Origin of the sequence: Halopiger djelfimassiliensis (genome assembly GCF_000455365.1) — an archaeon.
GTDB classification, from domain to species: Archaea; Halobacteriota; Halobacteria; order Halobacteriales; family Natrialbaceae; genus Halopiger_B; species Halopiger_B djelfimassiliensis.
Genome location: NZ_HG315685.1, coordinates 230171 through 286681, shown reverse-complemented (window position 1 = coordinate 286681; position 56511 = coordinate 230171). Strand labels below are relative to the sequence as shown.

The following is a 56511-nucleotide window of genomic DNA, read 5'->3' as shown; positions in this document are numbered from 1 at the left end:
TGTCCGGGTGGAGCTTGATCGTCTGGGCCGCCACCATCACCGGCACGCCACGCTCGCGGGCGTTGACCGCCAGCCCGCTGGTACCGATCTTGTTGATGACGCTGCCGTCCGCGGCGATGCTGTCCGCGCCGACCAGCACGTGATCCGCCCGGTCGAGGTACCGACGCGCCGCGTTGTCGACGATCAGCGTCACCGGCACGCCCCACTCGCGTAACTGCCGTGCCGTGATGTGGCCCTGTTTTCTGGGTCTGGTTTCCTTGACGATCGCCGAGACGTGTTTGCCCGCATCGAGCGCGGCCTCGATACACGAGAGGGCATCCGTCGAGTGACAGTGGGTCATCACCACGTCGCCGTCCCGGAGTCTGTTCGCTCCGACCTCGCCGAGCCGACGCTGGGCCTGCTCGAGGTCGGTCCGAAACGCCTCGGCGCGGGCGACCGTCGACGACTCGAGTTCCGCGACGGTGTCGCCGTCCATCCCCCGGAGGACGTACCGAAGGGCGTTCGGGAGACTCACCGCGGTCGGTCGCGTCTCGTAGAGTTCCGCCGCGGCGGCCCTGAGCTGTCGCCTGAACGCCTCGGGACTGGCGGCCTCGGACCGTTCGGCCTGTGTGGCAAGCGCCGCCGCAGCCGCGTCGGCGATGGTCGCCGCCCCGCGGATCCGCATCGCCGCGATGTCCTCGGCGGTGGCCGTGACTGCCGGGTCGACCGCGGGAGCGGGTTCATCCGAATCCATGGGACACAATTACGAACCACGCCCCAAAAGGGATCGGGCGGATTTTTGGCCGTCCGCCGAGTCGGTCCGCCATGAACCGCAGCGAACTCGCATCCCGGATCGACCACACCGTCCTCGGCCCCGAGACGACGACCGCCGACGTTCGTGACGTCCTCGATGCCGCTCGAGCGAACGGCATGAACGCCTGCATTCCACCCTACGCGGTCGCGGAAGCCGCCGACTACGCGCCGGACGTGACGCTCGCGACGGTGATCGGTTTTCCGCACGGACAGAACGCCTCCGGCGTCAAACGTCGCGAGGGCGTCCGCGCCTGGAAGGCCGGCGCGGACGAACTCGACGTCGTGATCAACGTTGGCCGGCTGAAAGCCGGCGAGGACGACGTCGTCAGGGCCGAACTCGCGGAACTCGTCGCCGCGGTCCCGATTCCGGTGAAGGTGATCATCGAGACCGCACTGTTGACCGACGCGGAGAAACGCCGCGCCTGCGAGGCCGCCGTCGCGGCCGACGCGGCGATGGTCAAGACCTCGACCGGCTTCGCGGACGGCGGCGCGACCGTCGCCGACGTCGAACTGATGAGCGAGTACCTCCCCGTGAAAGCCAGCGGCGGCATCGGCAGCTACGACGACGCGATGGCCATGATCGATGCCGGAGCCGAGCGAATCGGAGCCTCGAGCGGCGTCGCGATCCTCGAGGGTGCCCCGGAGTAGCGGATCGATCTCGGAGCCGCTAGCGCTCCATCAAACCGGCCGGCTTCGACGGGAATCCGAACAGCTTTCGTCGGGTCGAGAGCAACGGAACCTATGCTCGAGCAGGTCCGACGGTGGTTCCGTGTGGGAGCACACCGACTGCGACGGCTGGAGCGGCGCGAACTCGACGCGTTCCTGCGGTGGGTCGAGCAGACTGGCAACCTCTTGCACCTCTCGGTGCTCGTGTTCGTGCCGCTTTTGATCGCCGCGGTGACGTGGTTGTCGAACGCGACCGCCGCCGTCTCCTTTCTCGTGTTTCCGCCGCTGGCTTCCGGAACGTACACGCTCTTTGCCGATCCCGAGGGCCGATACTCCACGCCGGGGAAGTTCGTCGGCGGAATGACCGTCGGCGCGCTCTGTGGCTGGCTCGCCCTCGAACTGGCCGCTGTTGCGGGCTTGAACGGCGGCGCTACGGCGGCAGGGCTGAACGGCGGCACGATCAGCGCAGGCGGTGCCGCCCTGGGTGTTTTCTTTACCGGTGTCGTCACCTGGGCGCTCGATCTCGAGGAGCCGACGGCGTTTTCGACCGCGTTGCTCGTGTTGGTCACCGGCAACGCGCAACTCGCCTACGTGCTCGGCATCGTCGTCTCGAGTTCGTTCGTCGCGGCTGCGTTCGTCGTCTGGCGCGACCGCTTCTACGAGGAGCGAGCGCAGTACCTCTACCAGACGACCAAGGGAGACGATCACGTGCTCGTTCCGATGTGGGACGGCGAGCACGCTGGGACGGAGACCGTCGCCCGCTTTGCCGCCGAACTCGCCGGCGCACACGAGGCCGGAAAGGTCGTCCTCTTCGGCGTCGTAACGGAGATGTCCGGACGAAACGGCACCGAATCCGCCGACGGAACGGCGGTACGGGGAGCCGCCGAAGCGGTCGACGACGATAGCGCTGACAGTGATGCCCCCGCGATCGGTGTCGGTACACGGACCGCCGACGGGGCCGCAACCGATCTCGTCGGGACCCTCGAGTCCCTCGCTGACGACCTCGAGACTGCGTACGACGTCCCCTGCGAAGTCGTCGTCGCAAGCAGCGATCGCCGCTCGTCGGACCTGGTCCTCCAGACCGCACGGCGAAACAACTGCGATCTCATCGTCGCCCCCTACGCCGAGGGCGACCGCGGCGGGCTCTCCGCGTTCATCAAGGGGCTGTTCGAAAGCGAGATCGACGTCATCGCGTTCCGTTCGAACGACGGTCGTCACCGGTGGTCCCGCGGTCTCGTGGCCGTTCGTGGTGCCGGCGATACCGCCCGTGCGATGGTCGACTTCGCACTGCGAGTCACCGGCGATCGGCGACCCACGAGCGTCTGTACGTGCATCGATCGCGAATCGCAGCGTCGATCGGCCGAGAGTACGCTCGCGGCGCTGGTCGACGCTTTCTCCGGCCGGTTCGAGACTCACGTCGTCACCGCATCGGTCGACCACTACCTGTCGCGGGTCGCGCTCCAGTACGACGTGGTCTTCGTCGGCTCGAGTACCGACCGATCGGCCGCCTCGCGGTTCGTCTCCCCGCCGACGTTCCGAAAGCTCCGCGACCTCGAGACCGACGTCGCGATCGTCCATCGCGGTCGCAGCCGGTAGCCCCGTCGCGTCCGATATGGGGTTTTCCTCACTCGTCGCTCATGATCCGATCGATCAGATCCGTATCCTCGCTGCCGAGGGCCGAACGCACCAGCAAGTGGCCGCCGAGCACCGACGGGCTGATGACGGTATCCGCGCCCGCCCGCTCGAGTTTCCGGGCGTTCTCGCGGTCGGTCGCGGCGGCGACGATGCGGGTCTCGGGCGCGAGTTGGCGTGCGGTCAGGATCGCGAGCGCGTCCTGGGCGTCGCGGTTCGTGGCGACGACGATCGCACGCGTGCGGTCGATCTTCGCCCGCTGAAGGGGCCCCTCGTCGCTCGGATCGCCCGTAACGACGGCGATGTCGCGTTCCGAGAGCGTCGCCGCCACGTCGCGGTCGTCGGTGACGACGACGAACGCCTCGTCGGACCGCGCGAGTTCGTCGACGATCGGTTCCGTCAGTTCGCCGTAGCCGAGGACGAGGATGTGGTCCTCGAGCGTCTGGAGTTCCGAATCGGTCATTCTTCCGAGTGTTTTCGTGATTCTGGCCTGGATCGCCGGGCCGACCAGCGCACCGATGGCGATACCGAAACTGGCCACCCCGAGGACGAGCACGGACATCGTAAACAGCATTCCTTCGGTCGAGGCCGGGTCCGGCGTGATGTCGCCGTACCCGACCGTGCTCGAGGTGATCAGCGTGAAATAGAAGGCGTCGAGGATGCTACTGATCCCCTCGAAGTGCTCGCGCAGCGCGTAGCCGCCGATCGTCCCGTACAGCTGAACGCCGATGAGCGCGGATCCGGCGGCGATCTGTGTCGTACTCAGCGAGACCGAACCGGTGAACCGATCGCGGCTGAACAGCAACACCGGGATCGTCACCAGCGAGAGGACGATCAACGGCACCGAGTACCGGCTCGCCTGAAGGAGGCCCTGCGCCGCGGTCAGCGGCAGTAACAGCAGGGTCGCCCACCAGCCGACGCGGAGCCCGCGCCGAAGAGCGAGTGCGCTCCCGACCATCAGGAACCCGGTGAGCGCCCCCGTGAACCCGGCGGCGTTCTGGACGATTTCGGGAACGTACGCTGCGAGCGGCCCGTCGACGGTGTCGATTCCGATGTTGACGATCGCCGTCGCGACCGACAGCAACGCGACGGTCAGCGCGAGCACCACGGCCGCTCGCATCGAACGCACCCGTCGCCGGATGTTCGGACGCCGCGCTCGAGCCGACCGGTCGTCGACCATACACTCCGCTCTGCCTCGCCGTTATAAACGTCTTCGCTCTCGTATCGCCGAGTCGTTCGAGGCCGGCCTTCCGGTACACGTTTATCGATCCCGCACAACCGGCCCACAATGGCGCTTCCGGTCGAAATACTGCTCGGGCTCTATCTCGGTCTCCTGACCGGTATCGTTCCCGCGTTCGTCGCCGGTTCGCTCGGCTTTCTCGTCCGATACTTTACCGGCGTGACGCTGCCCGGGTTCGGTGTCGTCGTGCTCGCGCTATCGATCGCCAGCATTCAGGGGGGACTTCTCGGACTCGTCGAACCGACGATCGCTCAGTCGCCGCGATTGCTGGTCGCGGTTCTGGTCGTACTCATGCTCGCGCTCTATGCCCACAATCAGGGTGACAAACTCGGCGCTGAACTGCCCCACCGGCTCTCGCTGACCGCGATCCGCCAGCGAACGCTGTCGGCCGACGTCGTCGAACTCGTCGGATCGATGGGACAGGTGACGGTTCGGCCAACCGGCGAGGTCCGTGACATGGAAGGCTATCCGCCGCTGTCGTCCGAACTCCGGAACACCCTCAAGGACGGCTCCTGGCGGCTTCCGGCCGACCTCCCGCTGTCGGAACTCGAGGCTCGACTCGAGGAACGGCTGCGAACCGACCACGACCTCACGGACGTCGACGTGACCATCGACGAGCGGGCCAGTGCGACCATCGCGGCAGCCCCGCCCACGGGAATCCTCTCACAGCGGGTCCCGGAACGAACGCATGCGGTCTCGCTGACGACGCTCGTCCCGACCGGGCTGGCTCGCGGCGATGCGGTTGCGATTCGAACCGCCGGTCGATCGATCACCGGGACGGTTCTGAGCGCCCGAAGCGAAAGCGACGGGGACGGCAATGAAACGGTCGCGCCGGCGGTCGCTCCCGAACCGACCGCAGCCGACGGCGGCGAGACGGACCCGGTCGTCCCGGCTGCGAAGCCGAGTCGGACGACCGCCGGCGGCCCGGGCCGGGTGACCGTCGCCGTCCCTCGCTGGGACGTCAAATCCCTCCTCGAGGCGGATCGGCCGCGCCTGATCGTCCGCTCGCGCGGCACGAGCCGGGAGTTCGAGGCCTTCGCGCTGGTCAAGCAGGCCGGCTACGTGATCCGCCGTCTCACCGTCGGTTCGGCCGAGCCGGTCGACGAAACCGTCGCGGCCGACGTAACGATCCTCGCGACACGTCACCAGACCAGTGAGACCGGCAGTCGCCGACACGGGTGGGTGTTCGCCCCCGACATCGAGCGCCGTCTCGAGCCCGGCGACGAGGTCTTCGTCGCGGGCCCGGAGGAGTCGGTCGAGACGTTCGCGGGGGAGATCGCACAATGATCGTCACACAGGCGATACCGCTCCCGGCCGAGACCCCGTCCGATGTGATCGTGTGGCTCCTCCTGTTTACCCTGCTTGCCGGCGGCACCGCGACCGGTGCGGCGGTCGCGTTCCGGTGGTACAGCGCCGATTCGATCCCGGAGGGCGTGGCGATTCTGGTCGGCATCGCGCCGGTGGCGCTCTGGCTGAACACCCAGAGCGCGTTACAGGACGCGATCATCGGCAGGACGTCGCTGCTCGACCCCGAAACTGCAGTTTTTACCATCGTCGCGTTTCTCGCCAGCGCGATCGCCGCCGACGGGGGCCGCCGAGTGGGCGATTACCTCGCGCGGAACGTCTTCTGGATGGCCGGCTCGCGGACCATCGACGACGTCGGCCAACTGGTCCGTGCAGCGGGACGCGTCGTCGCCGTCGAACTCCCCGCGGAGATCGACGAGGTCGACGGCTACGACCCCGTCGACCCAACCACGACGGCCGAGCTGGCGGGCCAGACGTTTCTCTTTCCCCGTCGACTCTCGACCGAGCAGTTACGCGACCGACTGATCGACCGCCTCGAGCGCGATTACGGGATCGGACACGTCGACGTCGAAATCGCCGCCGACGGAACGGTCGAATCGCTCGCGGTCGGCGGCCGGCCGGCTGGGATCGGACCGACGCTCGCCCCGGGGACCGTCGCCGTCGCGCTTCGGGGTGATCCCGCGCCCGACGCGAGCCCCGGCGATGCCGTCCGCATCTGGCTCACCGACGGCGAGTCGACGCGCCGGCTCGCGGAGGGAGAACTCCGGGGCATCGCGGGCGAGACCGCGACCGTCGCCATCGACGCCGACGACGCCGCCGACCTCGAGACCGACGCCGCGTATCGGCTCGTAACCCTCCCCGGCACGCCCGGCGGCGAGCGCGAACTCGTCTCGCTGCTCCGGGCGGCCAACGAGACGGTCACGACGCGGACCATCGACGCCGCCGATCCCCTCGTGGGGACGGCAGTCGACTCCCTGCCGGTGGTGGTCCTTGCACTCGAGCGAGACCGCGAGGGCACCGGCAAGGACGACCCCGGTGAGGGGACCATCGTCGCGTTGCCCGACGGAGAAACGCGTCTGCAGGCGGGGGATACGGCCCACGTACTGGGTCGACCAGAATCGCTGCGACGTCTCGCGGAGTGGGACGGGTCGAACACGGAAGAGCGGTAGCTACTTGCCGTCGGCACCGGTACCGACGGATATGTCCACGGAGTGGAAACTGTTCGCCGACCTCGCCGAACGGGCGGGCGACAAACGCGTCACGGTCGAGGCCTCGGCCGGCGATACCGTCGGGGACGCGCTCGAGGAACTCGTCGACGAGCACCCCGACATCGAGGGGCGGGTACTCGATAGCGACGGCAACCTCCGATCGCAGATCAACGTGCTTCGGAACGGAACGAACGTTCTCGTCGAGGAAGACGGTCTCGAGACGGAACTCGAGGCGGACGACGAACTGGCGCTGTTTCCCCCGGTCAGCGGCGGCTGACCGGGACAGCTCGCGGGGTTACGGTACCGATCGCGTGAGATCCGCCGCGAGCACGAAGTCCGGTTCGTCCGCGATTTCGGCTCCAACGGCCGCGGCATCGGTCACGTACCGCGCACGCTCGGGGACCAGAACGCGGGTGCGATCGACCTCGAGGGACGCCGCATCGCGAGCGATCGCGGCGAACAGCGCCCGGGCCGCGGTGTCGTCGTCCCAGGCCGCGAGCCCGTACTCGGCGTAGGCCTCCGTCGCCTCGTCGTCGTTCGTCTCGTCCTCGATGATCGACCGTTCGCCGGTTCGAGTCCGGTAGGCAGCCCCCGCGAGTCCATCGTCCCCTTCGACCGCGAAGACCGCCGTTTCGTCGGCAAACGCGTGGAAATCCTCGCGGGTGAGCTCCCGGATCGCCCAGGACTCCTCCGGCGCGAGACCAAGCCCGCACAGCTGCTCGCGTGCGTCACAGTGGGTCCAGTATCGCCACGCCGCAGCCGGATCGTTCGAGACCGTCCACGAGGCCGGGATTTCGGCGCGGTGATCGGGGTCGGGGTGGACGAACCGAAACTCCGACACCGGTTCGAACCCGCCGGCTCGCGCGGAGCCGAGCGACGCCGTGTTCCACGAGAAGATCATCACTCGACCGGTCGTCGCACCGCGGTCGCGGGCCCACTCGAAGCAGGCCTCGATGAGTCGCTGACTGACTCCTCGCCGACGGTAGTCGGGGGCGACACGAATCCCCTGAAACCACGCCTCGTCGGGCGTGAGCATCACCGCTTGGACGATTCCGGCGGCGTTCCCGTCGATCTCGGCGAGAAACGTCTTCTTGCCGTACTCGGTGTCGTCTTCGATCCATTCGTCGTAGATCTCCGGAATGTAATCACCCCCGCGGTCCGTCCAGATCTCGCTGGTAAATTCGATGACAGCTTCGCGATCGTCGTGGGTCGCTCTGCGAATGTTCATAGCGGATCGAGATCGTCGTACTCGTGTTACGTCCAGGGAACCGATCGGTCCTGAATCTCGCCGACAAGCGATGTCTCCATCGCCGCCGGGACGTCTTCGGCGTTTGCAAGCGCCCACATCAGCTTGACTTTCGCCGTCCCGGGCAGGGTATCGCCGGCCTCGAGGACGCCGGCCTCGAGCAGGTCGCGACCGGTGTCGTAGACCCGGTCACAGACCCGGCCCTCGAGACACTGGCTGGTCATGACGACCGTCGTTCCGTCCGCGATCAACTCCTCGAGGCGCGGCACGAGGTCGGTGTGAACGTGTCCGAGTCCGGTGCCCTCGATGACGAGTCCTTCGGCACCCTCGACGACGTCGAGGAACGCGGGGTCCATGCCGGGCGTGAACTTCAGCAGTTCGACGTCGGTCTCGAGGGCGGGCTCGACGGCGAGATCGACCGCACCGCGGGACTGATACTCGCGGCGGAACTCGACCGCGGTCGTCCCGTAGTCGACGGTTCCGAGGGGTTTCGCGCCGATGGTTTCGAAGGCATCACGACGCGAAGTGTGGTTCTTCCGGACGCGCGTGCCGCGGTGGAGCGCACAGCCGTCGTCGCTCTCGGAGGCGTGCATACAGACGAGCACCTCGGCACAGTCGCTCTTTGCGGCCTCGACGGCACAGACGGCGTTCATCACGTTGTCCGAGGACGGGCGGTCGGCCGACCGCTGTGAACCCGTAAAGACGATCGGAACCGGCGTCTCGAGCATAAACGAGAGCGCCGACGCGGAGTACTGCATCGTGTCGGTCCCGTGCATGACGACGACGCCGTCGGCCCCGGCCTCGATCTCCTCGGCGACCGCTTCGGCGAGGGACTGCCAGATCGGCGGCTCCATGTTCTCCGAGAGGATGTTCGCGACGACCCGCCCGCGGTAGTTCGCCCGGCCCGCGAGGTCGGGGACCGCCCGAAGGACGTCCTCGGCGTCGAACTGGGCCGTGACGGCACCGGTACGGTAGTCGACGGTCGAAGCGATCGTGCCGCCGGTCGAGATCAGCGAGATCGTCGGGAGATCGTCGTCGAACTCGACCTCGGAACTCGTCCCCTCGTCGCCGCCGGTGCCGTCGATCTCGTAAACGTCCTCCGCGAGAACCGAGACGTCGGCCTCGGCGCGGTCGACGCCGACGTTGTACCCGCCCTCGAGTTTCACTACGAGGTGGTCGTCCGTGCTGGAGGGAAGCAACACGCCTTCGTACGTGCGATCCGCGCGGTCGACGCGAACGCGATCGCCTGGATTCATACGACAGCGTTGCGCGCCATCGGACTTGAAGGCACGCTTTCCCCCGCGGTCGGGGCTACGTGAGGACGCCGACGGCGACGAGTCCCAGCCCGGTCAAAACGAGCACGCCGACGAGCAACGCCGTCAACAGGCGGATCGACGCGAGCGAGTCCTCCGAAAGCCCGAGCCGGGGGTAGAAGTGGCGCGCGGCAGCGAGAAACCCGATGCCGATCGCGACGGCGAGGATGCCGACGGCGACGAGATCGACGTTCACTCGCGTTCCTCCCATCCCGACCGTGAAAAAACGTGGTCACGTTTCGGGCGACGGACGCCGCCGAACTCGAACTGACAGTCGAAGACCGGACCGGCGGCAAGCGAACCGAGCGGTCAGCCCTGCGATCTGTAACGTTCGAGGAGGGTTCGTGTAGTTGAATCGAAAGGTCCATGGCGACAGCCGGCGTAGTCGAACGCATGGGCGACCCCTCGGACGAGGTGACCGAGAGCCGGGATGCCGAACCCGCCTCGACCGACGAACTCCTCGAGGAGACGGATCGGCTCCTTTCGGACTCCGGAAGCGGGGTCGGCGAGAGCGGCGGGGAGCCACTGACCGGGCCGCGTCCCCACGAGCGGGACGGAACCAGCCCGGCTGCCGACTCCGTCGACGGGGCTGCGGGCGAGTCCGGGTCGTTGCGACACTCCGGACTCGCCGACCGGCTCTCGCTGGAGCGATACTTCTCGCCGAAGGCGTTTCTCGCGCTCGTCCTCGTCGTCGGCCTCGGACTGATCGCCGGCGATACCGTCGTCCCGATCGGCGGTCGAGCGGTGGGAACGTTCCTCGTTGCCTTCCTCGCGGGGCTGATCGCATCCAGACGGCGGTACCTCGAGATGACTGCCGCCGGAGCGTCCGTCGGCGCGGCGGCTGCAGTATTCGATCATGCGGTCATCGCGGTGGCCGGCTCCGGGTCGGCCGTCCTCGCCGTCGGGGCGGCCGTCGGTCTGGTTTCGTCGGTCGGCGGCTACTACTTCGGACGGGACCTGCGCGACGGGCTGTCCCGCGACGTCGAGTGACGCCGGCGGTTACGCGTTCGTCGTCAGTTCCCAGCCCCGTTCGGTTCGCTGGACGATCCCCTCGTCGGCCATCGCCTCCAGCAGTTCGGCGACGATCTCCCGGGGGACGTCGATATCCGCGCTGAGCTTGCCGACCGACTTGGGGTCGGAGCGAATACTCGCCAGCAGATCGGCGTAGATGCGACTCTCGGGGCCGGCACCGACGGTTTCGGAGATCTGATCGAGCACGTCACAGAGCCGCCCCTGAACCCATCGCTGGGCCAGCGAGAGCTCGTTTTCGAGCTGTTCGAGGTCCTCGAGCGCTCGCAGCAGGTCGTCGAGTTCGTCCGTGCCCTCCCAAGAGACGTCGAGCGAAAGGTGCCGACAGGTCGTCACGTCGAAACTGCTGTTTTCGGGATAGGCGCTCTTGCTCGCGAACCCGTACGGCGAGACGTTCACTTCGAGCCGAACGTTTCGGGCGATGTGGAAGTACTTCCGTCGCTGGTCGTCGACCCGACTCTCGATCAGCCCCGCCTCTTCGAGCTTTCGAAGGTGCTCGATGACCGCCTTGGGACTCACGCCGAGATACTCCGAGATTTCGGTAACGTAACAGGGTTTGCGGGCGAGTAGTTGGAGGATCCGTCTCCGGTTTTCATTGCCCAGCAGATCCAACAACGCGGCGGAGTCCATCGTAGGCAGGTATGGTGTCGGCGCTGAAAAGCGTGTCTTCTCGCCAGAGAGCATGCCACGGCCCGACTGCGAACGGTTCCGTCCCGCTCGAGCGCGTGTGCCGACGGATTACCTGGCTCCGACGGCCGACGAGCCGGCGTTGCCGTTGCCCGACGAGCCGGCGTTGCCGTTCGAGCCGCCCCCGCCATTGTCAGACGAGCCGGCGTTGCCGTTCGAGCCGCCCCCGCCGTTGCCCGACGAGTCGGCGTTGCCGTTCGAGTCGCTGGAGCCTGCGTTCTTGCCGGGTGACGACTGGTCCGTCTCAGCCCTCGAGTTCGATTCACCGGCCGCTTCGGATTCCGACTTGCCGGGTGCATCGCCGGCCTTGCCCGCGTTCTCGCCGGCTCCAGTCGAGGGGCCGGAGTCCCGATCGTTGCCCGGCGGTCGCTCCTCGGACGCCCCGTTTGTCGACTGCTGGCCCGGCGGCGTTCCGTCCGGTCCGCGGTCGTCCGGCGGTCCGCCGCCGGGATGCCGATCGTCGTCCGCGTGACCCGGGGCGAACGCGGTGACGTCGGGACCGGCGAGTTCCGATGCGCGTTCTTGCAACGTGTCGAGCCGGCGTTCGTCGACGCCGGTCTCGTTGGCACGCGGTTTGGTCCGCTCGGCCGACCGTTCCAGCGCCGGAATCTCGACTGCCAGCCGGGTCATCCGCGCCTGATATTGTGCCTCCGGGAGCGTCCCCTTCCGCTCCCGAAGCTCGTCGCGTTCGGCCTCGAGCGACTCGAGTGTGGTCTCGAGGTCGTCGGTTCGATCGGCGACGATAGCCGCGCGAGTCGCGTCGTCAGCTTGCTCGTACTCCGCTTCGAACAGCCCGGTTTCGACGCTCGTTTCCGCGTCAGCGGCGCTTGCCTGCATGAACGTCGAAACGGTCGTCTCGGTCGTGTTCGAAGCCGTCGTGTTGGTCTCCACCTCGGCGTCCGAACCGTCGTCGGCGATGACGTTCCCGAACGCGGCGCTCGCGACGGGAGCGACGGTGAGCCCGACGACGGCGACCAGCACAAGGAGGGCGATCGACCGGATGGTCCTCATCGTATTCGAGTACAGAACGGAACCTCCTAAAAAGTCGAACCTTCGTTCGGATCGTTCAATCGTCCCTCTCGAACCACGAGAACCGCTTGGAGCGTTTAAGCGGCCCATACTGCCCCTCGTTGGACGAAGTTCGCGACACGTCCGTTCGATCGACGACCGACACGTGGCAACCCGGGCTGTGACTACGCTGATAGCGATCCGGTATAAGTCTGTTCGCAAATAGTTATGTCTCTCCGGACCATGTGTATAGTTACCATGTTCGAGGTGTTCTCGCGGAGCTACTATCTCGGACGCCTCTACGTGACCCCGACCGACGCGGATCGGGCACTCATGCACAGCGGGCAACACGAACGCATCAACGAGGAAGTGTACGCCACCGGCGACGGCGTCGAACGGCTCGACGCGCCGCTGGTGATGAAACTCGAGTCGCGACACTTCCCGGTCCACGGCGACGAGAGCGTCCCGGCGAACACGCTTGCGCTGCCGGCGTGGCTGCTCGACGATACGGAGGTACGGAACCCGCCGTCGCTGCGGGAGGTGTGGCTCGCCCGGCGCGGACGGGCCCGGCAGTTACTCGAGTTCATCGGCGGGTCCCCAGCGGGCGGCGACACGGATTCCGGCTCCGGGTTCGACCCGAGCGACGAGTATCCGAACGCCGGAACCTAGAAGTACTCTCGCTTCGCGTTTTCGGCCGGATGTTCGACGTCGACGAGTTGCTCGGGCGTGCGTCGCTCAAAGACCGTATCGACGAACTCGAGGACGAAAACGAGCGCCTGCGGGCGCGATACGAGGCCGAATCCGATCGTCGGGCCGAGGCGACGACCGCCAGACAGGAGGCCGAAGAGCGGATCAACCGGCTCGAGGACCGCATCGCGCAGCTCGAGGGCGAACTCGAGCGCGTCGACGACGGGGACGCCGACGTCGAGTGTCGACGGCACGAGACGATCCGCGGTGCTCGCCTCGAGGAGGTCGTCGATCGGCTCACGTCGTTCCGGACGGCCGAGGAGGGTGCGCTGACGGCCGTCGTCGACGACGGCGTCGACGACCTCAAGGGGGACCTCGAGACCGATCTCGACGACGTACTCGGCGACCGAACCGCGCTCGTCGACGACGCCGCCCCCTGCCTGTGCTGTGTCGACGACGCCGGCCTCGTCTCCGTCGCGCTCGAGCCGCCGATCCGGCCCGACCACGAGTCCGGCTGGGACGATCGGTTCGTCCTCGACCGCGAGTGGTTCCTGCCGACCGGCCGATACGTGCTCGCACTGGTTCGTGCCGACCTGTTTGCCGTCGGGAGCTACGCTGACGGCGACCGGCTCGACTACCGCGGGTTCGAGAGCGACGTGAAAGGCAACCACTCGAAAGGCGGCTTCTCGCAGTCGCGGTTCGAGCGGATCCGCGACGACCAGATCGACGACCACCTCGAGCGCGCCCGGGAGACGCTCGTCGAGACCGTCGCGGAAACCGACGCCGATCGGCTCTTTCTGGTCGGCCAGCGGGGCGTCCTCGACGCGCTCGCGGCGGAGACGACCCTCGAACCCGACGCGACCGCCGCCGTCGACGCGACCGGCGATCCGAAATCGGCCATCGAAGACGCCCATCGCTCGTTCTGGACGACCGACCTGACAGTGCTGTGAGGTTCCGTTCGCCGACATCTATCGTTAAGTACGGCCTCGTTCATGTCGTCGTATGCGCGTCGCAATTCTGGCACACGAGAAGTTCCCGGACCGGGCCAAGACGGCACTGGGCGTGCTCCGGTACGCCGACTACGAGGCCACCGCCGTCCTCGACCGCGAGACGGCCGGCAACCGCGTCACCGACTTCGTTCCCGACGTACAGGACGCCCCGATCGTCGAGGGGATGGCCGACCTCGAGCCGGGGTCGGTCGACGCCCTGCTGATCGGCGTCGCGCCCATCGGCGGCGGCTTCGAGGAGAGCTGGCGCGAGGACGTCCGGACGGCCCTCGAGTACGGCTGTGACGTCATCGCCGGCCTCCATTACTTCCTCGAGGACGACGACGAGTTCGCCCGACTCGCCGCGGAAAACGACTGTGAACTGTGGGACGTCCGGAAACCGCCCGCGGATCTGACGGTCAGCGAGGGGGTCGCCGCCGAGGTCGACGCCGACGTGATCCTGACCGTCGGCACCGACTGCTCGGTCGGCAAGATGACCGTCTCGATGGAACTCGCCCGCGACGCCCGTGAAGCGGGCTACGACGCGGCCGTAATCCCGACCGGCCAGACCGGGATCATGATCGAGGGCTGGGGGAACCCGATCGACCGGGTCGTCTCGGATTTCACCGCCGGCGCGGTCGAGGAGATGATCCTCGAGAAGGGCGACGAACACGACTACCTCTTCGTCGAGGGACAGGGCAGTATCGTCCACCCCGCGTACTCGGCGGTCACGTGCGGAATCCTCCACGGCGCGATGCCCGACAAGCTCGTGCTCTGTCACGTCGCCGGCCGGGACGCGATCCACGGCTACGAGTCCTTCTCGCTGCCGTCGATCCCCGCCTACGTCGATCTCTACGAACGGCTGGCCGAACCGGTCGCCGAAGCCGACGTCGTCGCCGGCGCGCTCAACACCGCCGGTCTCGAGGCCGACGCGGCCGAACGGGCGGTCGACGAGTACGGCGACGCGCTCGGAGCCCCTGCGACGGACGTCATCCGCTACGACACCGACCCGCTGCTGGAGGCCCTGCTATGACGATCGAGACGACGTTTCAGCGGCGATCGCTTCCGCTCGAGTATCCGTTCACGATCTCCCGCGGAACGACGACCGAGACCGAGGTCGTGACCGTCCGCGTCGAGGACGGCGAGGGGAACGTCGGGATCGGTGCCGCCGGGCCGTCGTCTCACTACGGCGAAACCGCGGCGACGGTCGAGGCGGTCATGCCGGATCTGCTCGCCGTCGTCGAGGACGTTGGCGATCCCCACCAGCTCGCCCGGATCGAGCGACGGCTTCGCGAGACCGTCGAACGGAACCCGGCCGCACGGACCGCGGTGAGCATCGCGTTGCACGACCTCGTCGCCAAACGGCTCGAGGTACCCCTCTATCGGTACTGGGGACTCGACCCCGCGGAGACGACGGAGACCTCCTACACGATCGGTCTCGACGAGACGGCGGTGATGCGCGAGAAGACGGAAACGGCCCTCGAACGCGGCTACGGGACGCTGAAAGTCAAACTCGGCACCGGTCGCGACGTCGAAATCGTCGAGACGATCCGCTCGGTCGCGCCCGACGTTCGGCTGTTCGTCGACGCCAACGAGGCCTGGACGCCCCGGGAAGCCGTTTCGAAGATCGAGCGTCTCGCCGAGTACGACCTCGCGTTCGTCGAACAGCCGGTCCCAGCGGACGATCCCGACGGATTGCGGTTCGTCTACGAGCGATCACCGCTACCGATCGCGGCCGACGAATCGTGTATCACGCTCGCGGACGTTCCGCGGATCGCGGACCGGTGTGACATCGCCAACATCAAGCTCATGAAATGCGGCGGGCTGCGGGAGGCGGTCCGGATGATCCACGCCGCCCGCGCCCACGGACTCGAGGTGATGTGTGGCTGTATGAACGAGTCCAACGCCTCGATCGCTGCGGCCTGTCACCTCGCGCCGCTGCTCGACTACGCCGACCTCGACGGCTCGCTGTTGCTCGCCGACGACCCCTACGACGGCGTCCCGATGCCCGACGGCCGGATCGCGCTCGCGGCCCTCGAGCGGCCGGGAACCGGTGCGACGCTTAAGTGACCGACGGCCGGACTCGCTTTTCCGTCGACCACACAGTCACGCCGACCGCCAAAACGATTTACAACGGTCGGTGGTGTGTGCCCTGTTGATATGACAGACAGTGACAGGATCGGAAACGACGGGGTCTCGCGTCGAACGCTCCTGCGCACGTCGGGGAGTGCACTCGCCGTACCGGCCGTAGGGAACGTGGGGGCGACCGGAAGGGCGGACCGAGCCGACGTTGGGTCTCCGCCGGGCTGTCCGGAGGCGACGCTACGGCCGAGCATGGGCCACTGTGCGGGAACGAGCTCGGAAGGCTGCGCCGACGACCACCCGGCCACGGTCGAACTCCGGGCCGCGGTACAGGAGGTGCTCGAGACCGACTATCCGAACGTCGGCACGCTGATCGACGCGGGGTTCAAACCGTACTTCGATTCGTTCGACGTGACCGAGGAGGACGGCTGGTCCCACTGGCTGCACCCGGACCACATCGGCGACGACGCGGTGCTGGACCCCGAACGCCCGGAAGCGGTACTGGTCGACGACGACTCCTGGCGGTCGATCGGCGTCATGTTCGTCGCGACCCGGCAAGGGGAGCCGGTCGAGCCGCCCGCCGTCTACGACGAGCGAACCCGATCCGATCGCCAACGGGAGCCCCGCCCCGACGATCACCCGGATCGGTGTGCGCCGTGGCACTACCACGCCGGACTCCCCAGTCGGTTCGCGTGGTGGTACTACCGACAGGTCTACGAGCGCGAGTTCGAGGAGGGCGACCTCGAGTATCCGTGTCGGACACCCTGTATGATGCACGTCTGGACGGTCGAACATCCGGACAGCGTCTACGCCCACGACGCACCGCCGGCGGCGTCCCGTGACCAGCGGCCGCCGGACGAACCCGGCTTCGAAACCGACGCCCGGCCCGGAGAGGACGCGCTCGGATGGGACGTCCTTCCCGAGACGCTGACCCCGGAGCGGCGGCCGGACGAGTTTCCGGTGCGCGAGCGCCTGCAACGCTAGCTCAGCCGGCAAGTCGACCGGTCACTCGCAGGTGAGCGACTCGGCGACGTCGATGCTGCCGTCCTTCGTGAGATCGCCGGAAACGCTGTAGGTAGCGTTCGCACACTCGAGGCTGAGGAGTGACGTGCTGGTCCCGCCGTACTCGAACTCCGCGTAGTACCCGGTGTGGTCACCGACTTCGACCGCTTCGAACCTGTCGTTGTCGTCGTAGTCCGTCTCGACGCCGAAGCGTTTCGCGACGGTGAACGTCTCGTCGTCGGCCGCGTACTCGAGGATGATCGAGTAATGATCGTCGCCGTCGACGAGGTGTCCCACCGTGAAGTTGTATCCGTCGGGCACGTCGGGCGAGGGAACCGAGCGGTTCGTCGCGTTTCGCAGGGCCGACAGCGAGTCGTACGTCGTGCGGTTGGATTCGGCCGCGGACGGGGCGCGGTCGTGGTTCGACGATGGAGCGGGTTCCACGACCGTCTCGACGGCGTCATCAGTTGTCGGGGCCGCTGGACTGTCGGCGACGCCGGCAGCGACGCCCGAGAGGACGATTAGCGATCCGATCGTAACTGCGATCAGAAGCGTACGGACGTTGTGCGTGAGCATCACAGTATGTTGCATTATCATAGGACATAAAATTATCGCGGGTCGAGGGTTCCGATTCGATCCCGAGGCGGTGTCCCCGACTGTTCCGACCGGCCAGCGGACGGCGGAACGCTATCGGACCGAGCCGACCTGCCACGACCGCTGTGTTCGTCACGGCCGCGAGTCAGATCCACGCCGTGACGGCGTCGACGATCCGGTCGGCCGCCGTCGCCGCGGAACAGTCGTCGGTGTCGATTCGAAGCGCCGCCTCGGGCTCGTCGAACTCCCGGTGGATCACGTGGACCCCCTGCTCGTCGATCGGATCCGAACGCGTTCGGTTGCGTTCGAGACAGGTCTCCAGGCTCGCGGTAACGTGGACGAACCGGACGTCGTCGAGGGTCCGAAACCGGGCCTGCCACTCGCGACGATAGAACGTCCCGTCAACGATGGTGACGGCGGCCACCGGATCGGCCACGACCCGCTCGTACAGCTGCTCGTAGGTCCGACTCGAGAAGGCGTCGGAGCGGTGGATCCGAACCGCCGTGTCACGCTCCTCGAGCCGCCGACACACGCGATTCGTGATGGTCGTCTTGCCCGCCCCCGGCGGACCGCAGATGACGAGGATCACGCGACGGTCACGGACGGCGGTACGTGCCGAACCCCTAACAGTCGTCGGATTTGTACCGAGGCCGGAGCGATCCTCCGAACGTGGACCTCGAGTTCCGGTTTCACTATTGCTTTGTCCGTCGCACCCGTACGCTCGAGTATGGGCTACGACACCGCAGCCAAGACCGATCCGGACTCGGTCGTTCCCGAAAAGTGGGGCGGCATGTGGTTTCTGAAAGAGGAACTCGGAAGCGAACACCTCGGGTTCTCGATCCTCGAACTCGAGCCCGACGGGAAGGGAAAGGAACACGACGAGACCGGAACCGGGCAGGAAGAGATTTACTACGTCGTCTCGGGAACGGTCGAGGTCGAACTGCCCGACGCCGGCGAAACCGTCACGCTCGAGACCGACGACGCGGTACGGATCGATCCCGAGGAGCGCCGGCAGATCCACAACCGTGGCGACGAGCGGGCGAAACTCGTCCTCGCAGGCGCACCGCTGTAGACCGCCGATCGCCGGTTTGCGATCACGTTCGGGACGACGGTTTTTGCGGTCCGGTGGTAACGGCTCGATCGGACGGGATGGGATGTCTCACTGGTGATCCGCCGGCGCGATCGACGCGTTTCGGCGGACCTGACCCGACCACGAATCCATGAACGCTACGATCGATCCGGAACGGCAGCTCGGACAGCTCGTCGAAGACAACCCCGACTTCGCCCGCGTCTTCGAGTCCCTCGATATCGATTACTGCTGTGGGGGGACGGTCTCGTTGGCGACCGCGTGTGCCGACGCGGGACTCGAGGTCGCCGACGTGTGCGATCGGCTGGAAGCCGCCCGATCGGAGGGCGACGGGCGGGAACGCGGGTGGGAGTCGCTGACGCAGTTGGCGAATCTCATCGTCTGGGAGCACCATCGCTATCTTCGAACCGAGTTGCCGGAACTGGAGGCGCTCGTCGAGAAGGTCGCCCGCGTCCACGGGGACGCACATCCCTCGTTGCGGAAGGTCGAGACGGAGTTTCGCGACCTCGCCGCGGAGCTGTCGACCCACATCGACGACGAGGAACAGACCGCGTTCCCGATCATCAAGAAACTCGACACCGGAGTCGAACTTACGGTCGCGGAGCGGGAGACGCTGTGGGAGGAGATCGACCAGCTCGAGGCCGACCACGACGAAACCGCGGCCCGCCTCGAACGACTCGAGGAACTCACCGACGGCTACGCAGTCCCGGACGACGCCTGTACCAGCTACCGCTCCATGCTCGACCGACTGGCGGAGCTCGAGCGAAACACCCACATGCACGTCCACCGGGAGAACAACGTCCTCTTCCCGAAGGCCGAATCGAAACTGGACTGACCGCTCAGCCGAGGTCTTGATCCCGCTGGGACTCCCGTAAGATGAACGGCCCCATCGCGAGGGTTCGTTTCGCGACCGTCGCGATCCGGAGGATATACACCGTAAAGACGACGAACGGGGCGATGCCGACGACGAACCCGGCGCTAGTCAGCCAGACGAGGTTGTCAACTCCGGCCGTCGTCCCGGGAAGGGCGGTCCCGTCGACGTACATGATCATCATCGCCATGACCGTCAGGGCGGGAATCGCGATGTACAGCAGCGCCCGCGAGAGGTTGATCAGTTCCCACTGGAAGTACAGCGTCTTGAAGTGCTCGCGGGCGGGACCGAAAAACTGGAGCGTCTCGATCACGTGGTCGATCTTCTCGTTTGCCTCGTCCGAGAGCGATTCCGTGTGATCGGCCCGGATCTTGCGCGCGTCGTAGATCTTCCGCGAGTAGTTGAAGTTGAGCGCGTTCCAGATCACGTCGAAGCTGCCGAACTGGGATTCCTCGAGATCGTCCTTGACGGTCCGTGCGTTGCCGACGGCGTCGTCGACGTAATCGCTGATCTTCGCCTGTAGTTCCTCGTCCCGTTCGTCTTCCATCGTCGCCTCGAGTTCGGTCGCACGCTTCTCGACGCCGTCGACGAGTTCGTAGAGAAACGCCGCGGGTTCGGGGGGACTCGTGTCCTCGTCGATCGTGTCCTCGATGTCCCGCCGGAACTGCATCGATTCGTGCATGCGCTCGCGCTGTTTGCCGACCGCACCCAGTTCCTGCGAGAGGACCAGTTGGTTGATCGTGACGACGATCGAGGTCCCCGTGATGATCGCACCGATAAACGCCGAGAAGAGGAACTCGATCCCGTCCTGCTGCTCGACGATCCGTCGGAACGGCGTCAGTTCGGCCCGGCTCATGGCCACGAGGGCTACGAACACGATCGCCAGAATCGCACCGGCGAAGACCCAGCGGTTCACCCGGAGCAACAGCCACAGCCGCAGGCCACCGAGCCTGTCTTGCCCGGATTCCTCGTCCGATTCGTCGCTTGCATTCGCGTCCGAACGCCCGCTCTCGTTCCCGCTCGTGGTTGCGTCCGCGAGCGAGCCGTGATCCGAATCACCCATCGACCGTGACGGACGACCACGTCGGTAAACAAAAGATGTGGGCCGGGAATCGACGGCTCGGGACGATCAGTCCTCGAACTCGACACGCGGGACGAACGGGCCGAAGTCGGCCGTCCGGCTCGCGATCGACGCGATACGGAACGTATAGACAAGCAGCACGATAAACGGAAGGAAGACGAACGTAACGACGGCGCTGACGACGAGAACGAGCACGGTCGGATCGCCGACGGCCTCGATGATCGAACCGTAGGTCATCAGGAAGATCCCGCCGCCGAGCAACGTCGGAAAGCCGACGACGAGGAGCAACTGCGAGAGAAACGCGAGTTCGTACTGCATGTACAGCGTCTTGAACGTCTGGCGGGCGATCGCGACGTAGCCGAGCACCTCCACGAGGAACTCGAGCGTCTCGACGGCCTCGGCGGGTAGCTCGTCGGCGTGGTCGGTCCGTATCGTCCGGGCCGCGTAGAGGTGTGCGCCGTTGAAGTGACCGAGCACCGCCGACAGCGTCTCGAACGTCCCGAAATCCGCATCCGCGAGCGAGTCGCTGACGACCGCCCCCTCCTGTGTGACCGCGTCGACGAAGTCCTCGAGTAGCGCGGCGAGCGCCGGATCGTCGACCCGGTCCGCGACCGGACGCAGCGTCTCCGCATGCTCTGCGGTGGTTTCGACGATGAGCTGAAGGAAATCGGCCGGCGCAGCCGGGCTGACGGACTCACCCGTCAGCGTTTCGACCTCCCGTCGGAACGACGCCATCGACTCGAATCGCTCCTCGAGATCGCCGGGCCAGCCGAGCTCCTGTGCGAGGACGAGCTGGTTGATCGCGAGGACGATCGTGATAAACGGCAGCGTCCCGCCGACGATCGATGAGACGAGCGTCGTCGCAGTTGCCGGATCGGTGACGGGGACGTAGCCGGCGAAGCCGATACCGGCACACGTGAGAAAGACGATTCCCGCGAACAACGCGGAGAGGACGTACCGGTTCCCGTCGAGCAACACCCAGCGTTTGAGCGGCGACTCCCGAAGGCGCTCGTGAACGAGGTCGCTCCGGCTCACCTCCTCGTCGATCGTCCGATCGGCGCTCATACTGCGCGTTCGATGGACGGGCCAAAAAACGTACGCGCGGTACGCAGCCGCTACACGTCGGTCCGTGGCCGGTTTGCTGCGTGCAAACGACGGCAACATTTGTACGAACAGTGCTGGTCGGTACGTCCTGTATGAGCGAATCAGGGGGGCACGACGAGACCGCGAACACGATCGAGGACCGCGTCCGCGGCGGCGCGCCGGTCGTGTGGTTTCTGGTAACGGGAAACCGGTTACTCGTCGCTGGTACGATGATTGCGGCCGCGTACGCGTTGCTCGTCGCGCTCGGCCAGTTCGGCCCCGGATCGATCGCGAAGCTGTTCGACCCCGATCCGGTCTTTGCGCTGTTTACGCCGGTCATCATCGGGATCATCATGGGCGTCAGCCTCGTCCTGACGTTCAACCAGCTGGTGCTCTCGCAAGAACTCGGCCCCCTCGGCGATCAGCGCGAACGGATGACCGACGCGATGGCGTTCCGACGGGACGTCGAAGACGCCGTCGGACGGGATACCAGCCCGCCGGAGCCCTCCACGTTCCTGCGGGGACTCGTCGAAACGACCGGCGACCACGCCCGGGAGGTGCTCGACCGTCTCGAAGCCGAATCCGACCTCGACGAATCGGTACGCGAGGACGTCCGCGAGTACGCCGACGCAGTCATCGCGGACGCGGAACGCGTCGCGCCCGACCTCGAGGGAAAGCAGTTCGGTACGTTCGACGTGGTGGCCTCGGCCCTGAAGTACAACTACTCCTGGAAGATCTACACCGGCCGCCGGGTCCGTAACCGCCACGCCGAAACGCTCTCCGAGGAGACGCTCGCGGCGTTCGACGACTTGCTCGGCGATCTCGAGTTCTTCGGTCCCGCCCGCGAACACTTCAAGACGCTGTACTTCCGGTGGGAGATCATCAACATCTCGCGGGCGCTGGTGTACGTCTCGTTGCCCGCGCTGGCGGTCGCGGCGTACATGATCCTGATCTTCGAGACCGGCGACGTGGCCGGGACGACGGCCGGAATCGATCACGGACTACTGGTCGTCGGCCTCGGCTTTGCGGTCGGCGTGACGCCGTTTTCGATCTTCCTCTCGTATATTCTCCGGATCGTCACCGTCGCGAAGTGGACGCTCGCGATCGGCCCGTTCATCCTGCGCGAGACCGACCGCGGATCGGACATCGAGTGGGAGTGACTACCGCTCCTCGCCGTAGTGCACCTCGAACGGTCCCGCTTCGGGATCCTTCTGGGGGATCATCGGGCCGATCGACGCGGTTCGACGCGTGATCGTCGCGGTACGGAGGATATAGGAGACGAGGAGGAAAAGCGGCGAGAAAACGACGATCGTCAACACGATCACGACGTAGGGGAGCACTGCAACGCTGATGCTCGGGCCGGTAACGTCGGCGTACAGGAGCCCGACGAAGACGGCCGACAGGATCGACGGCACCCCACAGTAGATCGTCAACTGGGAGAATCGGGTGAGTTCCCGCTGTAGATAGGTCGTCTTGTACTGCTCGCGGGCGACGTGAAACAGCCGCAGGGACTCGATCAGGTCGTCGAGTCGCTCGAGCGCCGCCGGCGGCAGCGAGTCGGCGTACTCGCCGCGCAGGTGAGTCGCGGCGTACAGCTGCCAGGCCTCGTCGTAGTTGATCGCGGCCGAAAGGGCGGAAAAGGTGCCGAATTCGGCCTGCTCGAGCGTGGCTTCGATCTCGTCGGTCCGCTGCTGGACGCTGTTTACGTACCGAACGATCGTCTCGCGATCCGTCGCGCTATGATCCGTGACGGCGTCGGCGAGCGCAGCGGCGTCGTGATGGATCGACTCGACGATCAATCCGAGGACGTTCGTGGGCGCTGCCGGCGTCGCGGGAACGGCCGCTTCGTCGGCGACGTCCTCGCGAAACTCCACGACGCCCTCGAGTCGGTCGCGGGCGCTGCCGGCCGCGCTGAACTCCTGTGAGAGGATGAGCTGGTTGACCGAAACGACGAGCGTAACGAGCGAGAAGGTGCCGGCGATCATGCCGCTTGCCACGCGCGTCATGGAGTTCGGGTTGAGGAAGCTGACGAGGCCGAGTTCGTACAGCGCGATCAGACCGGCGAAGACCACGACCGAGAGGGCGGCCGCGACGCTCAGCCGGTTGCCCTCGACCAGCACCCACTCGTGAAACCGGGTCAGCGATCCGGCCCGCGCTCCGACGTCTGCCCCGTAGGACTCGAGCGTCTCGTCCGTCTCGGAGGACCCCATGGCGACGCGTTCAACGGACCCGACAATAAGGGCCTGCGTTGCACACAATAACGGAGCCGGCTCGGACGGGACCGACGGACACGGGAGTGACGCCGGCGATCGAGGACGATAGCTGCCCCTTCAGGGCCTACACTGAAATGCGTCCGCGGTGTCGGGCCGACACATGCACGGTGACGGAACCGACTCGCGGACGGACGGACGGCAATGACTCGCTCACGGTCGCCGAGTCGACGGTACGTGCTCGCGTCGCTCGGCACGGCCATCGGAGCCGTCGCCGCCGGCTGTATCGGAACCGGCGGCCTCGACGGCGAGCCGAGATACGAGGACGGCACCGTCGGCGAGCGAAACGCCAGTAACGTCTCCAACCGATCGGCGACCGAGATGGCGACGGCGGAAGCCCTCGCCGAGCGCGAACCGAGCGACGCGGTGACGCCGCTCGAGACGCTCTCGCTGACCGACCACGAGTTCGTCGTCGAGGACGGCTATCTCGGCTCGACCGTCCAAGGGCACGTCGAAAACACGGGCAGCGACCGGATCCAACTGGTCGAAGTCCGGACGCGCGTCTACGACGCTGCCGGCAACGCCCTCGGGAGGTATCTCGCCAGTATCGGCGACCTCGAGGGCGGCGAGACGTGGGCGTTTCAGGTGATCGTTCTCGAGTCCCCCGCGGACGTCGCCGACTACGACATCACCGTTCTGGGCACCCCCGCGTGATCGCCGGACCGGGACGTGATCCGCCACCGCCGTCCGCCGAGCCGGTCGCCGCCGGAACCGTCGGAATCCGGTCGGGAACGACCGCAGCCGCACACGTCGCTATCCGCTACCGCTGTAACGAACCCCCCATCACGAAGCGCACCGACGAGCGGGACGCGAAAATCGAACCCGTGTACCGAATCGACCGCAACGGCGGCCCGAATCGGTGTCGGACTATGCGTTTTCTTCGTCCTGCAGTTCCGCGAGTTCGGCCTCGACGTCTTCGTCCACGTCGCCTTCGAGGTCCGGTTCGTCGACGCCGGACTCGGGTTCGGTCGCCGGTTCGGTATCGCCCTCGCCGACCTCGGACTTGAGCGTCTCGAGCTCGGCTTCGACGCCGCTGCCGGTCGAGAGCTCCTCGAGTTCGCGGTCGATCTGGTCTTTGTCCGAGAGGACGTCGTCGAACGCCCCGGTTTCGTGGAGTTCGTCGAGCGCCGCGGCCCGTGCTTCCATGTCCTCGGTCTGTTCCTCGGCGCGTTCGATGGCCCGGCCGACGTCCTCGAACTCCTCGCCCGTGGCCGTCATCGCCTCGGAAACCGTCGAGCTCGCCTCGGCGGCCTCGTAGCGGGCTTTCATGGTCTCCTTTTTGGTACGGAACTCCTCGATGCGGGTCTGGAGCTCGTTTTTCTGGTCGATCAAACTGTCCTGCTGGCTCTGGAGGTCCGAAATCTGGCGATCGAGGTCCTCGATCTGGTTCATCTTCGTCTTCTTCTTCTCGAGGGCGCGTCGAGCCAGATCCTCCCGGCCCTGCTGGACGGCGGTGCGTGCCTGTTCGTTGTGTTTCTCGACGTTGTCCTCGAGCCGTCGCTTTTGCATCTCGAGGCGCTTTTTCTGGGTGGTGAGGTCGGCGATGCCGCGTTTGACCTGCTGGAGCTGGTCGCGCATCTGCTCGTAGGAGTAATCGAGCGTCTCGGTCGGGTCCTCGGCCCGGTTGAGCACCGAGTTGATCTTCGACCGGATGACGTAGGAGGTCCGAGAGAGGATGCCCATACTCGTACGTAACGCTCGGCACCCTTAAAAACATCACATCAACGACAGTCGGACGCGAAATCGATCGCTGTCGGGCGTTACGAGGCCCTCTCTGGGTTGCCGTTTCGGACGGGAACGCGGTGGCAATATTGATTGTCGAGCCCTGTGCTAGTGCCGGTGTGACGGACGTACTCGTACCCGGACGGAGAGACGTTCGCGGCGTGCTCGAGGAACCGGACGACGACGCGGACGCGATCGTCGTCGCCTGCCCACCTCATCCGCAACACGGCGGTTCCCGGAGCGACCGGCGACTCGTGGCGGTCGAGGAGACGCTTCGGGAGGCGGGGATCGCCTGCCTCCGTTTCGATTACGGGGCGTGGGACGGCGGCCACGGCGAACGCGAGGACGTTCGCAACGCCATCCGCTGGGCCGACGACCGGTACGACCGCGTCGGCGTCTTCGGGTTCAGTTTCGGCGCTTCGCTGGCGATACTCGCGACCGCGACCGTCGACCGCGCGGTTGCGGCCGTCGCCGCTCTCGCACCGACGGCGCAACTCGACGACGATCTCGACGTTTGTGAGGCGTTGCCCGTCCTCGAGTGTCCCGTCACTGTACTGTACGGCAAGCGGGATACTACCGCCGACTGGGAACCCGTCGTCGACCTCGCGCGGGATCGGGACGACGGCGTCGTGGCGCTTTCGGCCGATCACTTCTTCGTCGGCCAGCACGGGACGGTCGCCGACGCCGTCGGTGACTTCTTCGAGCGAACGCTGCTTCCGTCGGCGTGATCGGCTCGCGACGAGCACGTTCCTGCCGCGGAACTATGACCGTCGGCGTGGAACCGACGGCGTGACGAAGCCGACTCCGGACCGCGGTCGCCGACGCCACGCACACCACATCAGCTACCGATGACCGATACCGAGTCCTCACCGTCGGTCGTTCGAGCCGAAACGTGGACGGAGCTACACGAACTCCTCTCCCGGGAGATGTGGATGGCCGACATCGGCCGCCACCGTGCTCCCTACGTGTTTCGCGGCGTCCCCGACGAGAGCTTTACCCTCGAGACGTCGATCAAACGCTTCGTCGGCGACACGGGAGAGTGGAAACTCGAGCCGCTGTTGCTCCGAAACTTCGCACAGTACGCGATGGACGAGATCGACGAACCGCGGTCGGTCTGGCACCTGCTCTCGATCGCCCAGCACTACGGCCTGCCGACCCGGTTGCTCGACTGGTCGTTCTCGCCGCTTGTCGCGGCCTACTTCGCGGTCCAAAGCGGCGACACCGACCACGACGGGGCGATCTGGGCCGTCGATTACCGGACGCTGCACGCCGACATCCCCGACCACTATCAGGAGGTCCTCGAGGTGACGGAGATGAACATGTTCGACGTTCACCTCCTCTCGAACGCGACCCTCGAGTACGAGGCGAGCGAGCGGGCGGTGGATACGGCCTCGATCCGCGATCTCAACGACGTGTCCCGGATCACCGAGATCTGGCGGGAGATGTGGGGCGTCGACGACAGACCTGAGGAGGATCAGTACGTACTGTTTTTCAGACCGCCGGCGATCGACGACCGCATCGTCAATCAGTCCGCCGTCTTCTCCTTCCAGTCGGACCCGCGGCTGGTGCTCGATCGGTGGCTCGAGGACCGACCCGACTGCTATCGGAAGATCGTCGTCCCGGGCGATCGGAAGCTCGAGTTCCGCGACAAACTCGACCAGCTGAACGTCAACCACCGGACGCTGTTTCCCGGGCTCGACGGGTTGACGACGTGGCTCAAGCAGTACTACCAGCCGTCCCCGGAGTGACCGGCCCTCGGGCCCGAGCGGAAGTATACAGACTGATATCGGCCCTCAAAAGCAGCAACGTATGGACGTCCCCCGAACGGTCCGGCGGGCGCTCGCGGATCGCACGATCGATGGCCGGGTCTGTCTCGAGGCGGGAGCCGGTGTCGGAAACGCCACGGTCGGGCTGCTCGAGGCGGGTGCGGCCGAGGTATACGCCCTGACGGACGACGCCGAACACGCACGCGACGTTCGCGACCGCGTCGCCGGCGACGACCGGGGGTCGATCCTGCGGGCGGATCTGCGGTCGATTCCGCTGCCGGACGACGCCGTCGACGTCGTCACGGCCCACGCCCTGTTCAACGTCCTCCCGCCGGCCGACGCCGCCACCGTCGCGGCGGAATTGACGCGGGTCGTCGCTCCCGGCGGCTGTCTCGTCGTCGACGACTACGCGCCGCTTCCGGGCTCGAGTCCGGTTCGACGGCTCTTCGCCGTCGAGAACGCGGCCGCCGAACTGGCTGCGGGGCGACCGGCGCTTACCTTCTACCCCGTGGCGGGACTGGAACGGCTGTTCGCCGGCTACGGCTGGCGTCTCGACCGAACCCGGACGATCCTCGAGCCGGTCCCGTGGACGAGCGACCTCCTCGAGGCCCACGCCGACGTCGTCCGACGGCACACGGCGACGCTTCCCGCGGCGCTCGCGGAGCCGCTCGTCGATCGGGCCGACCGGCTCGTCGACGAAATCGGGTCCGCGGCGGTCGGCGAGATGTACAGCCTCGCGATGACCGCTCCCGAACGGGAGTCGACGTAGCGCCCGCGGGTTACCCCCGTCCGTGGCGAGTGAGACACTTCGAGAGCCCGATCAACTCGACGGGGTCGGAGTTATCCGGCGAGTAGACGACCATCTGCCCTTTCTCCATGTACGGGACTTTGGACTCGAGGTTGCTGGGGATGTTGACGCTCTTGATGGCGTCCTCGTCGCCCAAGTTGAGGACGATCGTGGTGTTGAGCTGTTTGAAGACGGCGTCGTCGATGTCCTGTGGGTCCTGCGTGATGAGAAAGAGGCCGAGCCGTTCCTTGCGACCCTGCTTTGCGGCCTCGGTGAACTTTTTGATGACCTTGCCGGCCTGTACCGAGTCGGCGTCGGTCAGGAAGTTGTGGGCCTCGTCCATCCCGAGGACGAGCGGCGTCTCCTTGATGCGGTCGTAGGTCGGGTCGTTCGAGAGCTTCTGGTCGATCAACAGCGACGAGAGCGCGAGCACGACGGTCTCGGTCGCCCGGGTGTCGTTGATATGGTAGGTCGGGACGACGCTCAGGCCGCCGGGACGGACGAACTCCCCGACGAGGTCGGTGATCGGGCGGGCGTCCTGATCGAAGACGTGACCGAACCCCAGCACGCGCCGGCGGACGGCGTCGAAGGTCGCCTCGTGGACCCGCCCCGACTCGTCGAGTTCCTCGCGCAAGGCCGGGTCGTCGAGGAACGTCGTAAACTCCTCGTAGGTCGCTTCGGAGCCGTACTCTCGACGGAACCGTGGGAGGAGGACGCTCACCAGCGCGCCGTACTGGTTGTCGTTCAACCCGCTGCCCGCGACCAGCCACGGGTTGTCGTGGACCATCGAAAACGGGATGGTGAACTCGACCTGCTCCGCGCGGTGGTGGCCCGCCGCGTACGACGCCGAACCGACCTTGGGGACGAACGCCGTCGTATCGTCGACGCCGCCGTGGGCGATGCCCTCGCGCTCGAGACGACGCGCGAACGCGTCGTCGAGTTCGGGGTTGTCGTCGTGCATCTGGGCGTACTCGTCCTGCGGGTCGAACTGGACGACCGCGGGCTGGACGGCGCGGCCGTCCGCCATCGGATACGTTCGTTCCGCGGCGAGGAACTGTCGGAGGACGTTTTTCGCCCCGTGGGTCTTCCCCGACCCCGTCCCGCCGGCGATCAGCGTGTGTCGGAACACGAGCGGGTCGCCGGCCTCGTAGTCGTCTTTCAGCCGGTAATCGATGGTTGGGGGCGAGGCCGCCGTCCGGACCTTCTCGCCGCCGACGGAGAGGTGGCCGAGGAAGACGCCGTCGTCGGGCATCTTCAGCCCGGTCTTGATCTGGTCGGTGTCGTCGGCCTTCTTGACGACCGTCTGGGGCTTGGGAACGCGGTCGGTCATCCGCCGTTTCAACTCGCCATTATCGCGGTAAAGGACGGCTACTGGCTCGAGCGATGCCACGAACTTGTAATCTGCCTCGTCGACGCCGTCGGTCCGCATCGCGCGCCGGGCGTGGATCTCCGTCGCGTCGTCGGCGTGGTACTGCTGGGCGTACTCGAGGCCGGTGATCCGGCAAAACAGCGTCTCGCCGTCGGGGTAGGGGGCAAGCAGGTAGCTCCCGATGCGGATCGACGACCGGTTGCCACGGGTGATATACGCCTGCAGCGTCGTGTCGTCGCCGTCCTCGGCGACGCGAAGCCCCTGGGAGACACAGATCGTGCCGATACCGACGTCCTCGCCGCTGGGTTCGACGGCTGTCGGTTCGAACTCGTCGGTTCGGTCCGCGGTACGTGTCGGCCCATCGGAACGCGACGACCCCGACGCGTCCCGGCTCGAGTCAGCCGTCACGTCCTCCTTCTCGGCGGAATCGGCGTCGGAGTCGGCGTTGAACTCGCCGAAGTCTCCCAGATCGGTCATATCACTTCCATCCAACCCATCACTAAAACGCGTTTCCCTCCGATCGGACGGAGCGTTCAGTCCGAACGCTGTCGGAGTGTGACGTAGCCGGCCCCTGCAAGCGCGAGTCCCCCAGCAAGAAGGACAGCCCCCGGCGTGAAACCGGGTACCGAGTCCGATTCGTCGGTCGGCGATTCGCCCTCGGCCGCGTCGTCGTCGGACCCGGACTCGTCCGAGTCGGAATCCCGCGCCGGATCGAACTCGTCCGGGTCGGGGTGGTCGAACGGCTCGGGCGACTCCTCGCCGCCGTCGATCGTCACGGTCGTGGTGCGCTCGTCGACGACGGGCAACGGCCACTCGCTTTCGAGATCGACGTCGCTCTCGCCGAACGTGATCTCGGTCGCCGCGGGCGAGGCGTCCTCGTCGACCTCGACGGTCACCGTCGCGACCGTGTCGATCCCCGTCGCGCCGCCGGCGACCGGCTCGCGCCACTGTTCGAGGATCGCCGTCCCCTCGTCGTTGGCGATCGCCGTCGCGGTGTGGATCTCGGTCTCGTTGCCGCCCTCGAGCCACGGCCCGCGTTCGATGTCGGTCACCTCGAGGTAGTCCGGGTGGTACTGCGAGACGATGGTCACCCCGGCGACGCCGTCGTCGCCGTGGCCGCCCTGGCTCCGGAGGTCGACATCGAGTTCGAACGAGTCGCCGGGCGCGACTTCGACGTGCTCGGAATCGGGCGAAACGATCGCCACCTGATCGGCGGCGAAGGCCGGAGCCGCAAGGCCCGCGACGAGCGTTCCACAGAGAACGACGACGGCGACGAGCGTCCCAACAGCACGCGTTGCCGTCGTGATCTCGGCGATCATGTGGCCGAGCCACCTCGGAGTCGCGGGAACGGGGCAGTGGGAGTCCGGGGCCGGACAGCGACGATACGGCTTCGAGGACCGCGTCCGTGGGAGCGATCCGAGTCCCGCGGACCGAGCGAGGGTACTACCATTCGTCGTACGACTATGGACGGAGACGCTTTTATGTGTTCCTGGTGACGGATTCCGGAGCGGACGAAAGCACGGGGAGAAAGCGGGGCCAAGCGAACGGGAACGGTTATCGAACGAGCATCGGAACGTCGTCGATCCGAGCGATCGATATCCGTCGGGACTCGGTGTCGTACTCGACGAGGCCGGCCGACTCGAGCGCGGGGAGATGGGAGTGGTGGAGGGTGATCTTCGCCGCCCTCGTGTCGGCGGGCACGGCGGGTTCCTGCGTGGCGAGTTCGGACGCGAGTTCCGCGAGCGACGCCGATTCCGTCCGGTCGCCGGACGCGAGTGCCTCGAGCAACGCGATGCGGACCGGGTGGACGAGTCGATCGAGCAGTTCCGCGTCGTCTTCGGCAGCTACCTCGAGCAACATCGAGAGCGTTGCCGGACGGACGGGCGGTTCGCCGGCAAGGGAAACCTCGTCATCGTCGTCCCAGTCGACGACGTCGTGCTCGGCGAGACGCGGCAGATGATTGTGGACGAGACCGACGTACACCTCGTGTCGCGTTTCCCCGTCAGCGACATCCCGGCCTTCGCTGTCGATGACCGCCGTCGTGAGTTCGGTCAAAGAGAGCGGCCCGCTCGTATCGAGCAGTTCCAGGATGCGGATTCGACGGGGATGTCGAAGGACATCGTAGCGGTCCGCCGGGACGTCGTTCAGTGGCCCCCGATCGCTGGCACCGCCGAGGTGAGCGTCAGAACTCATTACACCTACAGACCGCTGCAAGGGGGATAAGCCCGTTTCCAAAACGATTTGGGTCTGGAAGATGATATTACTTCCGTAATAGTCGAGTTCTCGACCCAAACGCCAGAAATGGGCACCCTCAGGGATCGTTTACGCTCGAGCGACGGTGTGGATATCACGATCATATATCGAGTCGGATACTTCGGATCGACGACCGCTCGATGTCGCTATCACGTAGCGATCCGTTACTGGAGTGCCGTCGCCGAAGCCGACCGTTCGATCGGTGCCACGACCTTTTTGCGTTCAGGAGCCGTACGTCAGGACATGCTTATGGTACGCGGTCGAGCGGGCGGGACCGAGCTCACCGGGACGCTGTACGAACGCGGTGAACGGGCTCCCTCGTTTCGCGGCGCGCCCGACGAGGACGCCGCGTACGTCTGGGTCTGTGACGAATTCTACGAGGTCGACAGCGGTGGGACGACGCAACTCGTCGACGGGCGGGAGGTAAACCTCGCGTTCGAATCCCCGATGCCCCGCGGCTTCGATACGCGAACCCAGGCCGTCGAAGGTGCGAAGGAACACGTCCGAACGCAGTTCGCACGAATCGGCATCGATCCCGCGGACGTCCAGTTCGAGGTCGAAAAACAGGAACCAAGCGCCGAGCAATAACACCGCATCGCCGGTCGTCGGAAGTGTCAGCTTGCGCGAGCGAAGACGGCAACACCGGCGCTGACAAGCAGCAGTGCGAGCGTGGCAGTGAACCCGGGAACGGCATCTCCGTCGGCGCTGTCGGCAGTCCCGTTGGTCGTGCGGTTCTCGGATCCGGGCGTCTCGGGCAGCCCCGCGTCCGTCCCGTCGGCCTCGAGCGCGTCGGGATCGGGATGGTCGAACGTGGGAGTTTCGTCACCGCCGCCGTCAATTTCGACGGTCACGTTCCGCTCGTGGACCGGCAACGGCCAGCCGCGGGCCGGCTGAACGCCGGTTTCGCCGAACGAGATCGTCGGTTCCGCGGGCGGGGCGTCCTCGGCGACCTCGGCGGTGATCGTCGCGAGCACCGCGTCGCCGGTCGCCCCGTCCGCGACCGGTTCGCGTCGTTGCTCGAGAACGGCGGTGCCGTCCTCGTGTGCGAGCGTGCGCTCCACTCGGACATCGGTCTCCGGCCCCTGTTCGAGCCACGGTCCCCGCTCGACATCGGTGATCTCGAGATAGTCGGGATGATACCGGGCGACGAAGTCGACCGAACGGATCCCCTCCCCGCCGTGGCCGCCGTCGCTTTGCATGGTCACGGTGACCGTGAACCGTTCGCCCGGTTCGGTCTCGACCGTCTGTGGCGTCGGCGTGACGACTGCGACGCGGTCACCGGCGACGGCCGTCCCGGCCGCGCTACCCGCGACCGCGACGAGAACGACGAGACAGATCCCGATCGCACGTCCGGCGAGCGTCCCGAGCGACGGATCGTCGTGAACCGTTCGGGGCATCGCGTTCATCGTCGTGTTACGGCCGATCGGGGCCGCTCCGGTCGGTCGTTGCGGACGATTCGTCGTCCGCCCGGCCGCGGGCGTAGGCGTACGTTCCGGCGCCACCGCCGGCAAGCGCGGCGAGCGGTCCGAATCCGGGGACGCCGTCGCCGTCGGTGTCGGTACCATCATCGGATCCGCCGTCACCGGTCCCGTTCCCGTCGGAATCGTCACCAAGCACCGCGCTCGCGCTCACGTCGGCCCGGAGCACGAAGCGATCGTAGCCGCTCGAGGTCGGGACCTCGAAGTCGTACGGCCAGGCGTCCTGTGCCGGATCGTAGCGGCCGAACAGGCGCATCACCGGCGAATCGACGGTCTCGGCGAGCGCGGTCAGGTCGGCCGCGTCGAACGTCACGGCGACGGTATCCCCGTCGACGCGGGCCGATTTCGCCGCGAGTTCGTCGCCGGTCCGGATTACCGCGCGGAACGAGTCGGTGTCGATCGTCTCGGCCCCGTTCGGGACGGCGGCGGTAAGCGTCACCTCGTCGCCGTCGCGGGACGCCGACGCCTCCCCGACGACCTCGTCGACGCGAAGGATTCGGTTTTCGCGTTCCGGGGCGACGGTATCCTTCCGTTCGAGTTGCTCGAGGACGTACGGTCCCTGTAGCTGGCCGGACTCGAGGACGACCTCGGCCGCCGAAAGCACCGCCGAGTTGCCGACGGAGTAGTCGTTGTGCGCGAGGGTGTAGGTCCCGTCGGGATCGATCGGCTCGCCGTCGACGAAGACGTTCTCGACGCGGGTCTCGCCCTCGTGTCCCGTCCACTCGTAGGAGAGTCCCGACACCTGAACCGCCTGCTGTGCGCCGAAGTCGGGGGCCGGGTGGGACCGGATCGCCTCCTCGAGGTAGTCGACGACCGCCTCGCCGGTCAGTTCGACGACGACGATTTCGTTCGGGAACGGCAGGACGTTCAACACGTCAGCGCCGGTGATCTCGCCGGGGCCGTACGTCGAGTCGCTTCGAATGCCGCCGGCGTTCTGGACGGCGATGTCGACGTCGATATCGCCGATCGATCCGACGGTTCGCATCGCGTCGGTCATGAGGTTCCCCCAGTTGGTCTCGACCGCGTAGTTGTCGTACGTCGCGTTCAGTTCGACCTCGCTTTCGAAGGCCGTCTTCCCGAGTTCGGCCTCGAGCTGTGCGGCCCACTCCTCGGTCAGGTCGGCGAGGAACGGATCGGGGTCGATCGTATCGACGGAACGGGTACGGATCTCCTCGTACGCGTCGGCTTCGGGTGCCGGCTCGGCGTCTGGGCCGAGCAGATCGGTTCGCTGCCAGTCGACGAGGCTCCCGTCGGCGTCGAGCGTGATCGAACCGACGTGGTCGAACTCGTCGCCGAACTCGCTGACGATCGTCCCGTCGACGACGTCCGGTTCGTCGAAGACGACTCCGGAGTGGGAGCCGACGATCGCATCGAGGCCGTCGACCTCGGCGGCGAGCGTGTCGTGGACCCCCGTCGTGACGTGTGACGCCGCGACGACGACGTCGGCACCCGACGCACGGAGCGCCTCGACCGCCTCCCGTGCGCCCTCGACGGGATCGAGGACCGACCACGCCGCGGGATAGTCGGTCAGCGAGTGGAAGCTTCCGGAGACGAGTCCGAAGACGCCCACAGTCAGGTCGCCGGTCTCGAGCGTGATCCACCGCTCCGTCCCGGGGACCGCGTTCCCCTCGTCATCGAGCAAGTTCGCGACGACCCACGGAAACTCGCTCTCCTCGAACCGCGACGTCGCCACGTCCGCTCCGAAGTCGTACTCGTGGTTTCCGACCCCGTTGACGTCGACGTCCATGTAGTTCAGCGCCTCGATCATATGCTCGCCTTCGTACTCGAGGCCGAGCATCGACGGGGCCAGATCGTCCCCGTTGCCGACGAACAGCGAATTCGCCGCGCCGTCGAGGATATCCCTGACGGCCGTGTAGTATCGCGCAATGTTCAGCGCGTCCGATTCGGCGTCGCGGAGACGGCCGTGGAAGTGCGTATCGTGGACGATCGTCACCGTTTCCGCGTCGGAGTCGGCCACAGTGCGTGCGGTCGCAGGGAAAAGCGCGCCGACCGAGACGCCGACGGTCGCGCCGAGAAACCGTCGACGGCTTCGGCCGACGTCGTCCGCGGCGTGATCGGGGTCCCGTCCCCCGGAATCTCGAGCCATAGACACAGAGGGTGGAGACGGACACTAATACGTTTCCGAATCACCGAACGGTTGATATTAGATACCAATAGCGAGGAACTGAACTCGCGGAAAACCACCGTCTGTCACGGGATGGCTATCGAGGGGAACCGATTCCGCCGCCCTGCCGCCATCGGAATATTGACCAGTACGTACGCCTGTATTTTAGCACGTATTCAACATATTAAATTTAAATGTATTATTTGTCGGCTCTATTACTGTCCAGTCGATCTGGACGACACCTAGCGCTATGACACCGGAATCCCACCTCGATCGACGGTCGTACATGAAAGCTGCCGGACTGGCAGCGGGCACAGTGACACTCGGCGCGACGATGGACGGCGCGCTCGCGGATGCCGACCACAACCACGTCGTCGCGGCGAGCGACGTTCACTTCGGATCGCCGTATTCGAACGACGACGCGTTCGTCCAGTTCCTCAGCGAGGACGTCCCGGACCTCGACCCGGATACGCTCGTGCTCAACGGTGATCTCTTCGAGTTCTGGTACCGCGGGATGTCGTCGACGCTGCTCGAGTACAACGACGTCACGACGCAACTCGAGGAACTCGTTTCTTCGGGGATCGAGGTCGTGGTCATCGCCGGAAACCACGATCGTCGACTCGTCGACGTCGGTCGCGACGACTACGACGCCGCAACGCTCGCTGCGCCGTGGCACATCGGCGAGGAGTTTTACTTCGAAAGCGGCGGCCGGGAGTTCGTCGCTGTCCACGGTGACGGGGCCGACCCACAACAGGCGGACCTGACCAGCGCCCTTCTCTGTGCCGGCAGCGACGATCTGGGGAAGGTGATAATCGAGTTCTACGAACTGATCAACGACGACGACGAGACCGCAACCACGCAGGAGAACACGTGGGACGATCTGACCGAGAACCTCGACATCGTCGAACTCCTCGAACAGCCGCCGCCGGTCGACGATGACGACTACGAACCCGACGCTGCCGGCGAGCGGCCGCCAGCGGCGGACACGGTAACGAACGAACTGCTCGACGAGTACGAGGAGTTCGTCGTCTTCGGGCACACCCACTACACGGAACTCGGGGACCGCTTCGTCAACACTGGCGCGTGGACCGAGCGCAGGGCCGCCGAACTCCCAACGCGGCCACAGAACACGTACGTCGAGATCGAGAACGGCGACGTCCGAGTGCTCGACTGGTCCGAGAACGGGTCATCGGTACTGTTCGAAGAATAAACACGCCCCATCGACACACCCCCTGTCGACAGCGCCCGGACCGACGGCCGCTCGAGCGGCGTCGTGACGTTCCGGCCGCCACCCCGCCGAAACATCCGGTTCCGGCGCTCGACTCGAGCGCCGTTCGGTCTATCGTCGGGAGCGCGATCGACCTGAACCCACTCACACCGCCCCGATCCCCGACGGTCCACCCGGTCGTGCTCGAGTACAGCATCGAGTACGCGACCGATTTGCCCGTTCCACCGGTGGCGACTCAGTACGCCTCGTCCCACCGGTGGTCGTCGTAGGTCCGGTCCTGACTGGTATCGAACTGCGTCTCGAGGGTCTCCCGGAGCGACCGTTTCTCCGCGTTGCTGATCCGGGCGAGTTCGTCGGCTTTCTCGACGATCGTCGGCGGTCCGTGGGCGATCGCTACGTCCTGAAGCAGTTGCCTCGCCAGACGGTCCCGTGTTTCCCGGTCGCGGGTGAACGCGTACGGCGCTTCGATCCGGTAGACGAGATCGTCGCGGGGGTCGTAGACGACGAAGAACGTCACCTCGTAGTGCTCGTGCGGGAGCCGTCGGTCGACGCCGAGCGCGTCACCGTCGGCCGAGAGTGGACGGTCGACGCCGCCCCGAGACCGGAACCAGTTGGTGTAGGTGAGCGCCGAGGTATCCCGTTCCCAGCGGTCGCCGTCGACGTCGTCGACGTACTCGCCGCGCTCGAGCAGGCGGGTAAACAGGGCGGCGTCGTCGTTCCACGGGGTGCTGACGTCGATGGTTCGGTTGGTTTTCAGCGTTTGTGTAATGACGCGGGTCGCCGGGTTCTTGACGAACCCGACCAGCGGTACGTCCCGGTCGACGAACGTCTCGACGAGTCGAACGTAGTTCTCGAGAACGGTCGTCGGGCGCGGGTCCTCGAGCAGGAAGTCGGCGAGATCCGGGTGTTGATCGGCCCACCGGAGCAGCCCGCGCGGGTAGATCGGCCCGTCGAGCACGAGCAGGTCGTCGACGTCCGTGGCGTGATCGCGGGCGTGGTTGCTCTCGGCGAGATACAGCGCGAGCGCGTGGACGACCCCTTCCGCGAACCGCGGGAGCGGCGGGATCTTCACGGCCCGGCTGCGGCTGTATCCCTCGTCGAACTTCCCCCACGTCTCGTCGACGGTCATCGTCTCGTCGTTCGAGTGGACCGTCATCACGGTGGTTCGGGAGCGGTGGAGATCGAGATCGCTCGGCGACGCGCTCATCGCCGCCTGGGCGATGTCGATCACGAGCCCGTTTTTGAACGTCGTCGGGTTGATCGTTCCCGCGTCGAGTCCGTGTTCGGTCGGGAACGATCGGTCACAGAGCGCGATGTCCTCACAGTCGACCAGCCGACGGGAGCGTTCGTCGACGGGTTCGAGGACCGTCCGGCCGTCGAGCACGAGCGGGTCGAGGAACTCCTCCCAGACCGTCTCGGCGAAGGCGCGGCGATCGCGCTCGTCGGCCCCGTGGTCGATCCGTCTCGCGAGTCGCGCGATGCCGTCGAAGTGGACCGGATCGAGCGTCATGACCGGTGGCACCCACCCCACCCGCAAAAATCCAGTGGTCGGCCCCGACGCCGGAGGTGGGTTAACTCGAGATCGGGTAAAAAATCATCAGAAAAGTTATATGAAGGGGCGGAATGGATGCGGATGACCCGATGTCCAACCGAGGGATCGAAGTTACCGACCGAGAGGGGACCGCGATCAACTGGCGGCAGTCGAACGGCGGCGTCACGCTGTACGAAGCGGACAATCCCGACGCCTGGATCACGATGGAGTTCGAAGCCGGCGTCCCCCCCGAGCACCGACTCTACATGATCTGTGACGAGTGTGGATCCGTGTTCGCCCAGCGGAGCAAACCCGGCAACGGGACCGTCTGTGGCGACTGTGGCACGACGTTCGAACACGACCGATGACCCCCGCCACGGCGGCCGGGTGACGACTACTCGAGGAACCGCTTCTGGACGTCACCGGTCGGCATCATACACCGATCTTTCCTACCGAACCACCGATAGCGGCGGGCCGCGACGGCGTCGTACGCCCAGTCACGGAGCCGCCGCGGAACGTACCGAAACGGCGCGAGCAGCCGGTACCAGCCACCGAGGAGCGTAGCGATCCGGAGCACCGCCGCCGACTTCACGTAACAGTCCTCGCCCTCGATCAACACGACCGACTCGAGTTCGTCGGTCGGCAGGCCGTGTTCGGCGAGCAACGCCGTGCCGACTTCCGACTGCAGCGACGCGAAGCGGAACCGCCCGTCCGGATCGCGGGGAACGATGAACTGCACGAGCCCGTTACAGAGGTTACAGACCCCGTCGAAGAGCACGATCGGGTCGTCGTCCGGAACGGTCTCACTCATCGGTTCTCGTTGGAGCGACAGCGGGTTCAGCGTTCCGATCGGGGCGATTCAGAACACGTCGCTTCACCACGGTCGTACACCGTCGGATCGGTTTCGTTCTCGAGGTCGATCGGATGGTTGGTGTAGGTCACGGTCACGGACTCGACCGTCGGTTCGAACTGTTCGTTCGCATGGTCGCACATGTACGCGGCGAACCGGTCGGTGCGGTCCTCGCTGTCGCTAAGCGAGTTCATGTATTTCCGCCACCGGAAGTTCGGGAGCGTTACCGACGCGTCCGGCGGCGGCACGGTCCGGTGGTCGTCGAGTTCGGTGTCCCGGAGGACGTCCACTTCCTCGCCGGTCTCGAGGGACGCGCCGACGACGTACCAGCCGTAATTCGCGGACGGATCGGGGGCGTACATCCGCCACTGATGCTCCTCGGGGTCGACGGACTCGACCGGTTCGAACGGTGCCGTGAATCCAAACAGTCCGACACACCACAGGACGACGAGGACGCCCATACACCAGAGAACGACCGTCCAGACCTGACGGTGCCGGCGGCGGGCGGGGTCCGACAGCACGGATCGCAGCCCGCGGGGACGACCGATTCGGGTCCGGAGGCGTCGTCCCGCCGTCTGAATACGCGCCAGCGAACCTTCGCGTTCGAGCAGGACGACGCCGGCGGCCTCGAGCGCGTCCCAGACGCGGGCCGGAAGGAACAAAAGCAGGAGGGTCGCCAAAAGCGCCGGAAAGAGGCCGACGGCCATGCTCACCGCCATCCCACAGGCCGCCGAGAGGAACACGGCGACGTACGCGATCCGAAGGCGACCGCCGAAGACGAGCAACAGCGGCGAACAGGCGAGCAGCCCGAACCAGACGTACGTTCCCATCTCGAGTGCGGGCTGATAGTTCACGACCGAGTTGCCAAGCAGGATCGTCATGTGATCCTGTCGGAGGGCGTACCGTAACGCTTCGCCGGTCAGCCACGTGTCGCCGTCGGTCTTGTGGACCGCGTTGTTGAAAAAGAGGGTCACCACGTACACGAGCGTCGCCACCGTGGCGGGACTCGTTACCTGCAGCCGCTCGTCCGAGCGGGAATCGATCGCCCACCGACTGCCAAGCGGCAAGAACACCGCCAGAACGAGCACCTCCCGAAACAACCGATCCCCGGCGTTCAGAACCAGCGGATTCCGTACGTGGAGGGAGATGAGCAGGATCGCCGAGAGCAACGTGACCAGACGCGTCCGGTACCCGACGATCAGCAACACGGCGAGCGCCGCCGTGAGCGCGAACAGGACGAACTGAAACCACGGTTCCCCCGACAGCATATGCAACGAATACCGCACCAGCCGGTCGGATTGCTCGAGGTGCAACTGGCGCGGGAGCACGCCGGCGTCCGTGTAGAACGCGACGAGGTCCTGCGATCGGTGCACGGTATCGAAGAGCAGTATGAGTCCGAGCGCGATGCGGAAGATCGCCAGCGCACGCGCGTCGATCCCGAACCGTTGCTCGAGGGCCGCACGGAGCCGTGTTCGAGCGGGCTCGGTTTCGGTGACAAACGTATGGAGGGCGGTCATGAGGTATCGGCTGTGGCGCGTCGTGATCCGGGACACGGGACCTGACGGCGGCGAAACCGCCCGAAGACGCCTCGAGCGGTGTGGCGGACGAGTGCCGCGGCCGGATGGGTGCCGGACCCGACGGTAGATAGTTAGTCGATGCAACAAGTCACCTAAATGTTTTGTGGATCGCCGGTCCACAGGTCGCGGACGGCGGGATGGCACGAACGGCTTCGACGACCGTCGGTCGACCCTGTGTGCCTGCGTGACGAACAACGACAGGTAGTTACGCGAGGGTGGGTATCGATGGCACATGGAAGCTGCGCTGATCGTCCTCGACGGCTGGGGACTCGGTGACGGCGACGGCAGGGATGCGATCGAGGCGGCCGATACCCCGACGTTCGATCGGCTCGCGACGGCCGGGGCGTACGGGACGCTCGAGGTATCGGGCAGGCGAGTCGGCCTCCCCGACGGACAGATGGGAAACAGCGAGGTCGGGCACCTCAACATCGGGGCCGGCCGCGTGGTCTACCAGGAGTATACGCGCATCTCGGACTCGATCGCGGACGGCTCCTTCCGGGAGAACGACGCGATCAATACGGCCTTCGACAACGCACGCGAAAACGACGGCCGAATCCACTTCCTCGGCCTCGTCAGCGACGGCGGCGTTCACTCGGATCACGAGCACCTCCACGCGCTGATCGAACTGGCGGCCGATCGCGGCGTCGAGGCCGTCACACACGCCATCACCGACGGCCGAGACACCTCGCCGACGGGCGGCCGGGAGTACCTGCGCACGCTCGAGGGCGTCGTCGACGAGCACGGGACCGGCCACGTGGCGACCGTCTCGGGCCGGTACTACGCGATGGACCGCGACCAGAACTGGGAGCGAACGAAACGGGCCTACGACGCCATCGTCGACCGCGAGGCCGAGTACGAGGCCGATTCGGCGGTCGAAGCGGTCGAAGCGTCGTACGACCGCGGCGAGACCGACGAGTTCGTCGAGCCGACCCTGATCTCGGAGCGGCCGGCGCTCGAGGACGGCGATTCGGTCGTCTGGTTCAACTTCCGCTCGGACCGTGCCCGCCAGCTGACCCGCATGCTCGCGGATATCCGCTCCGACGACTGGGCCGACGAGTTCGAGACGAGCCCGCCGGACGCGGCGGTCGTGATGATGACCCAGTACGACAAGACGTTCGACCTCCCGGTGGCGTACCCGCCGACCCAGCCGGAGAACGTCCTCGGGGAGGTGCTCGCGGACGCCGGCAAGACGCAGCTACGGATCGCCGAATCCGAGAAGTACGCTCACGTCACCTACTTCCTCAACGGGGGCCGCGAGGTCGAGTTCGACGGCGAGATCCGGAAGATCGTCGAGAGCCCCGACGTTCCGACCTACGACCTGCAACCCGAGATGAGCGCGGCCGAGGTGACCGACGCCGCGATCGACGTGATCCGCTCGGACGATCCGGACGTGCTCGTGCTCAACTACGCCAATCCGGACATGGTCGGCCACACCGGCGACTACGAGGCCGCGATCGAGGCCGTCGAAGCCGTCGACGAACAGCTCGGCCGACTCGTCGAGACCCTCGAGAGCCACGGCGCGCACGTCCTCGTCACCGCGGATCACGGCAACGCCGACGACATGGGAACGGCGGAGGATCCCCACACCGCCCACACGTACAATGACGTCCCCCTCGTCTACGTCGACGGCGACGGAACGGACGGCGGTGGGCGAACCGGTGACGGTTCGCGATCCTCGTCGGAGTCTGACTCCGACGGCGGCCGGACGGTCCGCAGCGGCGGCACGCTCGCGGACATCGCGCCGACCATCCTCGAGTTGATCGGTCTCGAACAGCCGCCGGAGATGACCGGCGAGTCGCTGCTCGAGTAGCACGGATCACGAAAAACGGACGGGATCAGTTACGCGTCGATCGTCGTCGTCTCGGTGACGGTGGCTCCGGCGTCGTCTACGACCTCGAGCGTGACGGTGTAGGCATCGCCGGCCCCGTGTTTCACGCTTTCCTCGAGCGACCCGCTGGCGGTCGTTCCGTCGACGCGCTGGTCGCTTTCGGCGACGGTCCGTCCGTTACTCGACTCGATCGTGACCGTCACCGACGAGAGGTCGCCGTCCGCGTCGGCGACGCGCCAGTCGGCGGTCAGTTCGGCGTGTGGGTTCGGCGGGCTGTCGTCGCTCCCGGAGAGGGTCTCGACGGTCGGGTCGTGCGTTGCACGGTCGGTGGTCAACGTTTCGACCGCGCCCGTTTCGGTGACGACACCGGCGTCGACGACGGCCCGGTACTCGTAGGCCGTGTCGGGTTCGAGCGCCGGCAGCGTCGCCTCGAGCGTGCCGGGTTCGGTCAGGCGCTGTGCGCCGGTTTCGCTCCACTCGTCGGCACCAGCGGCTCGGTACTCGACGCTTACGGTCGCCGCGTCGGCACCGCCGAGGTCGGTCAGCGCGGCGGTCACCGTCGCGGACTCCTCGTCGACGGTCGTCGCGGACCCCGTCTCGACGACGGGATCGACGGCCGTCTCGAGCGTGCGGTACGATCCGGCGTCGGTCTCGCCGTCGGCCGCCTCGCCGACGAGTCGGAACTCGTAGGTCGTTCCCGGCTCGAGATCACCGAGCGTCGTCTCGACGGTTCCGGCCGAGTTCGGCGCGATCGGATCGGTTTCGACGCGTTCGTCGGTTCCGGCCGGGCCGTACTCGAACCACGTCGTCGCGCCGTCGCCGAACTCGACGACGTCGCCGGTCACCGTGGCGCTGGTCGCCGAGACGGCCGTTTCGGGCCCCGTCTCGACGGCGATCGGCGACGCCGTCGCGAACCCTTCGATGTCACCGGAGTAGTACTGTTCGTGACCGCGTGCGTCGCGAACGCTCACGTAGAACTCGTACTCCGTGCCGGGTTCGAGATCCGTCACGGGCTGGCGCACGACGGCGGGCGAGTCGATGGTTTGTGTTTCCGTCTCGTTCCAGTTCCATCGGAACTCGTCGCTGTCGGCCGGCGCGTACGAGAACCACACGTCCATCGACGGGCGCTCGGCGAGGTCGCTCACGTTCGCCGTCAGCGTCGCGTCGGTCTCGGAGACGTCGACCGCCGTTCCAGTCGTCACCGTCGGCGGGTCGTACGGCGTGATGTACAGTTCGGCGTCGCCGGCGTCGGTTCCGAACGTCGTTTCGGCGACGGCGCGGTACTCGTAGGCCGTCGCTTTCTCGAGGCCGGATACCTCGAGGATGACCGTCTCCGTCGAGTTGACCCGTTCGACGTCCGCCGTCGTCCACTCGTCGTCCGTCCCGTTCTCCCGGTACTCGATCCGGACGCTCGCCTCGTTGGCGTCGCCGAGGTCGGAGAGGTTCGCACCGGCAACGAAGGCGGTCTCGTTGAGCCTATCGGCCCACGCGGTCTGGACCGTCGGGCCGGCCTCGTCGGCGTCTGCCGCGGCGGTTCGCTCGAGGTCGGTCGTCGTAGCCGCCGCGGGTACTGCGAGGGCGGCAGTCGCCGCAAACAGGACGACGAGGGCCACCCACGTTCGATTCGATCCGAAGGTAACGGCTGTTGTATTCCCCATACGAAGCCATAATTATTACAGGTGATATAATAATCTTCTTTCCTGAGTCCGGACGCGTTTTATCCTCGCCGATGCGACGTCGGTCGTCCCGGAGACGGGTCGATATGGGTAGATAGCAGTATGGATCGCTCCGGAGATAGCTATAGCATACATATCAATATTCAATATAGTAGTGGAAAGATTTCAGACCGATGAGGGTGAATCGATGATCCGGGCCGACGCCGACTGCGACGAATCGCTTGTCGAGGACTACGTTCTGGACGTCCGCATCGTCGAAATCGATGGCGATCGCTACCGCTTCGAGGCCCCGGATCACACGCCGGAGACGTTCGATGACCCGGACGACGCCCGCCTGTACGCCGACGTCTACTTCGACGTCAACGGGTTCGTCGAGGAGGGCACCGGTGAACGCGGGATTCCGCCGGAAGTCGTTCAGGGCGGCAAAGACACCCTCGCCGCGTATCTGGTCACGCGTCCATGGGCGGACGTCAACTGGGTCGCATCGTTTTACGGCGCGACACCGACCGATATCGAACGGTACTGTTCGTGGGTCCGCGACCGCGCCGCGGAGATCCGAACCGAAGCGGCCGCCCGCGGTCTCGAGTGACCGCTACAACCGCCTCGAGAGCACCGCTGGCCGACGCGACACGCCGGCAACGACGCGCCGCCGTTCGAGTCGGACCGCCGAAGATCGAACCGGACCGCACTACCGAGCGCTATATAGCCGTCTGCTAGCTATACTAGTGCCAGTACCGGTATTATAAACCGTCATTTACCGACTCTGTATTTTCCGCCTGTATGGTAGAATTTACGAGGCGGACGCTGATGGCATCGTCGATCGCGACGGCGATCGGCGCGGGAACGATCGGCATGGCGAGTGCGCGCGAGCGGCCGGACGAGCACGATACGCTGACCGCGCCGTACGTAAACGGGCAGGTCAAACGGTTCTCGACGACGGCCAGGGGGGCGGAAGTGACGGGACCGTTCGTCTTCGAGACCGGAGAACTGCTCTACAGCCTTCAGTCGCCCAGTCCTGACAATCCCGAGCCGTTCGACCGCGGCGGCGTCGGCGTCTTCGAGGGCTTTCAGTTCACCTTCAACGGCAAAACCGACGAGTTCGAGGATCTGGAACCGCCACGGACCGAGAGCGAACAGGGGAAGGTGCTCTCTGCCGCCGGCGACTACACGTTCCTCGCTCAGGAAGGCGATCCGATAAACGGCGGGACCGAGCGGTGGGGCCACCCACAGACCCCCGACGGCGAGGACGTCGCCGACGTCGTCGACGAAAGCTACGCCGGCGTCGGCGGCGTCGCCGACATGAACTTCTTCGTCCCGACGAACGAGGACGGAACCGAGGGGTACCTCTTTACCAACAACGAAACCCGTCCGGGTGCGATCACGCGAACTCCGATCCGACGCGAGGACGACGGCTGGGAGTCCGACCTCGAGAACGCGATGGAGCTCGAGAACACCGCAGCGTTCCGCGAGATTGGCGGAACGAAGATCAACTGTTACGGCGACCTGAGCCCGTGGGAGACGCCGCTGTCGGCCGAGGAGGAGTACAGCCATCCGCGGGTCAACGGGACCGCGACGGTCAGCGACATCCACGAGGACGGCAGCGGCGTCGGCCTGCGCGGAGCCAGCGAGTTCTGGAACCGACCCAACATCGCGGGGCTCGAGGGTGCACTCGAGGAGATCTTCGGCGACGACGCCTGGTACCCCATGGGGCTGTGGGCCACCACCGGCAACGAGAAACTCGCCTACCACCTCGGCGCGGAGCCGGTCGATCAGGACGCGGGGGAGAACACGCCTCGGCCGATCGACGACGAGGCGTTTCCCAACCGCTATCGGTACGGACACATCGTCGAGATCACCGACCCGACCGCCGACGAGCCGACCCCGGTCAAACACCACGTCTTCGGCCGGGCGGCTTGGGAGTGTCCGGAAGTCCTCCCGGACGAGCGGACCGTCTACCTCGCGTCCGACGGCGGCGCGAAGGGGATCTACAAGTTCGTCGCCGACGAGCCGATCCCCGACTACGAGAGTCGGATGGACGTCCGCGGGACGCTGTACGCGATGAAAGCGACCGAGATCGGCGACGGCCCGGTCGCCGAGACGACCCTCGACGTCGAGTGGCTGGAACTGGGGACCGCCAGCAACGCCGAGATCGAGTCCTGGATCGCCGAATACGACGACATCACGCAGGTCGACTATCTCGAGACCCACGCCGAGACCGACTGGGAGGACGACCTCGAGACGGCGCTGCGCGAGGCCGACGAGGCGGTCGCGATCGACGGCAATCAGGATTACATCACCGACGAGGAGATCGTCGAGTGGGCCGCCCAGTACGAAGAACGCGGCCCCGACGGCGTCGACGAGGAGCTCCGTCGGGTCCCGTTTCTCGAAACCCGCGCCGCCGCAAAGGAGATCGGCGCGAGCGTCGAGTTCAACAAGGCCGAGGGGATCGACTCCCACGACGAGGCCGAGCCCGGCGACTTCATCTACTTCGGAATCTCGTCGCTCGGCGGCGCGATGACCGACGATCGCGGCGATCTCCGGTTCGACGAAGTCGATACCGGCGTCCTCTACCGGGCCGAACTCGAGGCCGACTACGACGTCTCGACGCTCGAACCGGTCATCGTCGGCCCGAACGCGAGCGACCCACAGTCCCTGCAGGACGTCTCGCTCATCAACGTCGACAACGTCATGGTGATGGACGACGGGCGCGTCATCCTCTGTGAGGACAAGAGTCGCTTCGGCCGTTCGTACCCCAACGACGCGCTGTGGGTCTACGAGCCGCCGGCGACGCTCGGCGTCGACTCCCTCGCGGTCAGCCAGGAAGCGACCGGCGAGGTCGACCTGACGCTTTCGTCGATACCCGACGGCCTCGCGGGCGGTCGCATCAGCCTCACCGTCGAACACACGGACGTCGCGACGATCACGAACGCCAGCTACCCGGACGCACTCGAACTCACCGCCGATCCGGTCGTCAGCGACGACGGCTCGACGGTCGAGTTCCGGTTTGCGGACCTCGAGAACGAGATCCAGTCGGGGGCGACGGACGTCACGCTGGCGACCGTCGAACTCGAGGGCGTCGGCGCAGGGACGACCGACCTGACGCTCGACGTCCATGCACTGGACGACGATTCGGGAACCGCACTCGAGCCACAGCCCCGTCCCGGCGTCGTCGTCACCGGTCCGCCGCCGGTCGGCGGCGGGGGCGGCGGCGTCGGCTCCCCCACGGACCCCGACGACGACGGCCGCTTCGAGGACGTCAACGGCAACGGCCGCCTGGACTACGACGACGTGGTCGTGCTGTTCGAACACCTCGAAGACGACGCCGTGCAGTTGAACGAGGACGCGTTCGACTTCAACGACAACGGCCGCATCGACTACGACGACGTCGTGGCGCTGTACGACGAACTGTGAGGCCGATGGGCAGCCACCACTCCGATCCGGCGACGCCGAACGCGAGATGGAGGGATCGAACGCGTTGCCGGCTGGCGCTGCTGGTGGTCGGCGTCGGACTCGTCGCCGGCGTCGCGTTCGCTCCGATCGCCGCCGGCGCGGGTGTCGCCAACGTCGGTGCTGTGGGCGGAGCGGAGACGGCGGACGACCCCACGCTCGTCGTCACCGACGTCACGACCGAACCCGAGTCGAGCGGAACACACCGCATCGCGCTCACCGGCGTTCCGGACGGACTCGCGGGGTTCAAACTCACCCTCGCGCTCGAGGAGGACGGCGTCGGGACCGTCACGAACGCCAGCTATCCCGATCACTTCGGGATGACGACCGACCCCATCGTGAGCGCCGACGACCGGCGGATAACCGTCGAGGCCGCCGACCTCAACGACGAGATCACTCCCGGCGCGGCGGACGTCACGCTGGCGACCGTGGACGTGACCGGCGTCGACGACGGCGAGACGACGCTGCACGTCACGGACGCACAGATCGACGCGGACGGCGGCAGCCCCGTCGAACCCGCGTTCGAGACGGGGACGCTGACCGTCGGTACGGACGGCCCGTCCGCGGGCTCTGGAAACGACGACGCGAAGCCGGAATCCGGCCCCGACGCCACGGACTCGGTGCCGGGCGGAACCGCCGGAGCGACGATCGCGGCGATCGCGGCGGTCGTGGCCGCGTTGCTCGCGCGACGGGGCTGACGGCCACGACGGACCTTCGCGGCGAACTGCTCCCCGACCGACCGGCTCGAGCCCCGAACGCTCCGCGGATCGGTGGTCGGTCCATCAGCCGGCCCGAATATGTTCTACAGACATCTTTACACTGGTGGAGAATAACGGGTAGGTATGGGAGACAGTTCAGACGACCACGAGTTCGCCACGAACAGCATCCACGCCGGACAGGCGTCCGATCCGACGACGGGTGCGCGTGCGCCGCCGATCTACCAGACGACGTCCTACGAGTTCGATGACACGGATCACGCGGCCGCCCTGTTCGGGTTAGAGGAGACCGGAAACATCTATTCTCGGATCATGAACCCGACCAACGCGATGCTAGAGGAGCGCATCGCGACCCTCGAGGGTGGGATCGGCGCGCTCGCGACGGCCTCCGGGATGGCCGCGTTCGATCTGGCGACGTTCATCCTCGCGGACGTCGGCGACAACATCGTCTCCTCGTCGTCGCTGTACGGCGGCACCTACACCTACCTCACGCACACGGTCGCGAAACGCGGCATCGAGACCAAATTCGTCGACACGCTCGACTACGAGGCCTACGCCGAGGCCATCGACGACGACACCGCGTTCGTCCACCTCGAGACGATCGGCAACCCCGCGCTCGTCACGCCGGACATCGAGCGTATCGCCGACATCGCCCACGACCACGACGTGCCGCTGTTCGTCGACAACACCTTCGCGACGCCGTACCTGTGCCGACCGCTCGAGCACGGGGCGGATCTGGTCTGGAACTCGACGACCAAGTGGATCCACGGCGCGGGATCGACGGTCGGCGGGGTCCTCGTCGACGGCGGATCGTTCCCGTGGGACGAGGGCGACTATCCCGAGATCGCCGAACCCAACCCCGCCTATCACGGCGTCAATTTCTACGAAACCTTCGGCGAGGCGGCGTTTTCCGTCGCCGCACGGACACGCGGCCTGCGCGACCTTGGCAACCAGCAGTCGCCGTTCGACGCCTGGGTCACCCTCCAGAAACTCGAGTCGCTGCCCCTGCGGATGGAGAAACACTGCGAGAACGCGATGGCCGTCGCGGAGTACCTCGAGGACCACCCGGCCGTCGAGTGGGTCAACTACCCCGGCCTCGAGAGCCACGAAACCCACGCCGAAGCAAGCGAGTACCTCGATGGCGGGTACGGCGGCATGATTACGTTCGGACTCGAGGGCGGATACGACGCCGCCGAGACGGTCTGTAACGAGGTCGATCTGGCGAGCCTGCTGGCGAACGTCGGCGACGCGAAGACGCTGATCATCCACCCCGCGAGCACGACCCACCAGCAACTCACCGAAGAGGAGAAACTCGCAAGCGGCGTCACCGACGACCTCGTGCGCCTCTCGGTCGGCATCGAAGACGTCGACGACGTGATTGCCGACCTCGACCGGGCGATCGAGCAGGCCTGAGAGAGATCGCTCACCGGTTTTCGGTGCAACCGTACCAACGTTCCCACCACCTACTCCTCCGCGCACCTTTCCTGTACGGCGACTTCAGGACAAGGTCGGGGCCTGATTGGTGTGTAAGTTATGCACACTCGGCGAAACGGTTATTCACCTGTGTGCAGAACGTGCACATAGCATGAGCGCAAGCGACGACCCTCGGCGAGTGCATTTCCAGTCACCCGAGTACCTCGTCGATCGTCTCGATGCAGTCGCCGAACTGTTCGACACGGATCGAACTGATCTGCTCGTCGAGGCGATTCGCGACTACCTCGAAGAGACCACCGATAGCGACACGTTTCAGGAGCTGGTCGCGACGAAGTACTACGACGACCAACTCGAGTTCGAGACGGTCAAACAACTGGTCGGCGCTGAAACCGCCCAAAGGCTCCGACTGCTCAAGGCGGATTTAGACGACGAACCGCTCGATCTCGACGCACCCAGCGACGTCGACATCTATGGTGACGACGCGATCGCGGTCGACCCCGACGATGCTGCCGAGCGATGAGCGGGCCACAACTCCGGACCGTCGTCGCTGACACGAGCGCACTGGTGAGTCTAGCTGTGCCCCGTGCCGACGCGACGTACGATACTGGCGCGGCACCGGACCCCTTCCAGTATCTGCTTACCTCGTGTGAGGTGTTCGTCCCGCCGACGGTCGTCGACGAACTCCGTGATCTCACGCAGTACCAGGATATCCACGGCGCTGCAGCGACGACCGTCCTCGCCGCTCGGGAGCACTACACGGTGCTCGATCCCTACGAACGGGCCGAGACGTCGGACTCACGGCCCACGTTCGGGTTGGATGACGGTGAGACCGATGGGATCGTCCTCGCGAACGCGCTCGAGGTCGACGGGTTCCTGACCGACGAGTTCGGTGGGACGAATTTCGCAGTGATCCACGCCGTGTTACAGGGGCCACGTATCGTCCCGACGCCGCGGCTCATCTGCGAGTACGCTCGGAACGGCCATCTGAATGGTGGTGCAGCTCGAGATCTGTTGACGACGATCGGCGCTCACCGTAGCTGGGATAACAGTCCGTACGTGATGCGGCTTCGGGAGCTGCTCGAGTGACGTCTTTCGTGGACGATGCTGTGCGAGAGTTGCTATTCTGGGTTCTTCGCTACTGGTGTGTTTGGGTAGTCAGTAATCTGGTGCTGTACTCGGGTCCGTGGCGGTGGCGTCACGACGACCCCAGTTTGTGGTTCGGCTCCCGGATTACGTGTTCGACGGACTCCTTGTTTGCGGGAGGGTCGCGCTCGCGTTCGGCGACCACGAATACGAACGAGCGGCGAAGGAAATGGAGTTCGCCGACGGTGTGACTGTGTAGGATCTGTGAACGGGTCCACTCGAGACGTTGTGTCTGCGAGTGGCTATAGTAGGTGGTGGACTGTTGAGTGGATGAGCCAGTAGGTGTCGCCAATGCGACAGCGCAAAAAATTACAGCGCCCCTGCCCCACCTCCGCATAGTGAATCTCCACTTGAAGCTCACGAAACGAGGTAGTGGTCAAGTAGTACCGAAGTGAGTATCGATTCATCCAAAATATGGTAAAAGTCGCCTGCTGAATATAGAGGTTGCATGCAGCACGACAGACAGGTTTCTTTCATACTAATATAAGTGAATATACACTCACTACACGTGCGCACTCGGCTCGCTCCCCTCACCGAAATACAGCGAGGGACGCGTTACGGACTTGGTGCTTGAAGTGGTCAGGAATCGTCTCCAGATACGTCAGTCGGGATGCTGCCGTCACTGGAATTGTTCCTGAGTGCTGATGGCGAATAGTCTTTTGAAACAAACACTAATTGGATACTATCGATGGCTGTTGCTCCCAAAACTTCCTCTTTGATCTGGTCATCAGCGAACTCTGCTGGATTCGTTGTCGCTAGCTCTGTTTCACCCGGCACGTTTGCGGCGACATCGTGAGCATCGATCACAATCCAGAAATCTTCCTCGTCTTGAGCCCGGAGTTGAGTCAATTCGTCCTGTACCGATTCGTGCGAACTAATCCTCAGCCAGCCTTGGAACGTTGAGTAGAGCGTCTCCTGTCGTGCCTCTGCTCGCTGTTCGATCTCACGAATTACCTTCCGCAATTCATCAGTGACCTCGTAGACACCTCTTCCGGCTTTATCGTCGTAGAAATCCTCTAAATACCTCCATGCCGAATTTTCATCCCGGTCAATTTCCGACTGAATCTCCTCGATATCACTCTCACTTAGCTCCCCCTCGTAATTGACCTTCACCTGTTGGATGTTCCGGAGAACCCCGCTCCGGTGCTCCTCGATAATTGAGTCCTTTGCACTTCGGAAGATATTCTCAACCTGTTCCGTAGCGAAATACTCTGTTTCACCGCTAAACAAGTACCTCCTACATTCTCTGTGGTGAGGGTCGGTAAAGAAACAAAAGCCGAGGATGACTCCTTTATCGAGAAAGGCGTTGTCTGTCATTCTATAGGTCGTCTAGTTCCTCAGAGATAGCCGTATTGTACGAATCAGCGACGCTGTCTAAAGCCGAGGTGGACTGTCTTTCTGAGAGGGCTTCCTTCCGCTTCTGTGTTACCCGGCTCTGGAGATCTCTGCGCACTTTTTCCTTCTCTTCACGCCAGTCTTCGAGCGCTTCCGGATCAATATTCGAGTACTCCTCGAAGCGGAGAATGATTCGTGCGGCCCCCTCAATGAAGGTCTCTGTGAAGTCATGGAGTTCTCTCGGGCTTCGCCCGATATCGACCAACAGGCGCATTGTGTCGTCCCAATCAAGGTAGATATCGTGGATTTCCGAGTAACGTTCCTCGTCGAAGTTCGCCAGCATCTCATCCAGAAGTTCTTCGATGCGAGTCTTCTCATCGGGGGCAACGAATTGGCTCAGCCTATGCTGATCTTTGTCTTGCGAAACCGTGTTTAAGTACCACCGCAAATCAGCATATGCGATAACGAAGTCGTCAGGCGCAAAGTTCTGGTACTGGTACTCTTCCAGTTCCTCAGCTGTTTTGTCGCCGTGTTCAGTGACTACGGACTGAACCGCGTTGTAGATGTCGTCTTTGAGGTCTTCCGACAGGTGGTCGAAGTCGGATTCGCTGACTTGGTCGGCCGGATAGTACGCCTGTCCACCGAAGTGATTCGCGTTGGGCCTGTACGTGACCGCTGAGTTCAGATGAGCTTCGGAGATAGTACGGCCGTACTTGTACCAGTACTTCGGCAGACCGACTTTCCGGTCGTATTCCTGCGCTAACAGCCGATCAGCTAAACAGCAAAGTTTGTGGATACGGGTCCGGCCCGTCTCACGGCCGTCCTGCTCGTAACGTTCTGCAGCCACCCGATACAGAAGATACTCCGGCGGCCCGAGGTCATTATCCGCCGGTGGCGACTCAGACATTCGTCTTATTCGGCCTATAGAATCCCGGTACAAAATAATTGACGCTGTAATTACTTCCTGAATTCAGAGTGGTCACCAGTAAGAACCCATCACGAATACGACCAACTGCTGCTCTGAGTGTTCAATTCTTCGCATCGATCACACTCAGACTTGTGCGACATTCACGTTCTGTATTTAACACGATTGGTGAAAATCATCACTGTCTGAGAATTGCAACAGACCAGATGTTCCATTTTCGTTATTCTCCTGAGGATTGTACATCGAGGAATTTGACTCCACCAATACGAACACACAGATCCGAATTTGTGTTCATACTCAAGACTCGTGGTTTTGATACCGATAGCGATACCTCAGGCGATTTCTCCTGCAGACACCGACACGATACCAACGACAGAATGCACGAAATATAGAATCTGCGTTCACTACCGGCTGATTCCGGTCTGAGTGAAGATTCTACTCAGTATCCTCGAGCGGCTTGAGTTCGCTCGCGTCGAGTTCCTCGTCGAGATACGCTTCTCCGTCGTCAGTGATTGTGTAGAGTCCAGTAACAATCTGTTCAAGAAGCCCATGGCGAGTTAGTTTCTTGCACCTGCGACTAGCGTGGCTGCTGGAAGGGCCACCGAACTCCTCGACCGCTGCAGGAGTGAGGTTTCCATGCTCGCGGAAGATTTCGAGGATTCGGTCGTCAACAGGCTGCATCCACTCTGCAGGTTGTCTGACCACGTATTCAGTATCTCTGACCGTGCTCATATTCCCTACGATATGCAAAAACAACTCAACCTATTCTACTACCAAATCAGGAATATTGTATTGCAGATCAGAGATGGTGAGTAAATTATTTTATGCCAGAGAGTGACGAGTTGCATGGAAGCCAGTCCAGCGGGCATTCGTCGAGAAATGCCCGACGTGTTGCAGCACGTCGGACGCGGCTTTCCGACTCCCCTCCAGGGAATCTAGAAGCCATGCGAAAAGACAGCCCTCGAGCCCATAACTGTAGGGTTCACGAGCCAGGCGTATCGGCTGCCGAACACGAACAACACACAACCGCGGACGACACCACCGAGAAAACGCGCTCGAATCGGACCAGAGACGACCAGACACTTCCTGTATCCGTCCAGTTCTCCGCAGAGACACCGACACGCTGCAACACCACGCAGTACGACGAAATCCTCGTCGCCGGCGACGATGCGATCCTCTTCGAAGCCTCTCCGGGTGGTCGCGATGGCTAACCCCACCCCCACCCCGATCGGGGTCGACCTCGGCGAGTACAACCTCTACACTGCCTGTTCAGCCACGATGCCGGACTGGACGGGGGCCTACAGGATCCCCGGCGACGAGATTTGCGCTCACCTGGACGACCTCCGCGAACGAGTCGCCGCACTGCTCGCCAGCGACGCCGACCGCGACACGGTCGTCGCGTACGTCAGACAGCGTCGCGCTGAATTGCTCGAGGCCCTCGAGGACGCAGCACGAGCGCTCTGCGAGTACGCGAGCGCGTACGACCGTCCAGTGCTCGTCACCGAGGACAACCACTACGAGCCGGACCTGTGGGCGTGGCTCACCGATCCCGATGCCCACCGCGGGACGGCGTGGCTCCTCGCGATGGCCCACCTGCGGCTTCGAGCGGTCGCCGCCGAGTACGCCGTCGAGGTCGCGACGGTGCCCGAGACGCACTCCTCGCAGGAGTGTTACCACTGCGGCGTCATCGGTGACCGACCGCAGGACAAGACGCTCCGCTGTACCAACCCCGACTGTCACGTCGACTGGGTCCACGCGGATTTCAACGCCGCGAAGGTTCTCGCACAGCGGTACTACCCCGGCCAGCGGTGTGCATACCGCTCACCGAACCCGGCGGTCACGGCAGGCGACCGTCCAGCACTCGTCGCCGACGGCGGCCCACCACGGTCGCAACCGGACGATGCCTAACCCCCGCCAACCCCGAGGCGACGATCGAGGCGAGATCGACCCGCCTCGAGTCACCGCTGTAGCGTCCACGCATCCGACCGGTCACACCCTCCGTGTGCCGACGCCGCCCGCGTGACCGCTGCGCGGCAGCTGCATTGCCTTCTCAACTCCCCATCTACGGACTCCGAAGCCATGAGTACGAATGCCGAGCCATCCGGACCGAACGCATCGATCATCCAGACGCTCACGAACGAATTCGCATCGCTTCGCGAACGGATCGCCACGCTCGAGTCCAGCCTCGAACGGAAAGACGAGCGTCTCGAGTGCCTCGAGGCCGAACTCGAACGTGAAGCGAACCCACGTCTCGAGGCCCGGATCGAAGACCTCGAGGACGCCCAGTCTACCACCGAGACCAGAGTAGACGCCCACGAGAAGAAGCTGAACGCGACCAAAGATCGCGTCGGCGAACGCCAGACCCGCGAACTCGAGAAAGGCGCACACCTCCTCGCGACGCACGTCGACGAACGCGAGATCGAGGTCCCCGATGGTCGCCTCGAGCGTATCAGCAAAGACGACGGCAGACAGTACTTCCGTCTTCCCGAGAGCGACGATCCGCTCGAGCGTGGCGGTGCCGTCGCGCTGGCATACGGTGATCTCCTGTCGATTCAGCAACTTGCGAGGCTGGACGACGACATGCACCATGCAGCCACGTCCTCGTTGCCCTCGCGGCTCGCTGTGGAGCTCTGGAACGCGCACCGATCCCGCTGTGGGCGACAACCCCTGAAAGAACGGCACTGCAGGCGTTCGTGAGTACGTTACGGCGAGCGATATGAAACACTGGATTCGCCGCCAGGAGAACAGCCCCCGCCGTTAAGGGATCGGGGTTCGACCACCCGGGTATGGGTACAGGGCTACTCACGCCGGAAACGGCCGATCGGATCGTCACGACCTGCCGGACGGCGATCGGCGACAGTCTCCGATCGGTTACCTACTTCACTCGCGACGACTACGAACAGGTCTACCTCCGCGAGGATCTCGAGCGCGACGCCGACCTCTCGACGTTTATCGGCCACGAGTGGCGCGGGTTCAAGACCGCCCGGACCGCCTACGAGGGGTCGGAGCTGGGCGAGTACAACTACACCATTCGGGTCTTCGATAACGGCTTCCTGATTCGCGTGACCTCGGACAACGACGGCGTCTTCGTCACGACGGACGGGCTCACGGTCAAGGACTTCGAAGAAGTCGCGACGGCGCTCAGCGCGTTCCTTTCGGACCGCGACGACGGCTAACGGTCGCCGGAGCCGGTATCGTGCTCGCGGTCCGTCTCGTGTACGCGTTCGTTTCCATCTTCGTCGTCCGTTCGATGGGTCTCGCGGGACGATCCGGTTCCGATCGGCAACCCCGATCCGAGTTCCCCGTCCGTCCCGAGGAGACGAGCGAATCGGCGGCGTTCGGCGGCGGCTCTGTCGAGAGTCATGCCGACGAGAGACGGGGGTCTCCCCCGTAGTAATGTGCGACGTTTTCGTCCGTAACCGGCGACTAGCGCCGCGAAACGGTGCCGACGA

56 protein-coding genes and 1 pseudogene (1 of these 57 running past the window's edge) are annotated in these 56511 nt (G+C 65.4%); 31 read left to right on the top strand and 26 right to left on the bottom strand.

The features are described from left to right. Positions 1-733, bottom strand: the 5' portion of a protein-coding gene (locus TX80_RS07305) for a ribose 1,5-bisphosphate isomerase (protein ID WP_049922463.1). The gene continues 302 nt to the left of window position 1, outside the view; only the first 733 of its 1035 coding nucleotides appear in the window; it begins with the start codon at positions 731-733; its stop codon lies off the left edge, out of view. Positions 734-804: 71 nt separating this feature from the next. On the opposite strand from TX80_RS07305, the gene deoC reads away from it, so the two are divergent. Both deoC and TX80_RS07295 read left to right on the top strand, forming a co-directional pair. Continuing rightward, positions 805-1440, top strand: coding sequence for a deoxyribose-phosphate aldolase (gene deoC / locus TX80_RS07300; protein ID WP_049922462.1), 636 nt, complete (start codon positions 805-807; stop codon positions 1438-1440). A 93-nt stretch (positions 1441-1533) separates the two neighbouring features. Next, positions 1534-3054, top strand: coding sequence for an HPP family protein (locus tag TX80_RS07295; RefSeq protein WP_049922461.1), 1521 nt, complete (start codon positions 1534-1536; stop codon positions 3052-3054). Between the two features lie 28 nt (positions 3055-3082). Here the strand turns inward: TX80_RS07295 and TX80_RS07290 are convergent, their stop codons facing one another. Continuing rightward, on the bottom strand, positions 3083-4270 hold the full coding sequence (locus TX80_RS07290; RefSeq protein WP_049922460.1) for an NAD-binding protein: 1188 nt from the start codon (positions 4268-4270) through the stop codon (positions 3083-3085). Between the two features lie 108 nt (positions 4271-4378). On the opposite strand from TX80_RS07290, the gene TX80_RS07285 reads away from it, so the two are divergent. The 3 genes from TX80_RS07285 to TX80_RS07275 are packed head-to-tail and all read left to right on the top strand — an operon-like array spanning position 4379 to position 7120. Beyond that, on the top strand, positions 4379-5617 hold the full coding sequence (locus TX80_RS07285; RefSeq protein ID WP_049922459.1) for a TrkA C-terminal domain-containing protein: 1239 nt from the start codon (positions 4379-4381) through the stop codon (positions 5615-5617). After that, positions 5614-6804, top strand: coding sequence for a TrkA C-terminal domain-containing protein (locus TX80_RS07280; RefSeq protein ID WP_049922458.1), 1191 nt, complete (start codon positions 5614-5616; stop codon positions 6802-6804). Before TX80_RS07285 ends, TX80_RS07280 begins: the two co-directional genes overlap by 4 nt. Positions 6805-6835: 31 nt before the next feature. Continuing rightward, a complete protein-coding gene (locus TX80_RS07275) occupies positions 6836-7120 on the top strand; it encodes a ubiquitin-like small modifier protein 1 (protein WP_049922457.1) in 285 nt (94 codons plus the stop codon). An 18-nt stretch (positions 7121-7138) separates the two neighbouring features. On the opposite strand, the gene TX80_RS07270 is transcribed toward TX80_RS07275, so the two are convergent. The 3 genes from TX80_RS07270 to TX80_RS07260 are packed head-to-tail and all read right to left on the bottom strand — an operon-like array spanning position 7139 to position 9613. After that, positions 7139-8071, bottom strand: a complete 933-nt coding sequence (locus tag TX80_RS07270; RefSeq protein WP_049922456.1) for a GNAT family N-acetyltransferase — start codon at positions 8069-8071, stop codon at positions 7139-7141. A gap of 26 nt (positions 8072-8097) precedes the next feature. Then, positions 8098-9345 (bottom strand): Glu-tRNA(Gln) amidotransferase subunit GatD, encoded by a 1248-nt coding sequence (gene gatD, locus TX80_RS07265; protein WP_049922455.1) that lies wholly within the window; start codon positions 9343-9345, stop codon positions 8098-8100. Between the two features lie 55 nt (positions 9346-9400). After that, positions 9401-9613: a hypothetical protein gene (locus TX80_RS07260; RefSeq protein ID WP_049922454.1), complete on the bottom strand. Its 213-nt coding sequence runs from the start codon at positions 9611-9613 to the stop codon at positions 9401-9403. Positions 9614-9795: 182 nt separating this feature from the next. Between TX80_RS07260 and TX80_RS07255 the strand changes: the two genes are divergently transcribed. Then, entirely contained in the window at positions 9796-10392 is a 597-nt protein-coding gene (locus TX80_RS07255) for a hypothetical protein (RefSeq protein WP_049922453.1), read from the top strand. Positions 10393-10401: 9 nt separating this feature from the next. Here the strand turns inward: TX80_RS07255 and TX80_RS07250 are convergent, their stop codons facing one another. Together TX80_RS07250 and TX80_RS07245 are read right to left on the bottom strand one after the other, a co-directional pair. Beyond that, positions 10402-11061 (bottom strand): ArsR/SmtB family transcription factor, encoded by a 660-nt coding sequence (locus TX80_RS07250; RefSeq protein ID WP_049922452.1) that lies wholly within the window; start codon positions 11059-11061, stop codon positions 10402-10404. A gap of 108 nt (positions 11062-11169) precedes the next feature. Further along, complete coding sequence (locus TX80_RS07245; protein ID WP_049922451.1) at positions 11170-12129, bottom strand: hypothetical protein; 960 nt, start codon at positions 12127-12129, stop codon at positions 11170-11172. Positions 12130-12384: 255 nt separating this feature from the next. Between TX80_RS07245 and TX80_RS07240 the strand changes: the two genes are divergently transcribed. From TX80_RS07240 to TX80_RS07220, 5 genes are all read left to right on the top strand, one after another. Beyond that, entirely contained in the window at positions 12385-12795 is a 411-nt protein-coding gene (locus tag TX80_RS07240; protein ID WP_049922450.1) for a DUF5802 family protein, read from the top strand. Positions 12796-12824: 29 nt separating this feature from the next. Further along, a complete protein-coding gene (locus TX80_RS07235) occupies positions 12825-13763 on the top strand; it encodes a Vms1/Ankzf1 family peptidyl-tRNA hydrolase (RefSeq protein ID WP_049922449.1) in 939 nt (312 codons plus the stop codon). A gap of 52 nt (positions 13764-13815) precedes the next feature. Further along, positions 13816-14832 (top strand): DUF1611 domain-containing protein, encoded by a 1017-nt coding sequence (locus tag TX80_RS07230; protein ID WP_049922448.1) that lies wholly within the window; start codon positions 13816-13818, stop codon positions 14830-14832. Beyond that, complete coding sequence (locus TX80_RS07225; RefSeq protein WP_049922447.1) at positions 14829-15869, top strand: dipeptide epimerase; 1041 nt, start codon at positions 14829-14831, stop codon at positions 15867-15869. The genes TX80_RS07230 and TX80_RS07225 overlap by 4 nt, the downstream gene beginning before the upstream one ends. A gap of 90 nt (positions 15870-15959) precedes the next feature. After that, entirely contained in the window at positions 15960-16865 is a 906-nt protein-coding gene (locus TX80_RS07220) for a hypothetical protein (RefSeq protein WP_049922446.1), read from the top strand. 21 nt (positions 16866-16886) lie between these two features. On the opposite strand, the gene TX80_RS07215 is transcribed toward TX80_RS07220, so the two are convergent. Together TX80_RS07215 and TX80_RS07210 are read right to left on the bottom strand one after the other, a co-directional pair. Then, positions 16887-17459 carry a DUF4367 domain-containing protein gene (locus TX80_RS07215; protein ID WP_195893051.1) on the bottom strand — a complete coding sequence of 191 codons (573 nt, stop codon included), beginning with the start codon at positions 17457-17459 and terminating at the stop codon, positions 16887-16889. A gap of 163 nt (positions 17460-17622) precedes the next feature. Continuing rightward, the gene (locus TX80_RS07210) at positions 17623-18066 is read right to left on the bottom strand and encodes an ATP-binding protein (protein WP_049922444.1); all 444 of its coding nucleotides are present in this window, start codon (positions 18064-18066) and stop codon (positions 17623-17625) included. Between the two features lie 138 nt (positions 18067-18204). On the opposite strand from TX80_RS07210, the gene TX80_RS07205 reads away from it, so the two are divergent. Together TX80_RS07205 and ric are read left to right on the top strand one after the other, a co-directional pair. After that, positions 18205-18549, top strand: coding sequence for a cupin domain-containing protein (locus tag TX80_RS07205; RefSeq protein ID WP_049922443.1), 345 nt, complete (start codon positions 18205-18207; stop codon positions 18547-18549). 148 nt (positions 18550-18697) lie between these two features. Continuing rightward, the gene (gene ric / locus TX80_RS07200; RefSeq protein ID WP_049922442.1) at positions 18698-19399 is read left to right on the top strand and encodes an iron-sulfur cluster repair di-iron protein; all 702 of its coding nucleotides are present in this window, start codon (positions 18698-18700) and stop codon (positions 19397-19399) included. A 4-nt stretch (positions 19400-19403) separates the two neighbouring features. On the opposite strand, the gene TX80_RS07195 is transcribed toward ric, so the two are convergent. Next, entirely contained in the window at positions 19404-20498 is a 1095-nt protein-coding gene (locus tag TX80_RS07195) for a hypothetical protein (protein ID WP_049922441.1), read from the bottom strand. A 66-nt stretch (positions 20499-20564) separates the two neighbouring features. After that, on the bottom strand, positions 20565-21581 hold the full coding sequence (locus TX80_RS07190) for a hypothetical protein (protein WP_049922440.1): 1017 nt from the start codon (positions 21579-21581) through the stop codon (positions 20565-20567). Between the two features lie 131 nt (positions 21582-21712). Between TX80_RS07190 and TX80_RS07185 the strand changes: the two genes are divergently transcribed. Then, positions 21713-22759 carry a hypothetical protein gene (locus tag TX80_RS07185; protein WP_049922439.1) on the top strand — a complete coding sequence of 349 codons (1047 nt, stop codon included), beginning with the start codon at positions 21713-21715 and terminating at the stop codon, positions 22757-22759. Here the strand turns inward: TX80_RS07185 and TX80_RS07180 are convergent, their stop codons facing one another. Next, a complete protein-coding gene (locus tag TX80_RS07180; protein WP_049922438.1) occupies positions 22760-23809 on the bottom strand; it encodes a hypothetical protein in 1050 nt (349 codons plus the stop codon). 204 nt (positions 23810-24013) lie between these two features. Between TX80_RS07180 and TX80_RS07175 the strand changes: the two genes are divergently transcribed. After that, positions 24014-24523, top strand: coding sequence for an FxLYD domain-containing protein (locus tag TX80_RS07175; RefSeq protein WP_049922437.1), 510 nt, complete (start codon positions 24014-24016; stop codon positions 24521-24523). A 213-nt stretch (positions 24524-24736) separates the two neighbouring features. Here the strand turns inward: TX80_RS07175 and TX80_RS07170 are convergent, their stop codons facing one another. After that, on the bottom strand, positions 24737-25552 hold the full coding sequence (locus TX80_RS07170) for a PspA/IM30 family protein (RefSeq protein ID WP_049922436.1): 816 nt from the start codon (positions 25550-25552) through the stop codon (positions 24737-24739). Positions 25553-25710: 158 nt separating this feature from the next. On the opposite strand from TX80_RS07170, the gene TX80_RS07165 reads away from it, so the two are divergent. The 3 genes from TX80_RS07165 to TX80_RS07155 all read left to right on the top strand — a co-directional run bounded on the left by TX80_RS07165 (position 25711) and on the right by TX80_RS07155 (position 28126). Next, complete coding sequence (locus TX80_RS07165) at positions 25711-26319, top strand: alpha/beta hydrolase (protein WP_049922435.1); 609 nt, start codon at positions 25711-25713, stop codon at positions 26317-26319. Between the two features lie 120 nt (positions 26320-26439). Continuing rightward, positions 26440-27339 (top strand): FRG domain-containing protein, encoded by a 900-nt coding sequence (locus TX80_RS07160; protein WP_049922434.1) that lies wholly within the window; start codon positions 26440-26442, stop codon positions 27337-27339. 61 nt (positions 27340-27400) lie between these two features. Continuing rightward, positions 27401-28126 (top strand): class I SAM-dependent methyltransferase, encoded by a 726-nt coding sequence (locus tag TX80_RS07155; protein WP_049922433.1) that lies wholly within the window; start codon positions 27401-27403, stop codon positions 28124-28126. Positions 28127-28136: 10 nt separating this feature from the next. Here the strand turns inward: TX80_RS07155 and TX80_RS07150 are convergent, their stop codons facing one another. From TX80_RS07150 to TX80_RS07140, 3 genes are all read right to left on the bottom strand, one after another. Then, positions 28137-29990, bottom strand: a complete 1854-nt coding sequence (locus tag TX80_RS07150; RefSeq protein ID WP_049922432.1) for an ATP-binding protein — start codon at positions 29988-29990, stop codon at positions 28137-28139. Positions 29991-30046: 56 nt separating this feature from the next. Further along, entirely contained in the window at positions 30047-30832 is a 786-nt protein-coding gene (locus TX80_RS07145) for a hypothetical protein (protein ID WP_049922431.1), read from the bottom strand. A gap of 235 nt (positions 30833-31067) precedes the next feature. Continuing rightward, a complete protein-coding gene (locus TX80_RS07140; RefSeq protein WP_049922430.1) occupies positions 31068-31706 on the bottom strand; it encodes a DUF7344 domain-containing protein in 639 nt (212 codons plus the stop codon). Positions 31707-32009: 303 nt separating this feature from the next. Here TX80_RS07140 and TX80_RS07135 point away from each other — a divergent pair, with 303 nt between their 5' ends. Next, positions 32010-32354: a DUF7113 family protein gene (locus TX80_RS07135; RefSeq protein ID WP_049923185.1), complete on the top strand. Its 345-nt coding sequence runs from the start codon at positions 32010-32012 to the stop codon at positions 32352-32354. Between the two features lie 26 nt (positions 32355-32380). Here TX80_RS07135 and TX80_RS07130 read toward each other — a convergent pair whose 3' ends face one another. Together TX80_RS07130 and TX80_RS07125 are read right to left on the bottom strand one after the other, a co-directional pair. Next, entirely contained in the window at positions 32381-33172 is a 792-nt protein-coding gene (locus TX80_RS07130) for a cohesin domain-containing protein (RefSeq protein ID WP_230198688.1), read from the bottom strand. Between the two features lie 7 nt (positions 33173-33179). Beyond that, a complete protein-coding gene (locus tag TX80_RS07125) occupies positions 33180-35351 on the bottom strand; it encodes a bifunctional metallophosphatase/5'-nucleotidase (protein WP_049922429.1) in 2172 nt (723 codons plus the stop codon). 268 nt (positions 35352-35619) lie between these two features. Here TX80_RS07125 and TX80_RS07120 point away from each other — a divergent pair, with 268 nt between their 5' ends. Beyond that, a complete protein-coding gene (locus TX80_RS07120; RefSeq protein ID WP_049922428.1) occupies positions 35620-36579 on the top strand; it encodes a metallophosphoesterase in 960 nt (319 codons plus the stop codon). Between the two features lie 253 nt (positions 36580-36832). On the opposite strand, the gene TX80_RS07115 is transcribed toward TX80_RS07120, so the two are convergent. Next, positions 36833-38107 carry a DNA double-strand break repair nuclease NurA gene (locus tag TX80_RS07115; protein WP_049922427.1) on the bottom strand — a complete coding sequence of 425 codons (1275 nt, stop codon included), beginning with the start codon at positions 38105-38107 and terminating at the stop codon, positions 36833-36835. 131 nt (positions 38108-38238) lie between these two features. On the opposite strand from TX80_RS07115, the gene TX80_RS07110 reads away from it, so the two are divergent. Further along, positions 38239-38496 carry a hypothetical protein gene (locus TX80_RS07110; RefSeq protein WP_230198687.1) on the top strand — a complete coding sequence of 86 codons (258 nt, stop codon included), beginning with the start codon at positions 38239-38241 and terminating at the stop codon, positions 38494-38496. Between the two features lie 26 nt (positions 38497-38522). Here the strand turns inward: TX80_RS07110 and TX80_RS07105 are convergent, their stop codons facing one another. Then, on the bottom strand, positions 38523-38939 hold the full coding sequence (locus TX80_RS07105; protein WP_049922425.1) for a thiol-disulfide oxidoreductase DCC family protein: 417 nt from the start codon (positions 38937-38939) through the stop codon (positions 38523-38525). Between the two features lie 26 nt (positions 38940-38965). Beyond that, positions 38966-40531 (bottom strand): HTTM domain-containing protein, encoded by a 1566-nt coding sequence (locus TX80_RS07100; RefSeq protein ID WP_230198686.1) that lies wholly within the window; start codon positions 40529-40531, stop codon positions 38966-38968. A gap of 256 nt (positions 40532-40787) precedes the next feature. Between TX80_RS07100 and gpmI the strand changes: the two genes are divergently transcribed. Continuing rightward, positions 40788-42365 (top strand): 2,3-bisphosphoglycerate-independent phosphoglycerate mutase, encoded by a 1578-nt coding sequence (gpmI, locus tag TX80_RS07095; RefSeq protein WP_049922423.1) that lies wholly within the window; start codon positions 40788-40790, stop codon positions 42363-42365. Positions 42366-42394: 29 nt separating this feature from the next. Here gpmI and TX80_RS07090 read toward each other — a convergent pair whose 3' ends face one another. Further along, positions 42395-44041 carry a fibronectin type III domain-containing protein gene (locus TX80_RS07090; RefSeq protein WP_049922422.1) on the bottom strand — a complete coding sequence of 549 codons (1647 nt, stop codon included), beginning with the start codon at positions 44039-44041 and terminating at the stop codon, positions 42395-42397. 205 nt (positions 44042-44246) lie between these two features. Between TX80_RS07090 and TX80_RS07085 the strand changes: the two genes are divergently transcribed. The 6 genes from TX80_RS07085 (at position 44247) to TX80_RS07060 (ending at position 50742) form a co-directional block, all read left to right on the top strand. Beyond that, a complete protein-coding gene (locus TX80_RS07085; protein ID WP_049922421.1) occupies positions 44247-44648 on the top strand; it encodes a hypothetical protein in 402 nt (133 codons plus the stop codon). Between the two features lie 191 nt (positions 44649-44839). Then, positions 44840-47470, top strand: a complete 2631-nt coding sequence (locus tag TX80_RS07080; protein ID WP_049922420.1) for an alkaline phosphatase PhoX — start codon at positions 44840-44842, stop codon at positions 47468-47470. A 5-nt stretch (positions 47471-47475) separates the two neighbouring features. Continuing rightward, positions 47476-48204, top strand: a complete 729-nt coding sequence (locus tag TX80_RS07075) for a hypothetical protein (protein ID WP_049922419.1) — start codon at positions 47476-47478, stop codon at positions 48202-48204. 144 nt (positions 48205-48348) lie between these two features. Next, positions 48349-49635 (top strand): O-acetylhomoserine aminocarboxypropyltransferase/cysteine synthase family protein, encoded by a 1287-nt coding sequence (locus TX80_RS07070; protein WP_049922418.1) that lies wholly within the window; start codon positions 48349-48351, stop codon positions 49633-49635. 172 nt (positions 49636-49807) lie between these two features. Then, positions 49808-50176: a hypothetical protein gene (locus TX80_RS07065; RefSeq protein ID WP_049922417.1), complete on the top strand. Its 369-nt coding sequence runs from the start codon at positions 49808-49810 to the stop codon at positions 50174-50176. Next, a complete protein-coding gene (locus TX80_RS07060; protein ID WP_049922416.1) occupies positions 50173-50742 on the top strand; it encodes a hypothetical protein in 570 nt (189 codons plus the stop codon). The genes TX80_RS07065 and TX80_RS07060 overlap by 4 nt, the downstream gene beginning before the upstream one ends. A gap of 636 nt (positions 50743-51378) precedes the next feature. Here the strand turns inward: TX80_RS07060 and TX80_RS07055 are convergent. The 3 genes from TX80_RS07055 to TX80_RS07045 form a co-directional block, all read right to left on the bottom strand. Continuing rightward, positions 51379-52116, bottom strand: coding sequence for a hypothetical protein (locus TX80_RS07055; protein WP_049922415.1), 738 nt, complete (start codon positions 52114-52116; stop codon positions 51379-51381). Between the two features lies 1 nt (position 52117). Beyond that, positions 52118-53041, bottom strand: a complete 924-nt coding sequence (locus TX80_RS07050; RefSeq protein WP_049922414.1) for a hypothetical protein — start codon at positions 53039-53041, stop codon at positions 52118-52120. A 453-nt stretch (positions 53042-53494) separates the two neighbouring features. Beyond that, positions 53495-53791: a MarR family transcriptional regulator gene (locus TX80_RS07045; protein WP_049922413.1), complete on the bottom strand. Its 297-nt coding sequence runs from the start codon at positions 53789-53791 to the stop codon at positions 53495-53497. A gap of 471 nt (positions 53792-54262) precedes the next feature. Between TX80_RS07045 and TX80_RS07040 the strand changes: the two genes are divergently transcribed. From TX80_RS07040 to TX80_RS07030, 3 genes and pseudogenes are all read left to right on the top strand, one after another. Then, complete coding sequence (locus tag TX80_RS07040) at positions 54263-54967, top strand: zinc ribbon domain-containing protein (RefSeq protein ID WP_230198685.1); 705 nt, start codon at positions 54263-54265, stop codon at positions 54965-54967. Between the two features lie 171 nt (positions 54968-55138). Next, a pseudogene (locus TX80_RS07035) lies at positions 55139-55802 on the top strand (hypothetical protein); the annotation flags it as partial. Between the two features lie 43 nt (positions 55803-55845). Further along, positions 55846-56235: a DUF7522 family protein gene (locus TX80_RS07030; RefSeq protein ID WP_049922411.1), complete on the top strand. Its 390-nt coding sequence runs from the start codon at positions 55846-55848 to the stop codon at positions 56233-56235. Here the strand turns inward: TX80_RS07030 and TX80_RS07025 are convergent. Next, complete coding sequence (locus TX80_RS07025; RefSeq protein WP_049922410.1) at positions 56232-56423, bottom strand: hypothetical protein; 192 nt, start codon at positions 56421-56423, stop codon at positions 56232-56234. The two genes, TX80_RS07030 and TX80_RS07025, sit on opposite strands and share 4 nt — an antisense overlap. Positions 56424-56511 lie beyond the last annotated feature (88 nt).

Bases quoted from the DNA above. Each gene is read 5' to 3' on its own strand.
- TX80_RS07285 (WP_049922459.1), top strand. From the start codon at position 4,379: ATGGCGCTTCCGGTCGAAATACTGCTCGGGCTCTATCTCGGTCTCCTG.
- TX80_RS07125 (WP_049922429.1), bottom strand. From the start codon at position 35,351: ATGGCTCGAGATTCCGGGGGACGGGACCCCGATCACGCCGCGGACGAC.
- TX80_RS07215 (WP_195893051.1), bottom strand. From the start codon at position 17,459: ATGCTCACGCACAACGTCCGTACGCTTCTGATCGCAGTTACGATCGGA.
- TX80_RS07250 (WP_049922452.1), bottom strand. From the start codon at position 11,061: ATGGACTCCGCCGCGTTGTTGGATCTGCTGGGCAATGAAAACCGGAGA.
- TX80_RS07275 (WP_049922457.1), top strand. From the start codon at position 6,836: ATGTCCACGGAGTGGAAACTGTTCGCCGACCTCGCCGAACGGGCGGGC.
- TX80_RS07295 (WP_049922461.1), top strand. From the start codon at position 1,534: ATGCTCGAGCAGGTCCGACGGTGGTTCCGTGTGGGAGCACACCGACTG.
- TX80_RS07050 (WP_049922414.1), bottom strand. From the start codon at position 53,041: ATGTCTGAGTCGCCACCGGCGGATAATGACCTCGGGCCGCCGGAGTAT.
- TX80_RS07150 (WP_049922432.1), bottom strand. From the start codon at position 29,990: ATGACCGATCTGGGAGACTTCGGCGAGTTCAACGCCGACTCCGACGCC.
- TX80_RS07280 (WP_049922458.1), top strand. From the start codon at position 5,614: ATGATCGTCACACAGGCGATACCGCTCCCGGCCGAGACCCCGTCCGAT.
- TX80_RS07085 (WP_049922421.1), top strand. From the start codon at position 44,247: ATGATCCGGGCCGACGCCGACTGCGACGAATCGCTTGTCGAGGACTAC.
- TX80_RS07230 (WP_049922448.1), top strand. From the start codon at position 13,816: ATGCGCGTCGCAATTCTGGCACACGAGAAGTTCCCGGACCGGGCCAAG.
- TX80_RS07190 (WP_049922440.1), bottom strand. From the start codon at position 21,581: ATGAGCGCCGATCGGACGATCGACGAGGAGGTGAGCCGGAGCGACCTC.
- TX80_RS07070 (WP_049922418.1), top strand. From the start codon at position 48,349: ATGGGAGACAGTTCAGACGACCACGAGTTCGCCACGAACAGCATCCAC.
- TX80_RS07120 (WP_049922428.1), top strand. From the start codon at position 35,620: ATGACACCGGAATCCCACCTCGATCGACGGTCGTACATGAAAGCTGCC.
- TX80_RS07240 (WP_049922450.1), top strand. From the start codon at position 12,385: ATGTTCGAGGTGTTCTCGCGGAGCTACTATCTCGGACGCCTCTACGTG.
- TX80_RS07175 (WP_049922437.1), top strand. From the start codon at position 24,014: ATGACTCGCTCACGGTCGCCGAGTCGACGGTACGTGCTCGCGTCGCTC.
- TX80_RS07105 (WP_049922425.1), bottom strand. From the start codon at position 38,939: ATGAGTGAGACCGTTCCGGACGACGACCCGATCGTGCTCTTCGACGGG.
- TX80_RS07030 (WP_049922411.1), top strand. From the start codon at position 55,846: ATGGGTACAGGGCTACTCACGCCGGAAACGGCCGATCGGATCGTCACG.
- gatD (WP_049922455.1), bottom strand. From the start codon at position 9,345: ATGAATCCAGGCGATCGCGTTCGCGTCGACCGCGCGGATCGCACGTAC.
- TX80_RS07080 (WP_049922420.1), top strand. From the start codon at position 44,840: ATGGTAGAATTTACGAGGCGGACGCTGATGGCATCGTCGATCGCGACG.
- TX80_RS07155 (WP_049922433.1), top strand. From the start codon at position 27,401: ATGGACGTCCCCCGAACGGTCCGGCGGGCGCTCGCGGATCGCACGATC.
- TX80_RS07135 (WP_049923185.1), top strand. From the start codon at position 32,010: ATGCTTATGGTACGCGGTCGAGCGGGCGGGACCGAGCTCACCGGGACG.
- TX80_RS07195 (WP_049922441.1), bottom strand. From the start codon at position 20,498: ATGGGTGATTCGGATCACGGCTCGCTCGCGGACGCAACCACGAGCGGG.
- TX80_RS07180 (WP_049922438.1), bottom strand. From the start codon at position 23,809: ATGGGGTCCTCCGAGACGGACGAGACGCTCGAGTCCTACGGGGCAGAC.
- TX80_RS07270 (WP_049922456.1), bottom strand. From the start codon at position 8,071: ATGAACATTCGCAGAGCGACCCACGACGATCGCGAAGCTGTCATCGAA.
- TX80_RS07220 (WP_049922446.1), top strand. From the start codon at position 15,960: ATGACAGACAGTGACAGGATCGGAAACGACGGGGTCTCGCGTCGAACG.
- TX80_RS07185 (WP_049922439.1), top strand. From the start codon at position 21,713: ATGAGCGAATCAGGGGGGCACGACGAGACCGCGAACACGATCGAGGAC.
- TX80_RS07245 (WP_049922451.1), bottom strand. From the start codon at position 12,129: ATGAGGACCATCCGGTCGATCGCCCTCCTTGTGCTGGTCGCCGTCGTC.
- TX80_RS07290 (WP_049922460.1), bottom strand. From the start codon at position 4,270: ATGGTCGACGACCGGTCGGCTCGAGCGCGGCGTCCGAACATCCGGCGA.
- TX80_RS07060 (WP_049922416.1), top strand. From the start codon at position 50,173: ATGAGCGGGCCACAACTCCGGACCGTCGTCGCTGACACGAGCGCACTG.
- ric (WP_049922442.1), top strand. From the start codon at position 18,698: ATGAACGCTACGATCGATCCGGAACGGCAGCTCGGACAGCTCGTCGAA.
- TX80_RS07140 (WP_049922430.1), bottom strand. From the start codon at position 31,706: ATGAGTTCTGACGCTCACCTCGGCGGTGCCAGCGATCGGGGGCCACTG.
- TX80_RS07115 (WP_049922427.1), bottom strand. From the start codon at position 38,107: ATGACGCTCGATCCGGTCCACTTCGACGGCATCGCGCGACTCGCGAGA.
- deoC (WP_049922462.1), top strand. From the start codon at position 805: ATGAACCGCAGCGAACTCGCATCCCGGATCGACCACACCGTCCTCGGC.
- TX80_RS07110 (WP_230198687.1), top strand. From the start codon at position 38,239: ATGTCCAACCGAGGGATCGAAGTTACCGACCGAGAGGGGACCGCGATC.
- TX80_RS07225 (WP_049922447.1), top strand. From the start codon at position 14,829: ATGACGATCGAGACGACGTTTCAGCGGCGATCGCTTCCGCTCGAGTAT.
- TX80_RS07075 (WP_049922419.1), top strand. From the start codon at position 47,476: ATGGGCAGCCACCACTCCGATCCGGCGACGCCGAACGCGAGATGGAGG.
- TX80_RS07130 (WP_230198688.1), bottom strand. From the start codon at position 33,172: ATGAACGCGATGCCCCGAACGGTTCACGACGATCCGTCGCTCGGGACG.
- TX80_RS07040 (WP_230198685.1), top strand. From the start codon at position 54,263: ATGGCTAACCCCACCCCCACCCCGATCGGGGTCGACCTCGGCGAGTAC.
- TX80_RS07055 (WP_049922415.1), bottom strand. From the start codon at position 52,116: ATGACAGACAACGCCTTTCTCGATAAAGGAGTCATCCTCGGCTTTTGT.
- TX80_RS07235 (WP_049922449.1), top strand. From the start codon at position 12,825: ATGTTCGACGTCGACGAGTTGCTCGGGCGTGCGTCGCTCAAAGACCGT.
- TX80_RS07255 (WP_049922453.1), top strand. From the start codon at position 9,796: ATGGGCGACCCCTCGGACGAGGTGACCGAGAGCCGGGATGCCGAACCC.
- TX80_RS07145 (WP_049922431.1), bottom strand. From the start codon at position 30,832: ATGATCGCCGAGATCACGACGGCAACGCGTGCTGTTGGGACGCTCGTC.
- TX80_RS07045 (WP_049922413.1), bottom strand. From the start codon at position 53,791: ATGAGCACGGTCAGAGATACTGAATACGTGGTCAGACAACCTGCAGAG.
- TX80_RS07065 (WP_049922417.1), top strand. From the start codon at position 49,808: ATGAGCGCAAGCGACGACCCTCGGCGAGTGCATTTCCAGTCACCCGAG.
- TX80_RS07205 (WP_049922443.1), top strand. From the start codon at position 18,205: ATGGGCTACGACACCGCAGCCAAGACCGATCCGGACTCGGTCGTTCCC.
- TX80_RS07025 (WP_049922410.1), bottom strand. From the start codon at position 56,423: ATGACTCTCGACAGAGCCGCCGCCGAACGCCGCCGATTCGCTCGTCTC.
- TX80_RS07260 (WP_049922454.1), bottom strand. From the start codon at position 9,613: ATGGGAGGAACGCGAGTGAACGTCGATCTCGTCGCCGTCGGCATCCTC.
- TX80_RS07170 (WP_049922436.1), bottom strand. From the start codon at position 25,552: ATGGGCATCCTCTCTCGGACCTCCTACGTCATCCGGTCGAAGATCAAC.
- TX80_RS07160 (WP_049922434.1), top strand. From the start codon at position 26,440: ATGACCGATACCGAGTCCTCACCGTCGGTCGTTCGAGCCGAAACGTGG.
- gpmI (WP_049922423.1), top strand. From the start codon at position 40,788: ATGGAAGCTGCGCTGATCGTCCTCGACGGCTGGGGACTCGGTGACGGC.
- TX80_RS07090 (WP_049922422.1), bottom strand. From the start codon at position 44,041: ATGGGGAATACAACAGCCGTTACCTTCGGATCGAATCGAACGTGGGTG.